We start from the raw sequence: 56,824 nt of genomic DNA, 5'->3' as shown, positions 1-56,824 counted from the left end.
CGAGCAGCCGCCAGCTCTCGGCACGCTGCACGGCCTGATGGGACTGGCGCGCGGCGAGCTCCAGCAGGTGGCTGCCCTCGAACAGGTCCGGCGGGAAATGCCCCCGCTTCCAGCGCCTCAGCAGGGCCTTGCCGAGCAGCAGCTGGGCACGGCCGGGCAGCGGGCCGCTGCCCGGGGCCACGGTCAGCGCCTCGCGGAGTATGCCCTCGGCGCCGGCCGGGTCGTCGTCCCGCAGCAGCCGCGTCTCTCCCCACTCGATGAAGAGTTCGCAGCGCTGCGGGCTGTCTCGCGCGGTCAGTTCGGCAGCCTCCTCGTAGGCCTGGTCGGCGGCCTGCAAGTCGCCGGCCTCGCGGTACACACGGGCCAGGGTGCGGGCCCAGCGCAACAGCAGATTCCGGCCGCCGGGGGCGGCGGGGTCGGCGCGGGCCGCCGGCTCCGCGTCCGCGAGCAGCCGCAGCACCTCGGCGTGGTCGGCGCTGCCGGTCAGGCGCAGCGCCGCGACCAGGTCGAGCAGCACGGCGGCCCGCCGCTGTACGGGGACTCCGGCCGCCCCGGACAGGTCTGCGGCCTCGCGCAGTTGGCCGGCCGCGGCGGTGGCGCACTCCTCGGCGGACGTACGGTCCCGCTCCGTACGGGCCATGTCGAGAAGTGCCCGCCCGAGCCGTACGCGCCGGTCCTCCTGCGTGGCCTGGTCCGGCTCCTCGTCCTCAAAGGGTTCGCTCAGATCGCTCACGACGGCGCGCAGCCATGCCGAGTCGCCGTCCATGCGCCACAGTTCGTGCCGCACCCCGGCGCGGGCCAGTACGGTCGCGGGGCGGTCGGAACCCTCGCCGGACAGCAGATGCTCGGCGCGCGTCAGCAGCCTCCTGCGGCGCTGGGGGTCACGACGCGCCTCGGGGGTGCCGGCCTGCGCGAACAGCACCCGGCCGAGCACCCGGCGGGCCCACTCGCTGTCCTCGGCCAGCAGCACCGCCTCGGTCACCTCGTGGGCCTCGCGCAGCAGCTTGCTGTCGCGCTGCACTCGCCACTGGTCCAACAGCCGTTCCGCGTCCTTGAGTTGATCGGGCAGCGGGCGTACGGGCCGGTACCAGCGCACCACTCGGGCCGGTATCTCGGCGAACAGCTCCTCCCCCAACTCGCCCTCGTCGTACTCCGGTTCGTCGTGCTCGGGGTGGGCCCGCTCCACGTCCGCGGTGCGCCCGCTGAGCTGGGCGACGGCCAGTGCGGGGAAGTTGCGCGTCCCCTTGCCGAAGTGCCTGGTGACGTACTCCGAGAGGTGCTTGAGCACCAGCTCGGCCGCGCCCTGGTCGAGGGACTGGAGCAGCAGGTTCTGCACGCCGTTCACGAAGTCGTAGCGCGGGCCCGGCGAATCCTCGACGTCCGGGAGCCGCTCCAGCAGCCCGCTGAGCAGCACCTCCGCCAGCTCCATCGGCCCCGTGTCGGGGAACATCGCCTCCTGCACCAGCTGGATGACGGGCAGCACGAGCGGTACGGCGGCCAGATGCACGGCCAGGTCGAGCGCGCCGGGAGAGGCGGACGCCCGGAAGGCGTTGAGCAGTTCGCGGGCGTCGGCCCCTTGCGGCGCCGGCGGCGCCGGCATGGCGTGGTGGCGGGGGCTGACCCAGGCGGCGGCGCCGCGCACCGTCTGCCGCCCCTCGCCGCCCAGCAGCCGCGCCCAACTGCCCAGCGCCGCGGGCGTGGGCAGCAGCACGGGCACCGGCAGCGCGTCGTCGGCGGGCGGCGGCCCGTACCCGTCCGGCTCGAAGGTGACCGGGCCGCCCGGGCCCTTGTCGCGCACGAGGAGCCCCGACTCGCCCGGCAGGGCCGTACGCGGCCACAGCCGAGGGGGCAGCGGCTGGACCACGGCCAGCGGCGAACTGCCGGACCAGCGGTGCAGCATCCGCTGCGCTCCCCCGTCCTGCCACAGCGAGCCGACGCAGTCGCTGACGACGAGCGTCAGGCGCCGCCCGGTCGTGTCCCGGTACTGGTCGGCGGGGCGCAGGCGGGTGGCGGAGCGGTCGGGGCCGGTGCCGATGAGGGGCGCCAGTCCGGGGCCGCCGCGGTGCAGGCAGAGGGCCTGGACGTCGCGGAAGGCTCCGAGCCGTTCGCAGGTCTGGCGGAGCTTCTCGAACGTGAGCTGCCACACGGAGGTGGTGGCCGACGCGTCCATCAGCAGCAGCAGTTCGGCGTCCGGCCGCCGGGACGGGCCGAAGACGGGACGCACCGCGCCGCTGCGGGCGCTCAGTTCGGCGCTGGCGGCCTCGTCCAGTACGCGCGTGACCGACGGCACGCGGGACCGGTAGCCCAGCAGCGGCCGCATGGCGCGCTGGAGCCCGAGCAGGCCCGGCAGGGTGCTTGCGGCGGGGGCGCGCACGGGGAACGCGCTGCTCGGAGCGCCGCCGTGGCGGTCGGGCGCATAGAGCGACACGGTGGACAGCGACGGCGTGTGCCGGGCCGGGGGCCTGGCCCCGGTCTCGTCCTCGGACGGCCGCTCGTCCGGCGGGGGCTGCGACCCCGGCCGGGACGGCTCCGCTGCCGCTTCCCCTTCCTCCTCACCGTCCGGAACGGGATCCGGAGACACCGCCTCGTCCGCGTCCGCGCTCGCCCAGCGGGCAAGCCACAGCGCCTCGGCCACCTCCTCGGCCGACGGCTCCCAACCGGCCTCGCGCATACGCGAGATGAGATCGGCCAGCCGCGACTCGGCAGGGTGCGGGAGCCCGCTCCGGTGCATCGCCCATCACCTCGGGCGGTCCAGGGGACGCAGCAGCATCTCGGCGAGACGGCTGCGCGTCACCCGCTCCGCTCCGGCCGCACGCTGCGTCAGGAACAGTGCGTTGAGCAGTTGGTCCGTGGCGACGACCTGGCCCGCGTCGCGCTCGAGGAAGCGGCGGACGTACTCCTCGCCCTCGACGAGGGCCTCCTCGCCGAGATGGGCCGTGACCATCGCGGCGAGCTGTTTGTCGGTGGGCGGTTTCAGCTCCAGCTGGATGCAGCGGCGCAACAGGGCCGCGGGGAAGTCGCGTTCGCCGTTGGAGGTGAGGACGATGAACGGGAACGTCGTGCAGCGCACCCGGCCGCCGGTGACGGCCACCTTGTCGCCGTCCTCCGTGAGCACCTCGCTGACGGGTTCGCGATCGGCGCTGCGCTCCAGCTCCCGGATCGTGAACTCGCCCTCCTCCAGCACGTTCAGGAGGTCGTTCGGCAGGTCGATGTCGCTCTTGTCGAGCTCGTCGACGAGCAGCACCCGCGGAAGCGCCTCCTCGCCCTCGGGGCGCGGCAGCAGCGCGGTGCCGAGCGGCCCCAGCCTGATGTACGAGCCGATGGGCGGCCGTTCGGCCCGTTCGCCGTCGACGGCCCGCTCCAGCTGCACGTCCTGGAGGCGGCCGATGGCGTCGTAGTGGTACAGCCCCTCCTGGAGACCGGTGCGGCTGACGATGGGCCAGCGCAGCACCCGTCCGAGACCCAGCTCGTAGGCGACGGCGTGCGCGAGCGTCGACTTGCCGGTGCCCGGATTGCCGGTGACCAGCAGCGGACGCCTCAGATACAGCGCGGCGTTGACCGCCTCGACCTCCTCGGGGCGTGGGTGGAGGTTCTCGACCACCTGCCGCTGCACACCGAGCCGTCGGGCCGCGTCGCCCTCGTCGACGCCGCCTTCGCCCGTTCCGGAGCCGCCGGATAACGTGAAGTCCCGCCAGGGCGGAGGGTCCGGCAGCCGCCGCGCGCCGTCGTGCGGGAGCCCCGCTCCCCGGTAGATCCGCCAATCGCTCACTGTGAGCTCCTCGTGCTGTCCGGTCCCGGTCGGGTCGTCGTGACGTCGGTCGTACGCGGGCGCGTGCCCGAGGCTACTGGCGGAGTGGGGGTGCTCGGAGAGGTTCGTCTGCAAGTTGCGGGCCTTGCGGCGGATCGTAAAGGAGAACCAGCTGCCCGGCCCAGGCCGTTGCGGGCTTCGACGACACAGGGCCGGCGTTCTGGTTGCGCACGTCGCGTACGAGTTCGCGCAGGCTCGCCGGCGCTCCTGCCGAGCGCGCGGAACTCAGCAGCTCCGCGGCCTTCTGCTGGAACTCGCCGCAGTCCGAGTGCTGTTCGTCGCATCGTCGCCATAGTGCCACCGGGTGCCCAGCTCCCAGCGCCACACCCATCGCCACCGCGCCCTGCCCGCTTCCGGCCCGCGCGCAGTGCACCGGCACGGCGTGCGGCTCGGCGCTGCGCAGCCGGGCGTACGCGGCCAACTCGCTCTCGTGCTCTGTGTGATGACCCCCTTCGTCTTCCCCGTCGCCCCCGCCCGGACACAGCGGCACCGCCTCCATCTGCCCCTTCTTGATGACGCGCCAGCGCTGGTGCCACTCCGGGATGCGCTCCGACTGCATCCACCGGTGCCGGTCGCGCAGCGCGACCGTGCGGCGGTGCCCCAGCGGCAGGGTGTGCGGGCTGAACGGCTCGCCGGGGCCTGCCTCCTTGGGCTGCCACATCTCCACCGGCTCGTCGAACAGGGCGCGCGGGAGCATGAAGTCCACGGCGGCCAGATGCTCCCCGATGTCGCCCTTGTCGAGCGCGTCGGCGAGCGCGGCGCGGATGTCGCGCTCCAACTCGTCGCGCGGGACGCCGGTTTCGCTCTGCCGTACGGGGCTGACCTGGCCGTCCTCCTTGACCAGCTTGATCCGCCAGGGGTGCGTGCCGTAGAGGTCCGGGTCGATCTCGACCAGCACGTCGGCGTGTGAGGCGCGGGCGCTCGGCTCGGCCGTGGCACTCGCCAGGATGCCCTGCACCAGCTCCCTGTCGATGCCGTTGGGCAGCGTCACCGCGGCGTTCCTGACCCATGCCTCCAACTCCGCGAGGGGATCGGCCTGTTGATCCGTCCTCTCCTCGGCCGGAACCGGACGTGGCCTCGGCACCGTGGTGCGGCCGGGCGCCGACAGGGCCTGGCACACGCGCGCCGCGTAGAGCACCACCGCGGCCCGTTCGCGGTCGCGGCTGCTCTCGCCGCCCGTGGCGCTGCCGTCGTGCATGTCGTAGAGGAGGCCGACGCCCTCGCGCCAGCTGCGCGGTGCGTGGATGTGGAGCCGGAAGGTCTCCCTGCGCACGTCGCGGCGGGACTCCTCCACCATCTCCAGCACCTCTCCGGCGCTGACCGGTGACGGCAACTCGGCGAAGCGGCCGAAGAGTTCGGCGCGGTCGTAGGCGGTGAAGCCGCTCGCGTAACCGCCCGGGTCGCGCTGCTGCTCCCGTATGAACTGCTCCCTGGGCCAGCTCCAGTCGAGGGCGAGGAAGCGCTCCAGATGGTGCCGGTCGTGAGCCCGCAGGACCTCCCGCCAGACCGCCGCCTCCCGCGCGCCCTCCTCGCAGAACCGGCGCAGCCCGGTGATCGGCGTGGCCCGCACGAGGTGGCTGCCGTCCCGCGCACGGCCCTTGTTGACCCCGATGACGCTGCCGCGGTCCCGGTCCAGGACGGGGCCGCCCGAGCAGCCCGCCGGCACATACGCGCCCTCCAGCATCATCGGGCCGCCGGCACCGGCGCTGGCGCGCCCCGAGCCCTGCACGTACGCCACTCCGCCGCCGAGCGCGGAAGAGTAGCCGTACAGCTCCACGTTCGGCGAGTTCAGCGCCGAACGGTCGCTCAGCCACAGGGCGTTGGTACGGGAGGCGTGGGTCTGTTCCGGAATCCGTACGAGTGCGAGGTCGGGTTCGGCCCAGGGCCCGGACCGGTGCCCGTCGCCGGAGGGGCGGGGAAGGGCGCACGCCAGCTCGCCCGTGAGCTTCTCGCCGCTTTCCGTGGTGATGCCGATGACGCGCTCACCCCTCCACACGGCACGCCTCCCCTTGTCCACGACGTGCGCGCTCGTGAGCACCCAGCCCGGCGCGATGAAGAAGCCGCTGCCCCAGAACTGCGCACGTGGACCGTCGTCTTCGCCGTCATACCCGTCGCCGGGTGCACCAATCCGTACGACAGCCGAGCGCACGGCGCTCTCGACGGCGCTCACGAGACACGCACGGCGCATGGCGGCAAGCCGACCCGTGCCGCCCGCGCCGGCCCATGGGCGGGCACTCCGGCCCGTCCCCTGAAGACAGTGATCGTCGCCACCCCCGTTCCCCCGGTTCCCTCCCGCCTGATGCGTGCGAGGGACAAGATTACTGTTCCTCCTGCCGCGTTTCTGCCCCCTGCTTCCAGGTCAGGGTCACCGAGATCGCGCCCTTCACCTGGCCGTCCGCGAGCAGGGCCACCGCCCGGCCCGGTTTCGCCGCGAGCTCGATCCCGAAGGTGGCGCTCACCTCGTCCGGGCGGGCGGACCGCGCGGCGTTCAGCACGGCCGAACCGACGCCGCTGACAAGCTCGTTGAGCTGATCGATGCGAGCGGTCAGCCCGTCGAAGGCGGCGGTGTCCTCGAACTCGTACTCCTCGTCCGGGCTGCCGCCGTCCGGCAGCCGCCCGGGTTCCAGCACGCTGACGGACGCGAGTACGCGCTCCCCGCCCGGCAGTTCGATCTCCTGAACACGGACATCCCGTTCCACACGTCCCCCTCGATGCTGGCCGCGGCCCGTGCCGCAGCGGACAGTCTGCCGCCGATAATCTTGGGACCGCATCCCCCGTCCACGTTCCCCGGGAGCCCTCCGTGTACTTCACCGACCGCGGCATCGAAGAGCTGAGCAGCCGGCGCGGCGAGGAAGAGTTCACCTTCGAGTGGCTGGCTGAGCAGCTGCGGGCCTTCGTGGATCTCAACCCGGACTTCGAGATCCCCGTCGAGCGGCTGGCGACCTGGCTGGCGCGGCTCGACGAGGACGAGGACGAGGACTGAGCGGGCGGGGACGGGCAGGGCGCAGGAGTCAGTGTCAGGGCCGGGGCGGGGGCCGGAGCCAGGGCAGGGGCCCGGAGCCGGGATCGGGGTGGGGGCAAGCCCAACTCACGGTCCCTGCCGGCCCGCGCGCTCCTCGCGGGCGCGCAGCGCGAGCGCCAGCAGCGCCGCGTCCTCGGGCCGCCGTATATCGCGTCCGGTCAGCTCGTGGAAGCGCATGAAGCGCTGCTGGACGGTGTTGCGGTGGCAGTAGAGGGCCCTCGCGGTCTCCGCGATGGAGCCGCTGCCCGCCAGATGAACCCGCACCGTGTGCAGCAGCCGTTCCGTCTCGGCCGCGGGCGCGCGCCCGGAGGCCAGGCCGCCGAGGACGTCCTCCGCGAGGTGCGCGGCGAACGGCCCCGCCCGGTTGACCAGTACGTCCAGCCACGCGTCCGCCAGCCGCAGCGGCCCCGCCGCCGCTTCGGGCAGCGCCCTCGCGGTCGCGGTGGCCAGCTCGGCGGCCCGCGGCACCTCGGCGAGGCCGTCCGCGGCGGGTGAGACTCCGCAGGGCACGCCGTCCAGCCGGTCGAACACGGTCTCCTCCGTTACGCGAGGCCCCAGTTGAACCGTCAGCAGCGACGCGGACGAGACCGTCTGCCGTTGCAGCGCGGCCCCCGCGGAGCGCAGCGCGGCGGCCGGCGCGTGCAGGCCGCCACCGGAGCCGGGCCCGGGCAGCTGCGCGACGCACAGGAAACGTCCGGAGGGCACGAAGCCGAGCGCCAGGCCCACGTCCCGTACCACCGTCGGGTTGCGGCCTCCGCTCTCCAGCAGCCGGTCGAACCAGAGCCGGCGCTCGTCCTCCCGCTGCCGTCCCATCTCCAGCACCGTGCGCTGGTACGCGGTCATGATGCCGGTGACGTGCGCCTCCACCGCCTCCCACACGTGGTAGGCGGACGCGACGAGCAGCACCTTGTCCTCGTCGTCGGCCCGTGCGACGAGCGCGTCCCACACCACCCGGAAGTCCAGCCTGGCCGCGGCGAGCAGCGAGTCGAGCGGTACGCCCTGGCGGGCCCGGCGTTCGCCGATGCGCTCTGAGATTCCGGCGAGCTCCGCGGGCACGGGCAGCCCGGCGACCGTACGCAGCAGCAGCTCGAACGCCTGGAGCGCGGTCTCCCGGAAGTCGTCGTCGGGCACGGCGTCCGCGTAGTGCTCGCGCAGCGGGCGGACGGTCTCCAGCCAGTCGCGCAGCAGGACGTCGACGCCCTTCAGGCACTCGACGGCGAGCTCGGCCGCGCGCGGGTGCGCGGCCGCGGCCGACGGATCCGGCTGAGTGTGCACATGCACAATAGTGACGCTCAGGTCCGCGATACTTCAACGTTGGTCTTCCGCGAAGAGCAAGCAATGCTGGGTCGATCGCTCGCGTCCAACCGACCAGCCGGTCGATTCCGGAGGCCGCACAGTGCATCTGACCCCTCGCGAGAACGAGCGTCTCCAGCTGTTCACCGCCGCGGAGTTCGCGCGCCGTCGGCGCTCCCGTGGCCGCAGGCTCAACGCCCCCGAGGCCGTCGCCCTCATCTGTGACGAGGTGCTGGAGGCCGCATGGGACGGGCTGAGCATGGACGAGGTGATCGCGGTGGGCCGCACGGTCCTCACGGAGGACGACGTGCTGGAGGGGGTGCCCGCGATGGTCCCCACCGTCCAGGTCGAGGCGCTCTTCCCGAGCGGAACCTCGCTGGTGGCCGTGGACGAACCGATCAGACCGGCGGACGGGGAGCGGGCCGGCTCGGTCCCGCAAGACCAAGTCCCGCAGAGCGCCGTCCCGCAAGGCGCCCTCGCGCAGGAGGCCGACCCGCCCGGTGCCGTCCGTACGGCGTCCGAGCCCGTACGCATCAACGAGGGGCGGCGCAGGCTGCGGCTGACCGTGCGCAACACCGGCGACACCGCCGTCTACGTCTCCTCGCACTACCCCCTCGACGAGACCAACGGGGCGCTGAGCTTCGACCGCGAGGCCGCCGCCGGAATGCGCCTCGACATCCCCGCGGGCACCGCCCTCGTCTTCGAACCGGGCGGCGAGCGCGAGGTCGAACTCGTGGAGGCACGCCGGTGAGCGCGCCCGCGCCCGGCCCCCGCGAGGTCGACAGGCGGACCTACAACGCGCTCTACGGCCCCACGACGGGCGACCGGATACGCCTCGGCGACACCGGCCTGTGGGTGGAGGTCGAGACGGACGACGGCACCCCGGGCGACGAACTCCTCGGCGGCTGCGGCAAGACCGTGCGCGACGGCCTGCTGGCCTCGCCCCGCTCCGACCGCGACTCCGCGCTCGACATGGTCGTCACGAACGTCGTGCTGCTCGATCCCCGGCTGGGCGTGCGCAAGACGGACATCGGCGTGAAGGACGGCCGTGTGGTCGCGGTCGGCGGGGTGGGGAACCCGGATCTCGCGCCCGTCGACTTCGCCGTGGACTCGCACACGTCGATGGTTCCCGGCGAGGGGCTGCTGGCGACGCCCGGCATCGTCGACAGCCATGTGCACCTCTCCTCACCGGAGATCGCGCCCGCGGCGCTCTCCGCGGGCGTGACGACGGTCGTCGGCATGGGCCTCGGCGGCATGTGGGAGATCGGCTGCAACCCCGCCCCCAATCTGCACACGCTGATGAGCGCGTGGCGCGGCACTCCGCTCAACGTGGCGTTCCTGGCGCGCGGTTCGTCCTCGTCGCGCAGGCTGCTCGACGAGATCGTCCTGGCCGGAGCAGGCGGTTTCAAGATCCACGAGGACTTCGGCGCGACGCCGCGCATCGTCGACACCTGCCTGGACGCCGCCGAACAGGCCGATCTGCCCGTGGCGTTGCACACCGACTCGATGAACGAGTCCGGCTATCTGCGCGACACCGTCGGCGCCACGCGCGGCCGGACCGTGCACGCGTACCACGTCGAGGGCGGCGGCGGTCACCCGGACCTGCTGGAGATCCTCTCCGAGGCGAACATCCTGCCGTCGTCGACGACTCCGACCGTCCCCTACACGGTCAACACCGTCGACGAGCTCTTCCCGATGACGATGACGGTCCACCGGCAGAACCACCACATCGAGAGCGACGTCAAGGTCTCCCGGGGGCGCATACGGGCGCACGCCATCGCCGCCGAGAACTCCCTGCACGACCTCGGTGCCATCAGCATCGTCAACTCCGACTCGATGGGCATGGGCAGGATCGCCGAGACCGTGCGGCGCACCTGGCAGCTGGCGCACCTCCAGGCCGTACGCACCGGCGACACCGGAGTCGAACACCGCGCGAACGCACGGGTGTTGCGGTATCTGGCGAAGATCACGCTCAATCCGGCGGTGGCGCACGGGATTTCGCACGAGGTCGGCTGCGTCGCGCCCGGGCAGCTGGCCGACATCGTCCTGTGGCACCCGGCGTGGTTCGGCACGAAGCCCGAACTCGTCATCAAGAGCGGCTTCGTGGCGTGGGGCAACACCGGGTCGGGCTCCGGCTCGACGCGGCTCACGCAGCCGCGCACCTACCGCCCCTACTACGGCGCGCTCGGCGACGCGGCGTCGCAGCTCGCCCGCGTCTTCGTCGGCGCGGAGGCGCTCGCGGACTCCGGTGCGCGCAACTCCCTTCCCGGCGGACTGCGTTATGCGTCCGTACGGGAGAGCCGCGGCCTCACCCGCGCCGACATGCTGCACAACACCGCGACCCCACGGGTCGAAGTGCCCGGCTCCCCCGGCCCCGTCCTCGTCGACGGCGCACCCACCGCCACCGAGGCCGCCACAGAGGTCCCGCTGGCCCGACTCCACCACCTGGCCTGACGCGGCCCACCCCCGCCGCGGCCCACGATCCGCACACTCTGGTCACCGTCCCCGAGGAGACCGCATGAGCACCTCACAGCCCCCGCCCCAGTCCCCGCCGCCTTCCCCGTCGTCCTCGTCCTCGTCCTCGTCCTCGTCCTCGTCACCGTCACCGTCCCCGTCCCCGTCGGAGACGTCCGCGGCTCCCCGGACGACCGCGAGCACCGCCGACATCAAACGCCTGCTGTCCGCCGCGTTCATCGGCACGGCGCTCGAGTGGTACGACTACTTCCTCTACGGCACCGCCGCGGCCCTCGTCTTCAACAAGCTCTTCTTCCCCGACCTGGACCCGGCCGTCGGCACGATCGCCTCGTTCGTCACCTTCGCCGTCGGCTTCGTCGCCCGGCCCGTCGGCGCCGCCATCTTCGGGCACGTGGGCGACCGGTACGGGCGGCGCACCGCGCTGATCATCACCGTCGTGCTGATGGGACTCACCACCGGCTGCATCGGCCTGCTGCCCGGCTACGCCACCATCGGCATCTGGGCACCGGCCCTGCTCGCCACGCTCCGCTTCCTGCAAGGCATCTCGGTGGGCGGCGAGTGGAGCGGCGCGATGCTGCTGACGCTGGAGCACACACCCAGGGAGAAGCACGGCAGCTACTCGGCGGTGCCCCAACTCGGCTCCCCCGTCGGTACGTTGCTCTCCAGCGGGGCCTTCGCTCTGGTGGGGATGCTGCCCGACGCGGCGTTCTACTCGTGGGGCTGGCGGATACCGTTCCTCTTCGCCTTCGTGCTGCTCTTCGTCGCGCTCTACATGCGGCTGCGCATCGAGGAGTCCCCCGTCTTCCAGGCCATGATGGCCGACAAGGAGGAGCACGGGCCGCCGCCCGCACCGCTGATCGAGGCCTTCCGCCGCACCTGGGGGCGCATCCTCATCGGGATCGCCGCCGCCTTCCTCGGCATCGGCGGCTTCTTCCTGCTGACGACGTTCATCATCTCCTACGGCACCGAACAGCTCGGCGTGGACAAGTCCGTGATGCTCAACGCGACGCTCGTCGGGGCGGTCGTCGAGATCGCGGTGCTCGTCGTCGGCGGCAGGATCGCCAACCGGGCCGGGCCGTGGAAGGTGTGCGCGGTGGGCGGCGTCGTCTCCGTGCTGGCCGCGTTCCCCACGTTCTGGCTGGTGGACACGGGCGAGACCCCGCTGGTCGTGCTCGGGGTCGCGCTCGGCATCGGCGCGATCTCCATTCCGTACGCCCCGATCGGCGCCGTCGTCTCCGGGATGTTCCCCGAGAACTTCCGCTACAGCGCCGTCGCCATGTCGTACAACCTGGCGGGCGTGGTCTCCGGGTTCGTGCCGCTGGTGGCGGCCTCGCTGCTCGGGCTGTCCGGGGGCGCCTCGTGGAGCGCGGCGCTGCTGCTGATCTTCATCGCGGCGTGCACCGCGCTGGGCTCGTATCTCGCCGGTCCGCAGCTGCGGCGGCGCCTGGGCCACGACCCCAGCAAGCAGCACGAGACGTCGAAGGCGATCGCGTGACGGCCGTCGCGCCCCGTACCGGCGGGCGGATACTCGTCGACCAACTCGCGGCGCACGGCGTGGAGACGGTCTACGGCGTGCCGGGCGAGAGCTACCTCGACGTCCTGGACGCGCTGCACGACGCTCCCGTACGGATGGTCGTGTGCCGCCACGAGGGCGGCGCCGCGTACATGGCCGAGGCCACGGGCAAGCTCACCGGCCGCCCCGGCGTCTGCTTCACCACGCGCGGCCCCGGCGCGGCGAACGCGCTGGTCGCGCTGCACACCGCGCACCAGGACGCGACGCCGATGGTGCTCTTCGTCGGCCTGGTGCCCCGCGGCCACACCGGACGCGCCGCCTTCCAGGAGTTCGATCTGCGCGGCACGTTCGGGGCGCACGCCAAGCTGGTGGAGACGGCCGACGACGCGTCACGCCTGCCCGAAGTCACCGCCCGCGCCTTCGCCTTCGCGGCGGGCGGCCGCCCGGGGCCGGTGGTCGTCGGGCTGCCCGAGGACATGCTCACCGGCACCGCGAGCGTCGCGGACGCGGAGCCGCTGCCCGTGCCCGAGGGCGCCGTCTCCCCAGAGCAACTCGGGGAGCTGGAGGCCCTGTTGACCGAGGCCGAGCGTCCGCTGGTGCTCCTCGGCGGCAGCCGCTGGACGGACGCCGCCCGTGCTGACGTACGGGCCTGGGCGCAGGCATGGTCCCTGCCCGTGGCCGTCGACTTCCGCTGCCAGGACCTGATGCCCGGCGACTGCGAGCTCTACGCCGGGAACCTCGGGTACGGGCGCTCCGACGCCCTCGCCCGGCGGCTCGCCTCCGCGGACCTGCTGATCTGCGTGGGCGCCGCGCCGGGCGACGTCAGCACGGACGGCTATGCATGGCATGCCGGGCAGGGCGGACCCGACGCAGCGCCGGCAGGTGGTCCGAACTCGGGGCTGCCGGGCGGACGTTCGGACTCCGGGCACACCGCCCCATCCCGGCGCACCGTCCATGTCCTGCCCGGCTCCCCGCCGCCCGGTGCCTGGGAGCGCCCCGACCTCACGCTGCTCGCCGCACCGGCCGCCTTCGCCCGTGCCGTGGCGGATCTCAAGCCCGCCGCGCCCGTGCCCTGGACCGACGTCACACGCGCCGACCGCGCCGCCCACCTCGACTTCCGCCGGCCGCTGCACGACCCCGAACCCCTTGATCTCGGCGCTGTGTTCGCCGAACTCGACGCTCGTCTGGACGCCGACGCCGTGATCACCTTCGGCGCCGGCAACTACGCGCTCTGGGCGCAGCGTTTCCTCACGTACCGCGAGGGCATGCGCCAACTCGCGCCGCGCAACGGCTCGATGGGCTACAGCGTCCCCTCCGGTGTCGCCGCCGCCGTCACCCGGCCCGGGCGACAGGTCGTCACGTTCGCGGGCGACGGCTGCTTCATGATGAACGGCCAGGAACTGTCCACCGCCGTCGCCGAGGGTGCCGCACCGCTGATCCTCGTCGTCGACAACGGGACGTACGGCACCATCCGCAAGCATCAGGAGCTCGCCTACCCCGGCCGCGTCAGCGGCACGGACCTGCTCAACCCGGACTTCGCCGCGTACGCCCGCGCGTTCGGCGCCCGCGGCGAAACGGTCACCGCCACCGGGGAGTTCGCGCCCGCCCTCGAACGCTGCCTCGCCGACTGCCGCGCGGGCAGGGCCTCACTGATCTGCCTCCGCCCGTCGGAGGGCCGCCTCGCGCCGGGCATGACGGTCGCCTCCCTGCGCGAGCAGGCCGCCGGACGGGCAGGGTCCGGTACGGGCGGCGGTCAGGACGGCGAACGGAGCGGCGAGGGCGGCTGAGCTCCCGCGGCCGGGCCGCCTCCGGACGCTTGCACCGGAACCCACACACGACATATCGTGTTCCTGCGCGAACGCGATATGTCGCTCTGTCCCATGTGCTCCGTCCATGGCTGTCCGCGGCTCTCGGGCTCGCCGTCGCCGTACGACTACCCGGGAGGCCGCCGTGCCAGAACGCTCCTCGTGGCCGATCTCCGCACCACAGACCCTTGAGATCGACGACAGCATCGCATCGCTCCAGGTACGCATCGTGGGCGGCAGCGTCAACGTCGTCGGCACCGCCGACCCCGGCGCCCGTGTCGAGATCAGCGAGGTGCAGGGCCCGCCGCTCGTGGTGACGCTGGAGGGCGACTCGCTGGTGATCGCGTACGAGGACGTGCCCTGGAAGGGCTTCCTGAAGTGGCTCGACCGCAAGGGCTGGAACCGGCACGTGGTCGTCTCGGTGTCGGTGCCCGAGCACGTCGCTCTCTCGGTCGGGGTCGTCGGCGCGAACGCGTTCGTCTCCGGCCTCTCGGGACGTACGGACGTACGCGGCGTCAGCGGCGACACCACCCTCGTCGGCCTCGACGGACCGGTGCGCGCCGAGACCGTCTCCGGCAACGTCGAGACACAAGGCCTCAGCGGAAAGATCGCCTTCAACTCCGTCTCCGGCGATCTGACGGTCATCGACGGCCGCTCCGCCGTGAAGGCCGACTCCGTCAGCGGCTCCATGATCCTCGACCTCGACACGGGCGGCAGCGACGCGGAGACCGACGTCGTGCTCGGCACCGTCTCCGGCGAGGTCGCCCTGCGCCTGTCGCATCCCGTGGACGCCGCCGTGGACGCGAGCACCGCGAGCGGAGCCGTCTCCAGCGCGTTCGACGAACTGAAGGTCCAGGGGCAGTGGGGCGCGAAGAAGGTGACCGGCACGCTCGGCACCGGCAGCGGCCGTCTCACCGCCAGCAGCGTCTCGGGTTCCATCGCCCTCCTGCGGCGCGCGGCGCCCGTCCACGACGACCTCCTCCTCAGCAAGGACGCCTGACATGCCTCCCGTCTTCGCACACGGACGCCTCCGCCTCTATCTGCTCAAGCTCCTCGACGAGGCGCCGCGGCACGGCTACGAGGTGATCCGGCTGCTGGAGGAGCGCTTCCAGGGGCTGTACGCACCGTCCGCCGGGACCGTCTATCCGCGCCTGGCCAAGCTGGAGGCCGAGGGCCTGGTCAGCCACTCCACCGAGGGCGGCGGCCGCAAGGTCTACTCGATCACCGACGCCGGACGGGCCGAACTGGCCGAGCGCGAGGACGAGTTGGCGGAGCTGGAGGTCGAGATCAGTGCCTCCCTGACGGCCCTGGCAGCCGACATCCGCGAGGACGTCAGCGGCTCCGCCCGAGATCTGCGCCACGAGATGCGCGAGCAGGCCCGCCGTACGCGTACGGAGTCGGGAAGCGCGGGCGGCTGGCCCGGCCCCGCCGACAAGGAGGCGTGGCAGCAGGCCAAGGAGGAGATGAAGCGGGCCAAGGAGGAGTGGAAGGAACAGGCCCGCCGCGCCAAGCGGGAGACCCAGCAGGCCAGACGCCAGGCCAAGGAGGCACAGGCGCGCGCCGCCGCCGTCGAGGAGGTGCAGCGCATCGCCCGGCAGGTGCAGGACCAGGTGCAGTCACGGGCGAAGTCCGGCGACTGGCCCGGCGCGGTCCGCGAGGGCATGTCGCAACTGGCCCGGGAGATGGGCAACTTGGGGCGCATCACGGAGCACACGACACCCTGGTTCCCGTATCTGCGCCAGGAGCCGCCGGCCGGCGCCGAATCGCCGAGCCCCGACTGGGCGGAGGAGAAGGACACCCCGAGCGACGACCCGGGGCGCGACCTGGAACGCCTCCTGGACCACTTCCGCGACGACGTACGGGACGCAGCACGCGATCACGGCGTGAACGACCGGCAGTTGCGCGAGGCACGCCGTCAACTCTCCACGGCGGCGGCCCACTTGATGGCGCTGCTGCGCGACCCGGACGCCTGCGCGGAGGACGACGGCGACGCCTGAGCAGCGCCGCGACGGGCAAGCAGGACGGACCGGCGGGCGCTTCAGACCGTCAGCACGACCTTGCCGAACAGGTCGCCCTCCGCCATCTTCGCGAAGCCCTCGCGCGCCCGGTCCAGCGGCAGCGTCGAGTCGATGACCGGGCGGACGCCCTTCGCGGCGCAGAACTCCAGCAGCGAGGCCAGCTCCTCCTTGCTGCCCATCGTCGAGCCGACGACCTTCAGTTCGAGGAAGAAGACCCGGTTGAGCTCCGTGGCGGGCGGGTTGGGCCCGCTCGTCGCGCCCGAGATGACGACGGTGCCGCCCGGCTTGAGCGACTTCAGCGAGTGCGACCAGGTCGCAGCGCCCACCGTCTCCAGCACGGCGTCGACGCGGTGCGGCAGCCGAGCACCCGTCTCCACGGCGCCCTCCGCACCGAGTTCGAGGGCACGCTGCCGCTTCTCCTCGTGCCGGCTGGTGGCGAAGACCCGCAGCCCGGCAGCCGCGCCCAGCACGATCGCGGCGGTCGCGACGCCGCCGCCCGCGCCCTGCACGAGCACGCTGTCGCCGGGCCGTACGCCCGCGTTGGTGAAGAGCATGCGGTACGCGGTCAGCCAGGCCGTCGGCAGGCAGGCGGCCTCCTCGAAGGAGAGCTCCTTCGGCTTCGGCAGCACGTTCCACTGCGGTACGGCGACGCGCTCCGCGAACGTGCCCTGGTACTTCTCCGTGAGCAGGGTCCGCGGCTCGCGCGGGCCGACGCCGTGCCCGCTCGCGCCGATGACCGCGTGGATCACGACCTCGTTGCCGTCGGCGTCGACGCCCGCGGCGTCGCAGCCGAGGATCATCGGAAGCGAGTCCTCGCCGAGGCCGACGCCCCGCAGCGACCACAGGTCGTGGTGGTTGAGCGACGCCGCTCTGACGTCGACGGTCGTCCAGCGGTCCGGAACGGCGGGCTCCGGGCGGTCGCCCACCTCCAGACCGTCGAGCGGCTGGTCCTTGTCGATGCGCGCGGCGTATGCAGCAAACATGATCGGGACGTTACTCCTTCCACCTTCGCCGGAGGTACCCCCACCCCCGTCAGCTGCGGCGGACCCGCCCATCCTCTCCGCGGCCGGCACCAGCTCCGACGACCGTCACGGCCCCTGTTCACCACGGTCGAAAGGCGAGAACGGGCAGCGGGCAATTCCGGTCGGTGTTCTGCCTTTGCGTGCCTTCCCGGCCGGTGCCGGTGGCGTCAATCTCCCTTGCTCCACACCAGGTTCGTCCCTAGGGTCGGCCCCCGACCAAGCAGTTCGAGCTCGAATACGGGGAGAACCATGAAGTTCAGGAAAATCGCGACCGCGGGAATGATGGCCACCGTTTGTGCCGGCGCACTTCTGACGGGCAGCGTGCCCGCTCAGGCACATTCGGGCCAGGCCTTCTGCGTCGCACCCACGGCCGGCATGGACGGCTGCTTCTACGCGGGTGACGACTCGTTCGCCGTGGCCGACAACCTCGCCGACGGAAAGGCGACGACTCTCGAATGGTCGGCGCACGACGGATCCGGCCGTACGGGGAAGTGCGTCGACTCCAACGGCTCACTGAACGGCTGGACGTACTGCGACGAGAACTTCCGCGAAGGCAAGAACCACTACTTGAACGTGGACGTCGTCTCGGGCGCCGGCTCGACGCCGCCGTTGGTCGCCTGGGTCTCCGGCCGATAGAACTGCCGGGCCATCCGAGCGTGAACCGGCCGGAATCATTCCGGCCGGTTCACGCACCCGTCACAGGACCTTGGACAGGAACGACTTCGTCCGCTCGTGCTGCGGGTCGTTCAGAACCTCCCGCGGGCTCCCGGACTCGACGACCACGCCGTCGTCCATGAAGACCAGCGAGTCGCCGACCTCGCGCGCGAACCCCATCTCGTGCGTGACGACGATCATCGTCATGCCGTCCTGTGCGAGGTCGCGCATCACGTCGAGTACCTCGCCGACCAGCTCCGGGTCGAGCGCGGAGGTGGGCTCGTCGAAGAGCATCAGCTTCGGCTCCATCGCCAGCGCGCGAGCGATCGCGACGCGCTGCTGCTGTCCGCCGGAGAGCTGGGAGGGGTAGGTGCCGGTCTTGTCGGCCAGTCCGACGCGGTCGAGCAGGGCGTGGGCGCGTTCCTGCGCCGTCGCCTTGCTCTCGCCCTTCACCTGGACCGGCGCCTCGATCACGTTCTCAAGCGCCGTCATGTGCGGGAAGAGGTTGAAGCGCTGGAAGACCATGCCGATGTCGCGGCGCTGTGCCGCCACCTCGCGGTCGCGCAACTCGTAGAGCTTGTTGCCGTGTTCGCGGTAGCCGACGAGCGTCCCGTCCACGTACAGCCGCCCGGCGTTGATCTTCTCCAGGTGGTTGATGCAGCGCAGGAAGGTCGACTTACCCGAGCCGGAGGGCCCGACGATGCAGAACACCTCGCGCGGCTCGACCTCGAGGTCGATGCCCTTGAGCACCTCCAGGGGGCCGAAGGACTTGTGAACGGCCTCGGCCTTCACCATCGCGTTCATGCGCTTCCTCCTGCTCCCGATCCCGTGCCACGGCTGAAGGTGAACACGAGCCGGCTGACTCGCTGCCACGGAGTCGCGGGAAGCTGCCGCGAGGAACCGCGCGCGTACCGCCGTTCCAGGTAGTACTGGCCGATGCTGAAGACGGTGGTGATGATCAGGAACCAGATCGTGGCCACCAGCAGCAACTCGACGACGGAGCCCGCGTTGTTGCCGATGTTCCGCGCCTTGCGGAGCGTCTCCTCGAACAGGACGACCTCGCACAGTGCGGAGGTCTTCAGCAGGTTGATGAACTCGTTGCCGGTGGGCGGCACGATGACCCGCATCGCCTGCGGGAGCACTATTCGGCGCATGTTCTGCCCGTGGGTCATGCCCAGCGCCTGAGAGGCCTCGGTCTGCCCCTCGTCCACCGACTGGATGCCCGCGCGGCAGATCTCCGCCATGTACGCGGCCTCGTTGAGGCCGAGCCCCAGCAGCGCCGCCATGAACGGCGTCATGACGTCCGTCATCTCGTCCTTGTAGATCGGGCCGAGATTGAGCACCGGGAAGACCAGCGCGAGGTTGAACCACAGCAGCAGCTGCACGTACACGGGCGTGCCGCGGAAGAACCAGATGTACCCCCACGCGACGGAGGAGGTGATCGGGTTCCGCGACATGCGCATCACGGCGAGGACGATGCCCAGCACCAGCCCCATGAGCATCGAGAGCACGCTCACCAGGAGGGTGTTCTTGACGCCCTCCAGCACCTGCTCGTCGAAGAAGAACTCTGCGACGGAGGCCCACCGGAGCTTGTCCGCCGTGGCGAAGGCGTTGACGAGCAGGCCGAGAAGGGCGATGACGACGAGGGCCGAGACATAGCGGCCGTAGTGCCGCACCGGTATCGCCTTGATCGCCTCGGGCGCTCTGTCGGTCGGCGGTGGCGCGTCGCTCTGCGCCTTGTCGAGGGGAGCGGTCATGGATCTTGCTGCCTGTCGGTCGGGGGGATGGAGGAGGACGCGTGTAGAACGTCCCGCCCGGGACGTGCGGACGGAGCGCGGCCGGCCGGCGTGCTGTCACGGCCGGCCGGCCGCCGCGCGGCTCAACTACCGCTGTTGATCTTCGCCTCGGACACGCCGCCGTCCTCGACGCCCCACTTCTTGAGCGCCTTCTTGTAGGAGCCGTCCTCGATGATCTTCGCGAGCGCCTCCTTGAGCGCGTCGCGCAGCTCCTTGTCGTCCTTGGAGACGGCCATGCCGTACGGCGCGGACTCCATCTGCTCGCCGACGATCTCGAACTGGCCTTCCTTGGCGGCGTTGGCCGCGACCGGGAAGTCGGAGATGTCCGCGACGACACCGCCGGCGTCCAGCCGGATGCGAGCCTGGTCGTCGGTCTCGAACGGCTCGATCGTCAGCGGCCGCTCACGGTCCTTCTTGCACTTGTCGATCTGCTTCTTGAGGATCTCGTGCGAGGTGGTCCCGCGCTGCGTGGCCACCTTCTCCCCGCACAGGTCGTCCATCGACTTGACCTTCTCGGGGTTGCCCTTCTTGACGAGGATCGAGGAGCCCGCCGTGAGGTAGTCGACGAAGTCGACGCCCTTGCCGACCTTCTTGCCCTTGTCGTCCAGGCCCTGCTGCCGGTCCTTGGTGTCCGTCATCGACGACATGATCATGTCGAAGCGGCCGGTCTGGAGGGAGGTGACCAGCCCGTCGAAGACGCCGCCGGTGAAGTCGAACCGGACACCGAGCTGCTTGCCCATCGCGTTCGCGAGATCGGGGTCGAGCCCGATGATCTTCGCCCCGTCCTTGTACTCCATCGGCTTGTACGCGGGGTCCGTGCCGACCTTGATGACGCCCGCCTTCTGGATCTTCTTCGGGAGCTTGTCGAAGAGCGGGGCCTTGCTGCCCTGCGTCTTGCCGCCGCCGCTCGCGGATTCCGTCTGGTCACCGCAGCCGGCCAGCAGCAGAGCGCCGGTGACCGCCACGGCTATCGGCGCTGCCAAACGAGCCCTGCGGCCCCGCGCGGCAGCAGGGCGTCGGGAGTTGCGTGCGGTCATTACGGGTCCTCCTGCGGATGAGGGAGCGGCCTGCCAGGCACACACCTTCGGGTGTCGAGACCGCGCAAGGATGCTGCCGATGGATGGGGAAATCCTGCCATCCGTTCGAGCGGTTATTGAGAGCTCGCGAGTCAAAATCGGATAACGGAGGCGGCGTTCCGGATACAGGGCACTCACGCGTCGCGTACGGGATGTCGCGTTCCGTTCGACGGGAGACCTTGGGCACATCGCCGGATTCCGCCGAAGACCCTTCGCCCGCAGTGGTGTTGCGGTCGGGAGATCCTCGACCCCGGGACGGGTTACGGCTGTTCTGTCAGCTAATGTCCGTTGCCGACGGCCGGTCATGGGGAAAGCGGGTCGTAACCGACGGCCCTCGTCAGGTACAAAGGTCGATTACACCCCTCACCCGGGGACCGGGGCGCGTGTGCGGCGCGCCCGGCGTTCGCTCTTCTCCCCTCTGGGCCTTGCCCCGGGGGGACCCTTCCTCCGGGCCGCGGTCCGGAGGACCCGCCCCCTCGGCCCAACGGCTGGGGGAACCCGCCCCCCGGCCTGGCGGCCTGGGGACCCCCGAACCGGGCGGCAGCACCGCCCGGGGCTCCCACCAGGGCCGAGGGGCCGCGGCCGGCGGACGTGGTGCCCGCCCGTTCCTCAACCAGGGAGCGGCCACTCTCAAAAGCTTTTTTCGACAAAGGGGTTCGACAAGTGGCAGCGGAGATCGTCAATTCGAAGGACGGACTGGACGAGGACGTGATCGATCCGGCCTTCGCCCTGCACCGCGGCGGAAAGATGGCCGTCCAGGCCACTGTCCCGGTGCGCGACGCGGAGGAGTTGTCCCTCGCGTACACGCCCGGCGTCGCCAAGATCTGCAGCGCCATCGCACGGCAGCCCGAGCTCGTCGACGACTACACCTGGAAGTCCCAGGTGGTGGCCGTCGTCACCGACGGCAGCGCGGTGCTGGGGCTGGGCGACATCGGCGCGGAGGCATCCCTCCCGGTGATGGAGGGCAAGTGCATCCTCTTCAAGCAGTTCGGCGGCGTCGACGCGTTCCCGGTCGCACTGGACTGCCGCGAGACCGACGAGATCGTGGACACCGTCGCGCGTCTCGCACCGTCCTTCGGAGGCGTCAACCTGGAGGACATCGCGGCACCCCGGTGCTTCGAGATCGAGGCCAAGCTCAAGGAGCGCCTGGACGTCCCGGTGTTCCACGACGACCAGCACGGCACGGCCATCGTCACGCTCGCGGCGCTCCGCAACGCCGCGCGGCTGACCGGGCGTCTGCTGGGCGACCTTCGTACGGTCGTCTCCGGCGCGGGCGCGGCGGGTTTCGCGATCGCCAAGATCCTCGTGGAGGCGGGCATCGGCGACGTCGTCGTGTGCGACCGCAAGGGCGTCGTCTCCGAGGACCGCGGCGATCTCACGGACGTCAAGCGTGAGTTGGCCCAGTTCACCAACAAGGAGAAGCGCACCGGCTCCCTGGAGTCGGTGATGGACGGCGCCGACGTCTTCATCGGCGTCAGCGGCGGGACGGTCCCCGAGCCGGCGGTGGCCACGCTCGCGAAGGACTCGTTCGTCTTCGCCATGGCCAACCCGAACCCGGAGATCCACCCGGACGTCGCCTCGAAGTACGCGGCGGTCGTCGCGACGGGCCGCAGCGACTACCCGAACCAGATCAACAACGTGCTCGCCTTCCCCGGCGTCTTCGCCGGCGCGCTCCAGGTGCGGGCGACCGACATCACCGAGGGCATGAAGCTCGCGGCGGCCGAGGCCCTGGCGGCCGTGGTCTCCGAGGAGTTGAGCCCCGACTGCGTCATCCCGTCGCCGTTCGACGAGCGGGTCGCGCCGGCCGTGACGTCCGCGGTCGCCGCGGCCGCACGGGCGGAAGGCGTCGCGCGCCGCTGAGCGGTGCGGCGCCGCCGCGTGCGTCATGAGTACGCCAGGGGGCGGTACGGGCAGGGAGTGCCCGTACCGCCCCCTGGCGCGTGTGCGGCCGGTCCGGCGCGGCCCGCGCGGTGCCCGGGCCCTGCCTCATCCCCCGGCGGGCGGCGCCTGCTTGAGGCCCAGCACGAGCCCGTCGAGGGGCGAGCTCCACACCACCCGCGCCTCCGCGAAGCCCGCGGCGCGCAGGAGTTCGGCGTGGCGTGCCGGGGACTGCACCTCGCCGTCCGAGTGGTCGCCGGCGAGCGGGTTGCCGATGGTGCGGAAGCGCTCGGCTACGGCGTCCGCCACCGCGGGCTCCCGGGACAGCTCGTCCCACCAGGCGGCCCAGTCCTGCGTCCCCGCCTCCTGTGCCCGGTCGCGGCGCGCCTTGTCGAAGGCGTGTGCCGCCTCGTTGATGCGGGGCGTCGTCTCGTCCGGCATGTGGTCGGCGTTCATGAAGACGCCGCCGTCGCGGAGCACGCCCGCGATCTGCCCGTACAGCACGCCCAGTTCGTCCGTGCGCAGCCAGTGCAGCGCGGTGGCGGTCAGCACGGCGTCGTACGAGCGGTGCGGGAGCTTCCTCGTCCACTCCGGGTCGGTCAGGTCGGCGGTCACGAACTCCGCGCGCTCGTCCCCGGCGAAGTGCCCGCGCGCGATCATCAGCAGAGCGGGGTCGAGGTCGACTCCGGTGGAGCGGGCGTCCGGCATGCGCCGCAGCAGGCGCCCGGTGATGCTGCCGGTGCCGCACGCCAGGTCGAGCACGGCAGGGCCGGCCCCGGCCCCGCGCGGTGCGGCCAGCGCCTCGGTCATGTCGAGCATGACGCGGAAGCGCTCTTCGCGGTCGGGGAGGTAGAACTCCTGCTGACGGTCCCAACTCTCCTGCCACGCCCGCCAGTCCGCCTCGGCACCCGCGATGCCGTCGCCCGCGTACACAGCCACGCCGTCCTCCCGAATGTAATACCCTCACAGCAAGCTCGCTCATTACCGGACAGCGCCGACGATAGACCAGCGGCCGTAAGGACCACAAGTGGAACTGAACTATTACTCGGACTTCGCCGTGCGCCTCGTCAACACCGAGCAGCCCGAGCGCGGCGAGGACACCCTCACGTCGGTCGAGTCCGTACGGGAGCTGTGCGGGCCCAGCAAGCAGACGGCACGCCGCGCCACGGAGGCGGACGTGGGCAGGCTGCGCGCCGTGCGGACGCGGCTGCGCGCCGTCTTCAGCGCCGCCTCCGAGGGCGACGAGACGCGCGCCGTGGACCTGCTCAACTCGCTGCTCATGGAGTTCCCGGCCAGCCCGCAGATCAGCGGCCACGGCGACCTCGCGCCCGACGGGCGCACCCGCTGGCACATGCACCTCGCCGAGCACCCCGCCACGGCCGCGGCCGGCTACACCGCCACCGCCTGCATGGGGCTCGCCTTCCACCTCACCGACCTCGGCGTGGACCGGCTCGGCATCTGCCAGGCCACGGCCTGTAGCAAGGCGTACCTGGACACCTCCACGAACCGCTCCCGGCGCTACTGCTCCGACCGCTGCGCCACCCGGGCCAACGTCGCGGCCTACCGCGCCCGCAAGCGCCTGGAGGGCGGACCGGGACGGGCGGCCGGCGGCAGCGCCACGAGCGGCCGCACCGCCGAGAACAGCCACAGCAGTACGGGCCGCAGGGAGCGCTGAGGGCCCTCCGGCGGGCGCAGCCGCAGCCACGCGCGCGCGACCAGCAGATCGTCCGGCACGGGCCCGAACTCCCGGCTGTCGTTGCGCACTCGCGGATTGTCACCGACCACCCACCAGCCACCCGAACGGCGCTCGACGGCCCGCTTGACGATGAGCAGATCGTGCTGGAGCGGATGCCGCAGCAGCACGACGGCACCGGGGCGCACGCGCGAGCCGTACTTCACGACCAGCCGGTCGCCGGGGCGCAGCGTCGGCAGCATCGACGGGTTGTAGACCTCGGCGAGCCCGATCCGCTTCAGCAACCCGCTCAACGCCTCGCTCCTCCGCTGTCCGCACCCTCGCGCTTCCGCGCCCGCTCCGGCATCTGTGCGCCTCACCTCGTGCCCGTCCTCACGTTCACCCAACACTGGACTTTTGTCCTAAGCCCTCGGGGGCACACGCGAAAAGGCCTCCCCTACGGAGTAATCTCACAGGTGAGAAGACGATCACGAGGAAGGACGGCTCTATGCTTTCCCGTCTGTTCGCGCCCACGGTCAAGGTCAGCGCCCACTGCGACCTTCCCTGCGGTGTCTACGACCCTGCCCAGGCCCGCATCGAGGCGGAGTCGGTCAAGGCCATCCAGGAGAAGTACCAGGCCAACGACGACCCGCACTACCGCGCTCGGGCCACCACGATCAAGGAGGAGCGGGCCGAACTCGCCAAGCACCACGTCTCGGTGCTGTGGAGCGACTACTTCAAGCCCCCGCACTTCGAGAAGTACCCGGACCTGCACCAGCTCGTGAACGAGACCCTCAAGGCCCTCTCGGCCGCGAAGGGCTCGACCGACCCGGCGACCGGCCAGAAGGCGCTGGACTACATCGCCCAGATCGACAAGATCTTCTGGGAGACGAAGAAGGGCTGAACGCCCGTTGTCTCTCCGGGTCTTCCACCGCACCCGGTCCGCGTCCGTCCGTCTCGTACGGGCAACACGCGGGCCGGGTGCGGTGCTTCGTGCGTGACCTCGGCCACGGCAGACGAGCCCGCATGAACGGGCGTCTCCTCAGGGGCCCTTGTGCCTCAGCCGCCACAGCGACGTGACCTCCGCGCCACGCGCGGCGTGCAGAGGGTCCGAGGGGTCGGCGGAGCGCGGGTGCCGCGGGTGGGTGTCCTCGCGGCCGGCGACGGCGAGGCCCGCCGCGTCCACCCAGCCGAGCAACTCCTCGCGCGTACGCAGCTGGAGGCGCTCCGCGAGGTCGGAGAGGATCAGCCAGCCCTCACCGTCCGGAGCGAGCCGGTCCGCCAGCCCGGACAGGAAGCCGCGGAGCATGCGGCTGCCGGGATCGTAGACGGCGTGCTCCAGCGGCGAGGCCGGCTTCGCGGGCAGCCAGGGCGGGTTGCAGACGACGAGAGAAGCCCGCTCGCCGCCCGGCGGGAAGAGGTCCGCGGCCACGACGGTCACCTGCCCCGCCACACCGAGCCGTTCGATGTTCTCGCGGGCGCAGGCCAGCGCCCGCTCGTCCTGGTCCGTCGCGACGACACGGCCCACGCCGCGGCGTGCGAGCACCGCGCTGAGCACGCCCGTGCCGGTGCCGATGTCGAACGCGAGCCCGTCCGGGGGCAGTTCGGTGCGGGCGACCAGGTCGACGTACTCGCCGCGCACCGGTGAGAAGACCCCGTACGCGGGGTGCACGCGCTCCCCGCCGAGCGCCGGAACCGCCACGCCCCGGCGCCGCCACTCGTGCGCGCCGATGACGCCGAGCAGTTCGCGCAGCGGCACCAGCGAGTGCCCGGCGGCGCCCTCCGGAGGGCCGTACGCCTCGGCGCACGCCTCGCGCACGTCGGGTGCCCGGCGCAGCGGTACGGCGTAACCAGCGGGCGCGGGACCGCAGTCGAGCGGCACGAGCAGCATTCCGAGCACGCGTGCCCGGCGCGACTGCGCCTGCCGCAGGAGGTGGAAACTCTCGCGCGGGGTGCCGCCCGCCCTGGCCGGCTTCCGGTCGACTCGGCGGCCCAGCGCGGACAGCAGCTGCCGTGCCCCGTGGTAATCGCCGCGCCACAGCAGCGCGGTGCCCTCGCAGGCAAGCTTGTAGGCGGCGTCGGCGGTCGTGCGGTCGTCGGCGGGACGTACGTGCCGGGGCGGCTTCGCGCCGCTCTCCGAGCGCCACAGCGCCGTCCGTTCGCCGCCGTTCTCACTCCACACGGCCGTCTGCCGCTCGCGCTCGCTCACCGGCTCAGCCTATGGCGGCCGCCGGCCTGACCGGCGGCGTGCGCACCGCGCCCATGCTGGCGACGATGACGAGCGCGATGGCCACCAGCTCCAGCGGCTCCAGGCGCTGACCCAGCACCAGGAAGCCCGCGGTCGTCGCCGCGACCGGCATCAGGCTCATCAGCAGCGCGAAGGTGGCCGCGGGCAGCCTGCGCAGCGCGAAGAGGTCCAGCGTGTACGGCACGCCCGAGGAGAGCACCGCGACCGCCGCGCCGAGCCCGAGCGTCACCGGATCCAGCAGTGCGCGGCCCGAGCTGGCCAGGCCCAGCGGCGCGCTGAGCAGTCCGGCCAGCGCCATGGCGATGGCGAGGCCGTCGGCCTTGGGGAAGCGGGCGCCGGCACGGGAGTTGAGGAGGATGTACGCGACCCAGATGGCGCCCGCGGCCAGCGCGAAGGCGGTACCGGCGAAGTCGACGCTGCCGAAGCCGCTGCTGCCCAGCAGATACACGCCCGCGAGCGCGAGCACCGCCCACAGCAGGCTCAGCAGGCGGCGCGAGCCGACGACGGACAGGACGAGCGGGCCGAGCAGTTCCAGCGTCACGGCGGGACCGAGCGGAATCCGCTCGATGGCCTGGTAGAAGAGCGCGTTCATGGCGCCGAGCGCGATGCCCAGGCCGGTGACGGCGCCCCAGTCGCGACGCGTGTGGCCGCGCAGCCGCGGCCGGCACACCGCGAGCATGAGCAGCGCCGAGAAGAACAGCCGGAGCGTGACGACGCCGAGCGCGCCCGCACGCGGGAAGAGCGTGGCGGCCACCGCCGCCCCGAACTGGAGCGACATGGCGCTGCCGACGACCATTCCGACCGCGCCGACGCGGCCCTGGCCATGCCGCGCGTACGGACTCGGGCCGCCAGGCGGTGGCGCGGGCGGCCCGGCCGGGGCCGGGCCCCGGTTCTGCGCGGCGGCGCTGTCAGCAGAGGTCATGAGCCCACGTTATGACCGCCGCGACGGCCTGTGAAATGCGTCTCGGCCTGCGGCTATGCTCCGGACGCATGACCGCCGAACTCCGCCACCTCCGCGCCTTCCTCGCCATCGCGGACGCGGGGAGCGTGACATCCGCGGCCGCGGCGCTCCGGATGAGCCAGCCCGCCCTCTCCCGGACTCTGCGTCAGCTCGAATCGCACCTGGGCGTGCGGCTCGTGGAACGTACGACGCACCATCTCGAACTGACCACGGACGGGCGGCGCTTCCGCGACAAGGCGACCACCGCCGTCGCCGCCGTCGAAGAGGCGCTGGACCCGGCACGGCTGCGCCCGTGGCCGCTGCGGCTCGGCCACGCGTGGTCGGCGTTCGGGAGGCACACGACGCCGCTGCTGCGCCGCTGGAAGGAGGAGTATCCGCAGACGCCGCTGGAGCTGCTGCGCGTGGACGAGCGGACGGCCGGCCTGCTGAGCGGCAAGGTCGACGTCTCGCTGGTACGGGCGCCGGTGATCCCGCGGGACGCCGAGGGCCTCCTCGGCGAGTGGCTGTGCAACGAGCAGCGCGTGGCCGCGGTCCCCGCGGACAGCGAACTGGCCGCCAGCACCGGCCCGTTGAACCTCGGAGCCCTCGCACACCACCCCATCGCCCTGAACACGGTCTCCGGCCTGACCACGCTCGACCTGTGGCCCGAGGAGATCCGCCCCGACCCGGACACGGCGGTGCTCGTCGCCAACACCGACGACTGGCTGGGCGCGATCGCGGCGGGCAACGCCGTCGGCGTCTCCACGTCCGCGACGGCCGAGATGCACCCGCATCCCGATGTCGTCTACCGGCCGCTCGCGGGCACCGGCGACGTACCGCTGATGCTCATCTGGCGGGAGAGCCCCATCGGTTCGGGACGACCTGGACACCCTGCCGTACCACAGCTCGTACGGGTGGCGCTCGACGTGCTGGCCGAGGATGAAGAGGGAACCGCCTGATCACGGCATACGTTGGGACGAGCAGGACGGAACACGACGGAAGGGGTGTCCGGGCCCCACGCCGGCACGGCTCCCCCAAGGCGACGCAGGCACAGGAGGCAGGACGATGGCAGGTTTCCTCGACAGGGCCAAGGAGCAGGCGCAGCGCGGACTCGCGCAGGGCAAGGAGAAGATGGAGGAGGTTCAGGCGCAGCGGCAGGGCGGAGATCTGCTGCGCCGCCTGGGCGCCGCGTACTACGCCGAGCAGCGCGGCAGCGGCTCCTCCGCCGAGGTGCAGCAGGCGCTGTCGGCGCTGGAGCAGCACATCGCACAGCACGGGGACGGCTTCCTGCGCAACGCATGACGCCTGACGCGAGGAGCGCGAAGCGGTGCGTTCCTGGTTCGGGCCCCCCGGCCCCCGGCCCGCGGAGTGCGCGCGCCGGGGGCCGGTCTGCGGGCCGGGCCGAGACGGACCGGACGAGCCGTCAGCCCGGACGGTGCCGAGTGACCGGAAAGGCCGGGCATCCGAACAGGCCGGTCAGGCCCGGCCGACGGCTATCCGAACCGCAGCCGGTACAGCATCAGCAGCGCCGCCGCGGTGTTCGCGGCGGGAATCTCGCCCTGGGCGATGAGTTCCGGCGTCTCCTTCAGCGGCACCCACTCGCGCTTGTCCGACTCGAAGTCGTCCTCGGGATGGCCCTCGTAGTCGGCGCCGTCCGCCCAGTAGATGTGATGCCGCGCGTCCGTCAGCCCGTTGGCGGGCTCGACGGTCATGAGGTGACGCAGCGGTCCGGGCCGCCAGCCCGTCTCCTCCAGCATCTCCCGTGCCGCCGCGGCGGCGATGTCCTCGCCGTCCTCGACGACTCCGGCCGCCAGCTCCCATCCCCAGCTGTCGGTGATGAAGCGGTGCCGCCAGAGCATCAGCACCTCGTTGCGCTCGTTGACCGCGGTGGCCATGGCCACCGGACGCAGCCTGATCACGTAGTGATCCAGATGACGGCCGTCCGGCAGCAGCACGTCCGCGAGATTGACCCGTAACCACTGGTTCTCGTACACCGTGTGTTCACCCAGGTTCGTCCATCGCACGTATGTGCCCCCTTCCTGACGGAGGTTGGGCACATCCCAGCACGCCGCGGCGTCCCTCTGACAGAGGCGCCGCCCGGCCACCCTCCCGTCAGAGAGGCACCCGCAACGTCTCCTCGATCAGCTCCGCCGCATGGGCGGCCGGCGTCCCGGGATACCGGAGCAGACGCTCCCGGACCTGCCGCATGCGCTGCCGCAGCAGCTGTGATTCGATGCCCTGCGCCTGATCGGCCATCCGCACCGCCGTCTCCGCAGCGCGTTCCGGCGACCCGGAGCGCAACTCGACGCCCGTGAGCGTGGCCAGCCGGTTGACCCGGCCGCGCACGTGAGCGGGTGCCCCCGCGGCCTCCTCGGCATACCGCCGGGCCGGGTCGAGCTCTCCCAGTACCAGCAGCGCCTCCGCCAATCGCACCTGTACCAGGCCCGGTTGAACGTAGCCGGTCTCCTCCGGCTCCTCCTCGGGACGTATGCGAGTGGAGCAGGTCTCCGCACTGCGCATGCAGCTGTGCGCACCCCTGCGATCGCCGATGCGCGCGTACGCCTTCGCCTGCATCGCGTAGAGGTCCGCGGCGAGCGCCGGTGTGGACTGCGGACCCGCCGTGCGTAACACCGCCTCGGCGCAGGCGATCGCGCGCCGGTTGTCGCCGAGGTAGAGCGCCTGGTTGACGAGGAGCGAGACGACGTAGCCGCCGAAGAGCCGGTCGCCGGAGGCCTTGCCGAGGCGCAGGGCCTGGTGGAAGTACCGCTGGGCCAGGCCCTGTTCGCCGGCGTCGTAGGCGCAGATGCCGCTGACGGCGGCCAGCGCCCCGGCGGCGCGGCACAGTTCGCGGCCCGTGCCGTCGTCGTAGTCGCCGCGCAGCAGCGGCGTCACCTCGCCGGTCAGGAAGCCGACGACGCGGGGGCGCGTGGCGACGCCTCCCGCGTTGCGGTAGAGGTGCTCGTAGTGGCCGCGTGCGGCGTGCAGCAACGCGACGTCCACGTCCGAGACTTCACGTTTTCCCCGGTGGGAGACGTCCACGTCGTCCGGCGGATTCTCCCAGTCCCACACGGGTGCGACCGCCGCCGCACCAGTGAGCAGGGCGGGCCCCGGGGCGCCCGCGTGCAGCTCGTCGGAGCGCCAGGAGACCGCCGCACGCTCCACGAACCGGCCCAGCGAGGCCCGTTCGTCTTCCTCCCCCACAGCTCCGGATGCGGGTGCGGAAGGCGGCGGGGCGCCCGGAGGTCCGGCCATCCCTATGTCGGCGAGGGTCAGCGTGCGCTCCAGCCGCGCGCCGAGCACCTCGCATATCAGCTCCGGCACGCGGCCACGGGGGCGCTGGCCCTTGAGCCAGCGTGCGACAGCCGTGTGATCGTAACGCAGAGTGACATCACGCTCCGCACCCAGGCGATTGACTCTCATCGCCAGACCGGCCCTGGAGATTCCGGACTGGTCAAGCAGTACGTCCAGTTGACTGTTGGGCTCCATCTCGCCCTCCGGTCGTCCATCCCTTGTTTCAGAGAGTAACGGACAATCGTTCACACGGGGTGTGAAAGTCGCACCTGTGCGTGCGCACGGCACATGCTCCCGAAGAAGCGGAGGCTGCGGTTCGCTGGGAAGCACTCCGTACGTGACGTCGCGTAGGGAGCACACGAGGAGGGATACCAGTGAACGACCCGATCCGATTCCGTTTCGTCTTCGGCCGGGGGGCCTGTCATGCGGCCCGCTGAACGCCACCGCCGGGACCCGACGCCGAACGGTGCGCTGCGCGCGTTACTCGAGGAGAGCGGCTGGACGCAGGAGGCCTTCGCCCGGGCCATCGGAAGACTGGGCGCCGAGGCCGGAGTCCGGCTCGGCTACGACCGCACGTCCGTCGCCCACTGGCTGCGCGGCAGCCGTCCCGCGCCCCGCGTGCAGGGCTTCATCGCGGAGGCGCTCTCCCGGCGGCTGGGCCGCCCGATTCCGGTGACCCAACTGGGCATGGGCGACGGCCGTTTCGGCGGCCCCGGTCCCCGTCCCCAGCTCGCGGAAGGCGTCGCGAAAGCCGTCGCGGAGGACGAAGTGATGGGCGAACTCGCAAGGCGCGGCGCGCAGTTCGGCGACGAGTCCGGCACGCGCTCCTCGGCGCTCCACGAGCAGGCGGGCCCCGCCGACCAACTCGCCGCCCTCACAGCCGCGGTGGTGGGACCGCCGCGCGCCGACCCGCCGCCGCCCGCCCCGTACAGGCTCACGCTCCTCCCGCCCGCAAGCACGGCACCGGGTGCGCCGGGTACGCCGGGAACACTGCGAGGGCGCGGCGTCGGCGACGAGCCCACCGAGACGCCCGAGCCTCTCCGTCCCCGTCCGCCCCGGGCACACTTCCCCTCCCTCCCCCGGGGCGGACGGCCCCCACGGCGCACCACTCCGGACGAGGTCGCCTCCGTACGGGAGCACGCCCGCTTCTTCGCCCAGCAGGCGGACCGCCACGGCGGCGGCCACATCCGCACGCCGCTGGCCGCGTCCCTGGCAGGGCTGGTGCGCCGGCTGCGTACGGGAGGAGAGGGCCCGTACCACCCCCAACTGGTCGCGGGGGCGGCCCGGTTGAGCTATCTGCTGGCGCGCGTCTACGCGGACGAACAGCGCCACGGGCTCGCCCAGCGCGCCTTCGGCACCGCCGCGCAGCTGGCCGCCGAGGGGGACGACCCCGAGGGCGTCGCGCTCGTCCAGCGCGCGCTCAGCTCGCAGGCGTACCAGCTCGGGCACCGGCGGCAGAGCCTCGCCCTCGCTGAGTCCGCGTGCCAGGCTGCGCCCGCCGACGTGGCGCCCTCGGCGCGCTCGTTCCTGTACGCGGGGCTCGCGGTGGCGCAGGCCGCGGAGGGCGAACGGCGGGAGGCGCTGGCGGCGTTGCGCCGCGCCGAACACGAACTCGCCCGCGCGCCGGCCGACTTGACCACCGGTCCGGAGTCGCCCGACGGAGGCGAACCGGTCGGCGCCTACCAGGACGCCGCGCTGCACTACCAGGCGGGCCAGGTGCGGGCCGCCCTCGGCGACCGCGACGGCGCCATCCGCGAGTTGCGCGCCTCGCTGTCCTCCCGGCCCTCCGGCGAACGGCGCTCCCGTGCGCTCAGCGAGGCGGAGCTGGCCGAACTGCTGCTCGCCGGCGGGCGATTGGAGGAGGCGTGCTCGGCGTGGGAGGGATTCCTCGACGACTCCGCTCTCGTAAGGTCCGGGCGGGCCCGCCGCGCCCGCGACCGGATGCCGCGCCTGCTGCGCCCGTACGTCCAGGAGCGTTGCGTGCAGGGTCTGTTGACGCGTACGGGCTTGCCCCTGAAGGCCACGGGAGCGGAGTAAGCACCCGGCCGGATGGGCATCACCCTCGAACACACGAGAGCGTAAAGGGAAGGTACGGGGCAGAGATGGCCACACCCATCACAGCAAGCGCCTTCATCACAGCCCTGGAGAAGGAGGGCGTGACGGTCGAGGAGGTCCGCGACTGGCGCAACCACAACCGCAACCACAAGGGTCCCTGGGGCCCGGTTCACGGCATCATGATCCACCACACCGTGACCAGCGGCGCCAAGGAGACCGTCGACATGGTCTACGACGGACGTTCCGATCTGCCCGGCCCGCTCGCGCACGGAGTCATCACCAAGGACGGCACGGTGCATCTCGTCGGCCACGGCCGCGCGAACCACGCGGGGCTCGGCGACGACGACGTGCTACGCGCGGTGATAGCGGAGGACGATCTGCCCAAACCCAACCAGATGAACACAGACGGCAACCGGTACTTCTACGGTTTCGAGTGCGAGAACCTCGGCGACGGCGACGACCCGTGGCCGGACGAGCAACTCGACGCCATCGAACGCGCCGCGGCCGCGCTGTGCAGGCATCACGGATGGAACGAGGGCTCGGTCATCGGGCATCTGGAGTGGACGAACCAGAAGTCCGACCCGCGCGGCTTCACCATGGACGCGATGCGCAAGCGCATCGCCGCACGCCTGAAGTGAGGCCGGTCTGAGGCCGGAGGAGTCCGGCCCGGGGTGACCGCGACGGGAGGGGCGCACGGCGCGACAATGCACAGGTGAACAGCCGCGCCCAGGCCCCTCCCCCGCGTCCCCCGCGCACCGGTCCCACGCCCCCCGGCGAGACCGGCGGCGACGGCGGTACGGACGGCGCCGGCAGACCGGGCGGCCCGGACGGCTCGGGCGATTCAGGCGCCGACGCGCTCCTCGCCGCGCTCGATCCCCCGCCCCGGCTCCCCTCGCCGCTCCAGGAGATCGACGACGAGCGCTTCGCGCGCCACGGAGTCCGGCTGCTGCTCAAGCGCGACGATCTGATACACCCCGCCCTTCCGGGCAACAAATGGCGAAAACTCGCCCCTAATCTGCGGGCCGCACTCGCGGGCGGCCACACGTCCTTGCTGACGTTCGGCGGCGCCTACTCCAACCATCTGCGCGCGACCGCGGCCGCCGGCCGGATGCTCGGCCTGGCGACCGTCGGCGTCGTACGCGGGGACGAACTGGCCGGGAGGCCGCTCAACCCCTCCCTGGCGCGCTGCGAAGCCGACGGCATGCGGCTGCACTTCGTCTCCCGCTCCGACTACAGACGCCGCCACGACCCGGACTTCGCCGCGCGGCTGCTCCGCCGCACCGGAGAGGCCGGCGCCGCACCGGAGGCGTTCCTCATACCCGAGGGCGGCAGCAACTCCCTTGCCGTGCACGGCTGTACGGCGCTGGGCGAGGAGCTGCACGGCCGCACCGACGTCGCCGCCGTCGCCTGCGGCACGGGCGGCACCCTCGCCGGTCTCGCGGCCGGTCTCGCCGCGGGGCAGAGCGCGCTCGGCGTCCCCGTACTGCGCGGCGGCTTCCTCGGCGACGAGGTCCGTGAGCTGCAACGTTCGGCCTTCGGCGGCCCACGCGGCGAGTGGCGGCTGGACGAGCGGTTCCACTTCGGCGGCTACGCGCGCGGCAGCGCCGAACTGGCTGAGTTCGCGGACGACTTCGCCGCCCGGCACGGCCTGCCGCCACTGGAACCCGTGTACGTCGCGAAGCTGCTGTTCGGTCTCACGGCGCTCGCCGGCGAGGGGGCCTTCGCACCCGGCACGACCGTGACGGCCGTTGTCACAGGCCCGCGTTAGCGTGGACGCATGATCAGATCCGCGGTGCCGTCCGACGTGCCGGCCATCCACGCGATGATCCGCGAACTCGCCGAGTACGAACGGGCACCGGAGCAGGCGCGCGCCACCCCGCAGCAGCTGCACGAGGCGCTGTTCGGCGATCACCCCGCGGTCTTCGCACTGATCGCCGAGGAGGACACGGAGAGTCACCCCGTCGGTTTCGCTCTGTGGTTCCTCAACTTCTCAACCTGGACGGGCACTCACGGTGTGTATCTGGAGGACCTGTACGTCCGGCCCTCCGCACGCGGCGCCGGGCATGGAAAGCAACTGCTTTCAGCCCTTGCCGGAATCTGTGTCGAACGGGGTTATGAACGCTTCGAGTGGTGGGTATTGGACTGGAACGAGCCCTCAATCGGTTTCTACAGATCGCTAGGCGCCGAACCGATGGAGGAATGGACGGTATTCCGCATGTCCGGGGAACCCCTGAGGAAGCTCGCCGGTGGCAACGCAGCGTAATCGCTTCGGATTCGCGACCTCCGACCCCTAGCCACAGACAGTACCCATATGTTTACTATGGGTGACGCTCATGTGGTGGGGCACGGTGCACCGTCGTAGATCCGTGCGGGCGACATCAGCTCGCAGATCGCGATAGCGTCGCAGGCGAACCATCGACGGCGTCAGTCCGTTGGTTCTCCGTGGAGGGGATCCACGGACTGCGCGGCGGACCGACGCACTCGTACAGCGAACGAGCCGAACCGGCTTGTGCCACTTTGGAGGTGAGGGTGTCCCAGATCGCAGGTGAGCCCGTGGGGCAGGACGGACAGGACTTCGTCGAGGTCCGGCTTCCCGCTGCGGGTGCCTATCTGTCGGTGTTGCGTACGGCGACTGCCGGACTCGCAGCCCGCTTGGACTTCACCCTTGACGAGATCGAGGATCTGCGGATCGCCGTCGACGAGGCCTGCGCCATCCTGCTCCAGCAGGCGCTGCCGGGCTCGGTGCTCAGCTGCGTCTTCAGGCTCGTCGGCGATTCCCTCAGGGTCACCGTCTCGGCACCCACGACCGACGGCAGGGCACCGGAGCGCGACACCTTCGCCTGGACGGTCCTCTCCGCCCTTGCGGGCGAGGTGGATTCGGCGGTGTCCGACGACCGCACGGTCAGCATCAGCCTGCACAAGAAGCGCGGTGCGGGCCCCGGAGCGCCGTGACTGACCACGGGGCACGGGAGCATTGGGCAGGCCGCGTCGGTGCGGCGGCCGACCCGGTCGTGCCTGAGCAGGCCAGGCCGCACCCCGCCGACCCCAGCACTCAGCTACCGGAGCAGGCAGAGCGGGCGGACGCGATGGACATGCAGCAGCAGGAGACGCACGGACACGGCACCGCGCACGCGCATGAGCACGGGTCCGGCCAGCACGGCGCGCGCACGGCGAGGGCCGCGCAGTTCGCGCACTTCGACCCGCACGACCGCAGCGGGGCGCGGGCCATGTTCATCGCGCTGCGCAACCTGCCCGACGGCTCCCCCGAGCGGGCCGAACTGCGCAACCATCTCGTGCGGATGCACCTTCCGCTGGTGGAGCATCTGGCCCGCCGCTTCCGCAACCGCGGCGAGCCCCTCGACGACCTCACACAGGTCGCGACGATCGGGCTGATCAAGTCGGTCGACCGCTTCGACCCGGAGCGCGGCGTGGAGTTCTCCACGTACGCCACCCCCACCGTCGTCGGCGAGATCAAGCGGCACTTCCGCGACAAGGGCTGGGCGGTGCGGGTTCCCCGCCGCCTCCAGGAGCTGCGTCTGTCGCTCACATCCGCGACGGCCGAGCTGTCCCAACTGCACGGCAGGGCCCCGACGGTGCACGAACTCGCGCAGCGGCTGTCGATCTCCGAGGAGGAGGTGCTGGAGGGCCTCGAGTCGGCCAACGCGTACAGCACTCTCTCCCTCGACGTACCCGACACCGACGACGAGTCGCCGGCCGTCGCCGACACCCTGGGCGCGGAGGACGACGCCCTGGAGGGCGTGGAGTACCGCGAGTCCCTCAAGCCTCTCCTGGAGGAACTGCCGCCGCGGGAGAAGAAGATCCTGCTGCTGCGCTTCTTCGGCAACATGACGCAGTCGCAGATCGCGCAGGAGGTCGGCATCTCGCAGATGCACGTATCGCGCCTGCTGGCACGCACGTTGGCGCAGCTGCGCGACAGACTCCTCGTCGAGGAGTGAGGTCCGGCACCCCGCACGCCGGCATCGACGACCACCGCCCGCACCGCCCGCCCGCACCCGTGGGCCGGGCGGTGCGGGCGTTCGTGAAGACTGCGTTCGTGAAGACGGAGCGGGCGGTCAGGCGTCGCGCGGGCCGATGCCCAGCGCCTCGGTCGCGGTGGGGTTGACGAGGCAGGCGAGCACGGCGACGCCCGTCAGCGCGATGACGATGCCCCCGGCGGTCCACACCCCGCCGTTCTGCGCCATCTGGTAGCCGCTCGGCAGCACGATCAGCTGCACGATCATCGACGGGCCGCGGCTCCACCGGCGGCACAGCCACAGCCCCCTCGCGGCGGCCAACGGCAGCAGCGACAGCGCCAGTACGGTCACCGCCAGTGTCACCGCCTGCACCATTCCATCCGGTTTGTCCGTCACCAGCTTCACCAGCGACACGACGCCGAACGCGGCGACGACCGCCCCTTCGAGCGCGGTCAGCGCGGCAGCGGCCGTGAGCCGCCGTGGACGGTCGGAGTGGGAGCGAGGCTCGTTCGGTGTCGGCACAGTGAAGAGCCTAGTCCCACGCGTGCAGACGTCCGCAACGCCCGGGGCGGGTCCGCCGCCGATAGGTACGCTGCCCTCCATGCGCGCACTCCTCGTCGTCAATCCGGTCGCCACCACCACCAGCGTGCGGACCCGTGAGGTGATCACCCACGCCCTCGCGAGCGACCTCAAGCTGGACGTCGCGACGACCGAATCCCGCGGCCACGCACGCGAACTCGCGCGGCTGGCGGCGCAGAACGGCGAGACCCGACTGGTGATCGCGCTCGGCGGGGACGGCACCGTCAACGAGATCGTCAACGGACTGCTGCACGAAGGCCCCGACCCCGAAAGACTTCCGCGCCTCGCGGTCGTCCCCGGCGGCTCCACCAACGTCTTCGCCCGCGCCCTCGGATTGCCCAACCAACCCGTCGAGGCCACCGGCGTACTGCTGAACGCCATCGAGTCGGGACGCGAGCGCACCATCGGCCTCGGCCTCGCGTCGGGAGTGCCCGGCACGGATGACGCCGGCGTGCAGCCCCGCTGGTTCACCTTCTGCGCCGGCCTCGGCTTCGACGCGGGAGTGGTGGGCCGCGTCGAACAGAAGAGGGAGCTCGGCAAGCGCTCCACCCACGCCCTCTACGTACGGCAGGTGTTGAAGCAGTTCGCGAAGGAACAGCACCGCAGCCGGGGCACGATCAGGCTGGAGCGGGAGGGCCACGAACCGGTCGAGGACCTCGTGGCCTCGATAGTGTGCAACACCGCCCCGTGGACCTACCTGGGCAACCGCCCCGTCTACGCCGCCCCGCACGCCTCCTTCGACACCGCTCTCGACGTGCTCGGACTCTCGCGCCTCACGCCGCTCGCGATGGGCCGGTACGGCACCCAGCTCCTCACCTCCAGCCCCGAGCGCGGGCCGCGGGGTAAACACGCGGTAACCCTCCACGACATCAGTGACTTCACCTTGCATTCGCAGGTCCCACTGCCCTTTCAGATGGACGGTGACCACCTGGGGGTGCGGAACAGCGTGAACTTCACAGGCGTACGCCGTGCACTGCGTGTGATTGCTTAAGTCGAAGGCCCGAAAGTCCTTCCACTCGAACGTTTAGGCCAGGGTCCACCCCCTGGAAGTACGACTGTGAGTGATGCGACACCAAGGAATCAAAAAAAACTTGGCGGAAGGGGTTGTATCCGCCGCCGAGGTTTGCGAGTCTCTTCATGGCGATCGGGCGGCCCCTCACGGCGGCCCCCAGGCGTCCGAATCCTCTCTCTCATTCCATGGGACCCGTATCACAGTTGATCGGAGCCCCTTCCCTTGCGGGAGGATTCGTGAAAGCGTTCACATTCACAAGCCAAGCACACTCACGAGGAGAGGTAGCAGCCATGGACTGGCGTCACCACGCCGTTTGCCGCGAGGAAGACCCCGAGCTGTTCTTCCCCATCGGCAACACCGGTCCTGCGCTGCTGCAGATCGAGGAAGCGAAGGCCGTCTGCCGTCGCTGCCCCGTCATGGAGCAGTGCCTGCAGTGGGCCCTGGAGTCCGGTCAGGACTCCGGTGTCTGGGGGGGCCTCAGCGAGGACGAGCGCCGCGCGATGAAGCGCCGCGCCGCTCGCAACCGGGCGCGGAACAACGCCGCGACCGCCTGAGACTGACGCCCACACCCGGCCACTTGCTGCATCCCGAGCCGCAGCGCGCAGTGCCACGAAGCGCACCGCGTTCATAGAGAACCCGAGCCCCGGACCTTCGAGGTCCGGGGCTCAGCGTTTCGGTCCCGACACGTTTCCGTCTCGATACGTCTTCCTCGATGCGTCGAGCGCCTCCCCCAACACGGCTCGCCCGGCTCAGCGTTCGCGCTTCTCGACCGAGACCGGGAGGTCGAAGACCACGCGGGTGCCGCGCACGGGTGCGGGGAGCATGTCGAACTCGCCGCCCAACTCGCCCTCGACCAGCGTCCGTACGATCTGCAGCCCCAGGTTGCCGGTGTGCTTCGGCTCGAAGTCGTCGGGCAGGCCTCGTCCGTCGTCCTGGACGGTGACCAGCAACCGGCCCTGCTCCTTGCCCTTGGCGGCGGTGCGCACCGCGCCGACCTCGATCGTGCCCTGCTCGCCCGGACCGAAGCCGTGCTCCAGGGCGTTCTGGAGCACCTCCGTCAGCACCATGGACAGAGGGGTGGCGACCTCCGCCTCCAACACCCCGAAGTGGCCCGTGCGATGGCCGGTCACGCGGCCTGGCGAGATCTCGGCCACCATCGCCAGCACCCGGTCGGCGATCTCGTCGAACTCGACGCTCTCGTCGAGGGTCTGGGAGAGCGTCTCGTGGACGATGGCGATCGAACCGACCCTCCGTACGGCCTCGTTGAGCGCGTCGCGGCCACGGTCGGAGTCCATTCTGCGGGCCTGGAGACGCAGCAGCGCGGCGACAGTCTGAAGGTTGTTCTTCACCCGGTGGTGGATCTCGCGGATCGTGGCGTCCTTCGTCATCAACTCGCGCTCGCGGCGACGCACCTCGGTGATGTCACGGAGCAGGATGAGCGAACCGATGCGGCTGCCCTTGGGTTCGAGCGGAATGGCGCGCAACTGCACGACGCAGTCCTTGGCCTCGACCTCCGCGCCGCGCGGGGCCCAGCCGCTCGCGAGCTTCACCAGCGCCTCGTCGACGGGGGCACGCGACGGGGCGAGTTCGGCGGTGACCTGCCCGAGGTGCAGCCCCACGATCTCGGTGGCGAGCCCGAGCCGGTGGTACGCGGACAGGGCGTTGGGGCTCGCGTACTGGACGACGCCGTCGGCGTCGAGCCGGATCAGACCGTCGCCGACGCGCGGCAGGTGGTCGATGTCGAGCTGCTGCCCGGGGAAGGGAAAGGTGCCCGCCGCGATCATCTGGGCGAGGTCGGACGCGCTTTGCAGATACGTGAGTTCGAGGCGGCTCGGGGTGCGGACCGTCAGCAGGTTGGTGTTGCGCGCGATGACCCCGAGGACGCGGCCCTCCCTGCACACCGGGATGGACTCGACCCGTACGGGCACCTCCTCGCGCCACTCCGGGTCGCCCTCGCGCACGATCCTGCCCTCGTCCAGCGCGGCGTCGAGCAGGGGCCGCCGGCCGCGCGGCACGAGGTGGCCCACCATGTCGTCCTGGTGGGACGTGGGCCCGGTGTTGGGCCGCATCTGGGCCACGGAGACGTAGCGCGTGCCGTCGCGCGTGGGCACCCACAGCACGAGGTCCGCGAAGGAGAGGTCCGAGAGCAGCTGCCACTCGGAGATCAGCAGGTGCAGCCACTCCAGGTCGGTGTCCGAGAGGGCCGTGTGCTGACGTACGAGGTCGTTCATGGAGGGCACGGCGGCGAGCCTACCGGCGGGGCGAGCCGTGCGGCGGCGGGCCGCTCGCGTGCCCGTTCTGTGCGGCTTCCGTGCGCCTTCCGCGGACGCCTGCGCGGATCCACTCACGACGCGACGAAATCCGTTGCGGAAGCCACCCGGTCTTCGTCGTCTCGTGATGAATATCGGCGATGGCATGGACAGACAGGAGTGGTCTAGTCCACAATGAACCCGTAGTAACAAGGCTTCTGCTCTCCCCGCACAGGAGAGCGGAGAGAGACCCGGGCGTCGTCTGCCCTGATTGCGCCGTGGTCTCCGGCATCGGGCTACGGTGCCGGGCGGGTTGAGGGTCCCGCTCCGGCACCGTGGCCCGACGTGTTGTACGGGCCGCTTCTCCCCGCGTACTGACGGGCCGCGCTCAGCGGGTCTCCGTCACCTTGGCCAGCGCACGCGGTGCGTCCGGGTCCTGGCCGCGGGCGATGGTGACCTCGTACGCGAGCATCTGGAGCGGGATGATCTCGAGGATCGGCTGGAGCTCCTCCGGGAGACCCTCCGTGGGGAGGGCGAAGCCCGCGGAGGCGCGGGCCACTTCCTCTCCGCCGCCGATGACGACGAGGTCGGCGCCGCGGTCGCGGAGCCGTTCGAGCACGGGCTGAAGCGCCTCGCCGCCCTTGCCGTCCGTCACGACGGCGATGACCGGCGAGATGTTGTCGACCATCGCCAGCGGGCCGTGCAGCAGATCGGCTCCCGAGTACGACAGGGCGGGGATGTAGCTGGTCTCCATCAGCTTCAGCGCCGCCTCCTTCGCCGTCGGGTAGCCGTAGCCGCGGGAGGTGAGCACCATGCGCTCGGCGAACCGGTAGCGCCCCGCGAGCGCCTTGACCTCCGCCCGGCGGTCGAGCACGGACTGCGCCAGATCCGGCAGCAGTTCGGCCTTGCCCGCGCCCTGGCCGCCGCGCATGCCGTCCACGAAGAGGTAGAGCGCGAGGAGTTCGGCGGTGTAGGTCTTCGTCGCCGGCAGCGCCTTCTCGGCGCCCGCGAGCACGTCGATGTGGAACTCGCTGACCTCCGCCAGCGCCGAGGCGGGGTTGTTCGTCACCGCGAGCGTGAGCGCGCCCGCCTCGCGGGCGGCCTTCGTCGAAGCGACGAGGTCCGGGGAGCCGCCCGACTGGCTCACCGTGATGACGAGGCAGTCGGTGAGGTCCGGCCTCGCCCCGTACGCCGTGGTCGTGGACATCGAGGTCAGACCGCAGGGCTTGCCCAGCAGGATCTCCAGCAGATACTTCGCGTAGAGCGCCGCGTTGTCGGACGTACCCCGTGCCGTCAGGAGCACGAAGCGGGGGCTGCGGGCCGCGACCTCCTCGGCGATCTCACGGATCCTCGGCGCTCCCTCGTCGAGGATCCGGCGCAGTACGGCCGGCTGTTCGGCCATCTCGCCTGACATGACCTGGCCCGGCGCGCCGCCGAGCCGGCCCGTCGACGAAGACTGCTCGGGTGTCGATGCCGGCGTGGCGGACATGCTGGCTGCCTCCGTTGTGAGGTGTCGGGTACTGGGTGCGGTGACGCGCGAGCGGGTGGACGGACGGGACGACGCGGCCGGCCGGCGCCGGGTGTCAGCCGCCGGTGGTCTCACCGGCGATGACCTCGGCGGCTGCCCGTCCGCACACGCGGGCGGCTCCGTGGGTGGCGATGTGCAGCGCACCGGCGGGCGCCGCCTGCGGCACTCCCATCTCGACCACGACGGTCTCCGGGCGTGACGCGAGCAGAGCGTCCAGGGCGTCCGCCATCCACTGATGACGGTGCACGTCGCGAACCACGGCGACGATCCTACGGTCCGCCGCATCCGCGAGCACGGTTGCCGCCAGCCCGGACGCTCCGCCGGCGGCGGCGTCCGCGTCGGCGGCGCCGTACATGGCGGTGGCGGTGCCGGGCAGCAGCCGCGCCAGCTCGGGGCCGACGCCCCACGGGGTCTCACCGCCGACGGCGATGTTCGCGGTGGGTGTGAACGCGGCGACGAACGGCGCCCCGGTGAGCGGTTCGTGGGAGCGCGTACCGGCGGGCGTGATCCGCAGCGCGCGGCGCGCCGCTTCGAGGCCGACGCCTCCGGCCGCGCCGTCGCCCGCGCGGTCGGCCTCAGTGGGCGCGGGCTCGGGCGCCGCCGGGCCGGCACCGCTCGTCCAGCGCGCGAGCGCCCGTACCCGTGCGGCGGCGTCCGCCAGGCGCTGCTCCGTCAACTCGCCGTCGTGCACGGCCCGTACGAGGGCGTCACGCAGCCGCAGCACCGTCTCCTCGTCCGCCAGTCCCCCGCCGACGCAGAGCGCGTCGGCTCCCGCGGCGACGGCGAGGACGCTTCCCCGTTCGAGCCCGTAGGTGCCGGAGATGGCCTGCATCTCCATGCCGTCGGTGACGATCAGGCCGGTGTGGCCGAGTCCGCCGTCCTCCCGTGACGCGCGTAGCAGGCCCATGAGCGCGGCGGAGCTGAGCGTGCCCGGCAGTGCCTCGTCGAGGGCGGGGAGCAGGATGTGCGCGCTCATCACGCCCTTGGCGCCCGCGTCGATCGCGGCCTGGAACGGTACGAGTTCGCGCTCGCGCAGGGTGTCCATGCCGGCGTCGATGCGGGGCAGCGCGTGGTGGGAGTCGACGGCGGTGTCGCCGTGCCCCGGGAAGTGCTTCACGCAGGCGGCGACGCCGGCCGCCTGGAGCCCCTCGACGTACGCGACCGTGTGGCGCGCGACCAGCCGCGCCTCGTCGCCGAACGAGCGCACGCCGATGACCGGGTTGTCCGGGTTGGAGTTGACGTCGGCGGACGGCGCCCAGTTGAGGTTGACTCCGCAGGCCGCGAGGCGGCGGCCGAGTTCGTGGGCGACGGCGCGGGTGAGGGCCGGGTCGTCGACGTGGCCGAGGGCGAGGTTTCCGGGGAAGGAGGAGCCCGTACGCGCTTCCAGGCGGGTCACGTCCCCGCCCTCCTCGTCGATCGCGACCAGCACCTCGGGCCGGACCTCGCGCAGCTGCGCGGTGAGCGCAGCGAGCTGTTCCGGCGATTCGATGTTGCGTCCGAACAGGCCCACGGAGGTGAGCCCTTCGCCGAGCTGCCGCAGCAGCCAGTCGGGTGCGCTGGTGCCGGTGAAGCCTGGCTGGAGCACGGTGAGGGCGTCGCGGGTGAGGCTCTCGGTGCCGGTTGCGAGCGTGGTCATGTGGCGCATTGTCCCTTCACTGATGGCCCTTCGCTGGGAGATCTGCCGGGGGGTGCTCGGGCCTCACCTGTCCCTTCTGGCTCCATTCATCCCTTCACAGCCGCCTCTTCACGGCTGTCGCTTCACGGCCGTCACTTCACGGCCGTCCGGTCACATCCGTCTCCTCACGGCTACCCCTTCACCGCGCCGGCGGTGAGCCCGCTGACGGCCTTGCGCTGCAAGTAGAGGAAGAGCAGCAGGATCGGCAGGGCGAAGAGCGAGGCGGCGGCCATCGTGGCGCCCCAGTCGTCCCCGAACGCGGTCTGGAATCCGGAGAGCCACAGGGGCAGTGTCTGGGCCTGTGCGTCCTTGTTGAGGATGAGCACCATCGGGAACTCGTTCCAGGCGGTGATGAACCCGAAGAGCGAGGTGGCCATCAGGCCCGGCGCCAGCAGCGGGAAGATGACCCTGCGGAACGCCTGGACCCGCCCGCAGCCGTCCACCATCGCCGACTCCTCCAGCTCCTTCGGTACGGCGGCGACGTAACCGCGCAGCGTCAGGACGGTCAGCGGCAGAACCATCACCGTGTAGAAGAGCGTGAGCGGCACGAGGCTGTCGAGCATCCCGGCGTCCCGCACGGTCATGTAGATCGCGATGACCATGACCTCCCACGGCGCCATCTGCGCGACCATGAAGGTGAGGATGATGCTCCGCCGCCCCGCGAAGCGCATGCGGGCGAGCGCGAACGCCGCGAACAGCGCGATGAGCAGCGCGAATCCGACGGCGAGCAGCGTCACCGTGACCGAATTCCGCACCAGCGTCAGGAAGTTGTCCGCCTGTACCGCGGTGGCGAAGTGCTCCAGCGTGGGCCGCGACGGGAACCAGACGGGGCTTTCGCTGACGATGTCGCTGTTCGGTTTGAACGCCGTGCTGAACATCCAGTACACGGGGAAGACGAAGCCCGCGAAGAGCACGAGCGCCGTCGCGTTGGGCCACACGGCCGCCCAGGTCAGGGCACGGCCGCCGGGCCGCGCACGCGGCCGCAGTGGTTTCGCCGTCACTTCTCGTCCTCCTCTTGGCGCATCGCGATGCGCAGGTAGTACGACATCAGCGCCAGCAGGATCACGATGGTGAGGACGGAGATGGCGGCGCCCGTTCCGTAGTGCTGGTTCCCGACCCCCTCGACGAATGCGTAGACGGGCAGCGTCTCGGTGAGACGGTCCGGGCCGCCCTCGTTGATGGCGAAGATGTGCGGGAACGCCTTGAAGATCCAGATGACTTCGAGGAACGTCGTCGCCAGGAGGAAGGGCCTGAGGAAGGGAAGCGTGACCGTCGCGAAGCTCTGCGCGGCGCTCGCACCGTCCAGTGCCGCCGCTTCGTACAACTCCTTCGGGATGGTCGTCGTCGCCGCGTAGAGATTGATCGCGACGAACGGGACGGATGTCCAGACGACGAGCAGCGAGATGACGAAGAACGTCGACATCTGCCCGCCGGTCCAGTTGAAACCGGCCATCGAGTGGAACCCGAGGGCGTCGAGCACCCAGTTGACGACGCCGAAGCGCTGTGCGAACAGCCACTGGTAGACGGTGGTCGCCGCGATGACGGGCATCGCCCACGCCAGCACGAGACCGGCGGAGAGCAGCAGCCGCATGCGCGGCCCGAGGCGGGCGAGCAGCAGCCCGGTCAGTGTGCCGAACAGCATGATCACGGCGACGTTCACGGCGGTGAAGAGCACCGAGCGCAGGGTGACCCGCCAGAAGTCCCCGCTGCCCAGCGTGGCGCGGTAGTTGTCCGTTCCGGCCCACTCGGTGACGTGCTGGATCAGCTGCGTCATGTTGAGGTTCTGGAACGACAGCAGGCCGTTCATCACCAGCGGCCAGCCCAGCAGTACGGCGGTGGCCGCGAGCGCCGGAAGCAGCAGCAGATACGGCAGCCCGCCGCCGCTCCCCCGCCCGTGCGCGCGGCGCCGGCCGCCGCCGCGCGGACCCTCCCCGCGCCGCTCGGGGCGGGGTTCGGGCCGCACCGGCGGGGGCGCCTCGTGTGTCTGCACTGACATCTCTGCTCCAGCTCGCAGGGTCGGCTCGCATGTCGAAGAGCCCGGGCTGCCGGTGTGCCGGCAGTCGTGCCGCCCCCTCCGGCAACACGACTGCCCGCACCCCGGCAGCCCGGCGGGGCGTCACTGCTTCTGCGAGAGCCTCTTGTTGATCTCGTGCTCGACCGACCGGGCCGCGGCCGCGTGCGACTTGCCCTTGAGTACGGCGGTCATATAGCGCTTCACCGGGTTCGGCGGGTTCTCCACGGCGGCCCACTGCGGGACGAGCGGCGTCAGGCCGCCGTCCGCGACGGCGGGGGCCGCAGCCTTCGCCGCGGGGTTGCCCTCGGCCTTCTTCTGGAGTGAGGCCTTGTTGGGGATGACGCCGCCCTCCTCGGCGAGCGCGCCCTCGAACTTGTCCGACAGCGCGATCTTGAGGAACTCCTTTGCGAGTTCCTGCTTCTCGCTGCCCGCGGCGACGGCCAGGTTGGAGCCGCCGAGGAAGACGCCCTCGGGCTTGTCCGCGGACTCACCGGGGATGGTGAAGTACCCGATGTCCTTCTCGATCTTCGGGTTGGCCTCGATGGCCGTAGCCGCCTCCCAGCCGAGGCCGATGAACGCGCCCGTCTTGCCCTTGGCGAAGACCTCGGCCTGCTGCGGGGTCGCCTCGTCCTTGTCCTTGGGGGCGTCGGAGTACGACGCGTACTTCTGGTAGAGCTTCATCGCCGAACCGACCTTGGGATCGGCGAGGTTGGAGACCCACTTGCCGCCCTGCTTCTTGATGAGGTCGGCGTCCTTGCCGATGAGGAGGCCGTCGAAGAAGTACCAGTTCTGGCCGGGGAGATAGAGCGGCTCGGCGTCGGTCTTCTTCTCGATGGCGTCGAGCGCGTCGAAGAACTCGGCACGTGTCTTCGGCGGCTTGTCGATGCCCGCCTCCGCCCAGATCCGCTTGTTGTAGACGACGGTGCGGTTGACCGTGTACCAGGGGGCCGCGTACTGCTTCCCGCCGTAGACGGACGACTTGTTGACGGACTCCGTCCAGTCGGCGCCGATGCTCTTCTTCAGGTCGCCGAGGTCGGAGAGCCCGCCGGTCTTCGCGTACGCGGGAGTCTGCGTGTTGCCGACCTCGATGACGTCCGGCGGCTCGGGCTCGGAGAGAGCGGTGGTTATCTTCTGCTGAATCCCGTTCCACTGCTGGACTTCGAGCTTGAGCTTGGCGCCGGTCTTCTTCTCGAAGGCCGCCTTGACGTCCTTCTCCCACTGCTTGGGCGTGGAACCGTCCATCGCCCACAGGGTCAGGGTCTGCCCCTTGAAGCCGTCGGCGCCGGAGTTCTCCTCACCGCCGGGCCCGCAGGCCGCAACACCCGCCATCAGAGCCGCGATTCCCGTCGCGGCGATGAGTCCTCGTCTCACGGCCATCCTCCCCAACCGCCTGGTGTACTGATCTAATGGTTTAGACCAGTCCGCAGCTTGGCCTAGACCTATAGCCGTGTCAACGGCGCAGAAAGCGAGCCGCGCGTTCCGTTATCGGAACGACATCTGGGCGCGGGAGTCCCGCAGCGCCGACCCCGTGCCACGATGTGAGCTCGAAGTTCACCCGGAACGGCGGGCGGAGGCCGGAACACCACCGGCAACACCGCCGCGTCCGGTGCCGCAACCGGAGCCGGAAGCAGGCCACTCGGCACGGCCCACGCACACGGAGGAAGCCGGTGACGGCAGCACGACACGAACGGGAAGGCGAGCCATGAGTACGGACGGGGGCGCGGTCACAGCCGCGGCAGAGCCGGAGTCGGGAAGCGGCAACGGCGGCGCGCGGACCACTCGCGTGCCCAAGTACTACCGGCTCAAGCGCCACTTGCTGGAGATGACGGAGACCATGCCGCCCGGCACTCCGGTCCCTCCCGAGCGCACGCTCGCGACCGAGTTCGACACCTCGCGTACGACGGTGCGCCAGGCCCTCCAGGAACTCGTCGTCGAGGGACGGCTGGAGCGCATCCAAGGCAAGGGCACCTTCGTCGCCAAGCCCAAGGTCTCCCAGGCGCTGCAACTCACCTCGTACACGGAGGACATGCGCGCACAGGGCCTCGAACCGACCTCGCAGCTGCTGGACATCGGCTATGTGACCGCCGACGACCGCCTCGCCCACGCGCTCGACATCCCGGCCGGCGGTCGCGTGCTGCGCATCGAGCGGCTCCGCCTGGCCAGCGGCGAACCGATGGCCATAGAGACGACGCACCTCTCGCAGCGGCGCTTCCCGGCACTGCGGCGCAGCCTGGTGAAGTACACCTCGCTCTACACCGCGCTGGCCGAGGTGTACGGAATCCATCTCGCCGAGGCCGAGGAGACCATCGAGACCTCGCTGGCCACACCGCGCGAGGCCGGCCTGCTCGGCACGGACGTCGGCCTGCCCATGCTGATGCTCTCCCGGCACTCCCTGGACACCGACGGGGAGCCCGTGGAGTGGGTCCGCTCCGTCTACCGGGGCGACCGCTACAAGTTCGTCGCCAATCTTCAACGCCCGCGCCACGAACAGACCAGCTGATACGGCTCATACGGGACGAGAGGGCACGAACAGCCGCAGAGCAGGCCCGGCTTGTGCACGGACGGCGTCGCGCACCGCGTGCCCCACGAAACAAAAGGTGCTGTTCCGTTATCCGTGCAGGTAGTGACGGGGCACGAACCGCTCGTTTAGATTTCCTGCGCGTCTCGCAGGAGAAAACCGACGGACGGAGCCGAGGCATGGCAGCGCCACCCGAAACACCCGAGACCGAACCGCAGTCTCAGTCGCGAGGCCCCCTCATCACGCCGATACGAGTCGTCATCGGGCTGTGCCTGTTCATCCCTTTCATCGCACTCCTGTGGGTCGGTTCCTATTCGCGTACAGAACCCGCCCTGGCGGGAATGCCGTTCTTCTACTGGTACCAGATGGCCTGGGTGCTGATCTCGGCCGCGTTGACGGTGATCGCGTACAAGCTCGTCAAGCGTGACGAGGCCCGGCGGCGGAGCGCCCGCGGAGAGGACGGTGCCCGATGAACGGCGTGAACGGCGTCGCACTGGCCGTCTTCGTCTTCTTCTTCCTGCTCGTCACGGCGATGGGATTCCTCGCAGCGCGCTGGCGCAAGGCGGAGAACGCCGACAGCCTCGACGAATGGGGCCTGGGCGGGCGGAGCTTCGGCACCTGGGTCACCTGGTTCCTGCTCGGCGGCGACTTGTACACGGCGTACACGTTCGTGGCGGTGCCGGCGGCGATCTACGCGGCCGGTGCGTCCGGCTTCTTCGCCGTCCCGTACACGATCCTCGTGTATCCGCTCATCTTCACCTTCCTGCCGCGGCTGTGGTCCGTCTCGCACCGGCACGGCTACGTGACGACCTCGGACTTCGTTCGCGGCCGATTCGGTTCCAAGTCGCTGGCGCTGGCCGTCGCGGTGACCGGCATCCTCGCGACCATGCCGTACATCGCGCTTCAGCTCGTCGGCATCCAGTCGGTGCTGGACGTCATGGGCATCGGCGGGGGCGAGTCGACGCACTGGTTCGTCAAGGACCTGCCGCTGCTGATCGCGTTCGCGGTCCTGGCCGCGTACACCTACTCGTCCGGGCTGCGGGCTCCGGCGCTGATCGCGTTCGTCAAGGACACGCTGATCTACATCGTCATCGCGGTGGCGATCATCTACATCCCCATCAAACTGGGCGGATTCGACGACATCTTCGCCAAGGCCGGCGACGCGCTCTCGCAGACCAACCCGGCCACCGGGAAGCCCAAGGGCGAGGTCGTAACCAGCTCGCCCAACCAGTGGGCGTACGCCACGCTCGCGTTCGGTTCGGCGCTCGCGCTCTTCATGTATCCGCACTCGGTCACCGCGACGCTCTCCAGCCGCAGCCGCAACGTGATCCGGCGGAACACCACGATCCTGCCGCTGTACTCGCTGATGCTGGGCCTGCTCGCACTGCTGGGCTTCATGGCGATCGCTGCGGGGATCAAGGTGACGAACGGGCAGCTGGCCATCCCGCAGCTCTTCGAGAACATGTTCCCGGCCTGGTTCGCGGGCGTCGCGTTCGCGGCCATCGGCATCGGCGCGCTCGTACCGGCGGCGATCATGTCGATCGCGGCGGCCAACCTCTTCACCAGGAACATCTACAAGGACTTCCTCAGGCCCGACGCGACACCGGCGGAGGAGACCAAGGTCTCAAAGCTCGTCTCGCTGCTGGTGAAGGTCGGCGCTCTGATCTTCGTGCTCGGCATGGACAAGACCGTGGCGATCAACTTCCAGCTGCTGGGCGGCATCTGGATCCTTCAGACGTTCCCGGCCCTCGTCGGGGGCCTCTTCACGCGCTGGTTCCACCGGTGGGCGCTGCTGGGCGGCTGGGCCGTGGGCATGCTGTACGGCACGCTGACCGCGTACGGCGTCTCCTCGCCGGTGCAGAAGCACTTCGGCGGCCCCAACGACATCATCCCGGGCATCGGGGAGATGGGGTACATCGGCCTGACCGCCTTCGTGCTCAACACGGTCGTCGCGATCGCGCTCACGTTCGTGCTGCGGGCCGTGAAGGCGCCCGACGGCGTGGACGAGACGCGCGCGTCGGACTACACGGCGGACGCCGGAGACCCCGGCGTACAGGAGGAGTTGCCCTCTCCGACCGGCGCGAAGTGAGTGCCGCACCACCCAGCTGAACATCGCCCGCGCCCCGCTGACAGCCCGGTTGTCAGTGGGGCGCGGCATGCTCGTTCCATGGACATCACGATCAGACCGGCGCGGGACGAGGAGCTGGAGGCCGTCGGCGAGCTGACCGCACAGGCCTATCTCGCGGACGGGTTGCTGGACTTCGGCGAAGAGGACCCGTATCTGAAGGAGCTTCGCGCCGCGCGGCGCCGCGCGCAGCACACGGAGGTGCTGGTCGCCGTCGACACGGCCTCGGACTCGGTGCTCGGCACGGTCTCCTTCGTCGGCGACGGCGGGGAGTACGCGGACATCGCGGGCGAGGGCGAGGGCGAGTTCCGCATGCTCGCGGTGCGGCACGAGGGGCGCGGGCGGGGAGCCGGCGAGGCCCTGGTGCGCGCGTGCGTGGAGCGGGCCCGTGAGCGCGGCCTGAGACGGCTCCTGCTCTGTAGCCATGACGGGATGACGACGGCCCAACGGCTCTACGGACGCCTGGGCTTCGTCCGCGTCCCGGAGCGGGACTGGGAGCCGCTTCCCGGCCTCGCGCTCCACGCGTTCGCCCTCGAACTGTGAAATCGGACTCGCCCGGCACAAGATGTGGTGGCGACTGGCAGAACTCGCCACTAGATGTATGCTCGTGCTCGCTGTCGCGCAGGGGAATCCGGTGTGAATCCGGAACTGTCCCGCAACGGTATGCGATGTGCTGCTCTGTTCTGCCGCCCGGTCCTGCCGGGAGCCGCCGCGAGCCGCCGTCGCGAGTCCGAGTGCCTGCCGGCCGTGCCGAATGACGTCCGGGTCCCGAGGGTTGGGCCGGTGGACGCCGCAGGGTGTGCGTTTCGCCGTTTCGACGCGGCATGCCCTCGCGCGCCCGCCGCGTGCGCTCCCACGGTGAGCCGGTGACCTGATCCGAGCGAGGGAGAGCACATCCCGTGACCATCGCACCCGCAGCCGCACCCGCAGCCGCCGCCGCATCAGCAGCCGGCGCGTCCGCGCCTCCACGGGCCGCCGCCTCCGCGGCCTCGCCCGACGAGCACGGCGCGCTGCTGCGCACCCTCACCGAGCTGACCGACGGCCTTCCCGGCACCGAGGCCGAGCGGGTCGCGGCGGCGGTTCTCCGCGGACGCCGACAGGGCGCGGGCGAGGCCGAGTTGAGGGCGCTCGCGGCAGAGGAGGCCGCCGGGCTGATCGGCGAGGAGCCAGCGTACTCGCAGCTCGCGGCGCGCCTGCTCACGCTCTCCATCCGGGACGAGGCGGGCGCCGAGGGCGTGGTGTCCTTCTCCTCGTCCATCGCCACGGGGCACCGCGAGGGTCTGATCGCCGACGGCACGGCCGCGTTCGTACGGGCGCACGCGCAGCGGCTGGACGCCCTGGTGGAGGCCGCGGTCGCCGGCGGAGCGGACGACCGCTTCGGGTACTTCGGCCTCCGCACGGTCCACTCGCGCTATCTGCTGCGTCACCCCACGAGCCGCCGGGTGATCGAGACCCCGCAGCACTTCCTGCTCCGCGTCGCCTGCGGGCTCGCCGCGGACGAGTCCCCGGAGGCCGCCGGCGAGGTCGCGGAGATGTACGCGCTGACGAGCTCCCTCGCGTATCTCCCCTCCTCCCCCACGCTCTTCAACTCCGGTACGCGGCATGCCCAGATGTCGTCCTGCTATCTGCTGGACTCGCCGAAGGACGAGCTCGACTCGATCTACGAGCGCTACCAGCAGGTGGCGCGCCTTTCCAAGCACGCGGGAGGCATCGGCCTGCCCTACTCCCGCATCCGCGCCCGCGGTTCGCTGATCCGCGGGACGAACGGCCACTCCGGCGGCATCGTGCCGTTCCTGCGGACGCTGGACTCCTCCGTCGCCGCCGTGAACCAGGGCGGCAGGCGCAAGGGCGCCGCCTGCGTCTATCTGGAGACCTGGCACGCGGACATCGAGGAGTTCCTCGAACTGCGCGACAACACGGGCGAGGAGGCGCGGCGCACGCACAACCTCAACCTGGCGCACTGGATTCCGGACGAGTTCATGCGCCGCGTGGAGGCCGACGCCGAGTGGTCCCTGTTCTCGCCCGTCGACGTGCCGCAGCTCGCGGACCTGTGGGGCGAGGAGTTCGACTCCGCTTACCGCACGGCCGAGGCGGAAGGCCGCGCCGTCCGCAAGGTGCCCGCCCGCAGGCTGTACGCGCGCATGATGCGCACCCTCGCGCAGACGGGGAACGGCTGGATGACGTTCAAGGACACCTCCAACCGCACCGCGAACCAGACCGCTGAACCGGGGCGCATCGTCCACTCGTCGAATCTGTGCACGGAGATCCTGGAGGTCACGGACGACGGCGAGACGGCCGTGTGCAACCTGGGGTCCGTCAATCTCGCGGCCCATCTGGACGAGGCGGGCGGGATGGACTGGGAGCGCCTGGACGCCACCGTCCGTACGGCCGTGACGTTCCTCGACCGGGTCGTGGACGTCAACTTCTATCCGACGGAGCAGGCGGAGCGCTCCAACTCCCGCTGGCGGCCGGTCGGTCTGGGCGTGATGGGCCTCCAGGACGTCTTCTTCCGGATGCGGCTGCCCTTCGACTCGGCCGCGGCGCGCGAGCTGTCCACCCGAATCTCCGAGCGGATCATGCTGGCCGCGTACGAGACGAGCGCGCAGCTCGCGGAGCGGCACGGTCCGCTCCCGGCCTGGCAGGAGACCCGTACGGCGCGCGGCGTGCTGCACCCCGACCACTATCCGCGGGCCGAACCGGCCTGGCCGCAGCGCTGGTCGGCGCTGCGCGACCGCGTCTCCCGCACCGGGATGCGCAACTCGCTGCTGCTCGCCGTCGCGCCGACGGCCACCATCGCCGCGATCGCGGGGGTCTACGAGTGCATCGAGCCGCAGGTCTCCAACCTCTTCAAGCGGGAGACGCTCAGCGGCGAGTTCCTCCAGGTGAACGCCTATCTGGTCGCCGAGTTGAAGCGCCTCGGGCTGTGGGACGAGCGCACCCGCGAGGAGCTGCGCGAGTCGAGCGGCTCGGTGCAGGACCTCCAGCGCATCCCGGAGGAGGTGCGCGGGCTCTTCCGCACGGCGTGGGAGCTGCCGCAGCGCTCCCTGATCGACATGGCCGCCGCCCGCACCCCGTACCTCGACCAGAGCCAGTCGCTGAACCTGTTCATGGCGTCGCCGACGATCGGCAAGCTCAGCTCGATGTACGCGTACGCGTGGAAGAGCGGCATCAAGACCACGTACTACCTGCGTTCGCGCCCGGCGACGCGGATCGCGCGCGCGGCGGGCAGCGGGGACGGGGGCAGGGGCGGCGGCGCGGACGCGTCGGCCGGAGCCGCCGCCTCAGCCGCCCCCGGCGACGCTTCCGCCGTGCCCGGCGCCCGGCCCCGCCCGTCCGCACAGGACGAGGCGGCGGCCGCCTGCTCCCTGGAGAACCCCGAGTCCTGCGAGGCATGCCAGTAATGACCAGCGCCAAGAACACCGACAGCGGCCCCGCCGGAAACCTGCTCGACCCGGGCTTCGAGCTGACGCTGCGCCCGATGCGCTACCCCGGCTTCTACGACCGCTACCGCGACGCCATCAAGAACACCTGGACCGTGGAGGAGGTCGACCTCCACTCCGACGTCGCCGACCTCGCCAAGCTCACGCCCGGCGAACAGCACATGATCAGCCGTCTCGTCGCCTTCTTCGCGACGGGTGACTCGATCGTGGCGAACAATCTCGTGCTCTCCCTCTACAAGCACATCAACTCCCCCGAGGCGCGCCTGTATCTCTCCCGGCAGCTCTTCGAGGAGGCGGTGCACGTCCAGTTCTATCTGACGCTGCTGGACACGTATCTGCCCGATGTGGACGAACGGGCGGAGGCCTTCGCGGCCGTCGAGAACATCCCGTCCATCAGGGAGAAGGCGCAGTTCTGCTTCCGCTGGATGGCCGCGCTCGACGAGGGCGAGGGCGCCGAGAGGATCGACCGGCTGGAGAGCCGCTCGGACAGGCGCCGCTTCCTGCTCAACCTCATCTGCTTCGCCGCGTGCATCGAAGGGCTCTTCTTCTACGGCGCGTTCGCGTACGTCTACTGGTTCCGCTCCCGCGGGCTGCTGCACGGCCTGGCCACCGGGACCAACTGGGTCTTCCGTGACGAGTCGATGCACATGTCCTTCGCGTTCGACGTGGTGGACACCGTCCGCGAGGAGGAGCCGGAACTCTTCGACGCGGAACTGGAGAAGGAGGTGACGGAGATGCTGGAGGAGGCCGTGGAGGCGGAGCTCCAGTTCGCCCGCGACCTGTGCGGCGACGGCCTGCCGGGCATGAACACCGAATCGATGGAGCAGTATCTGCGGGCGGTCGCCGACCAGCGGCTCGTCCGGCTGGGCTTCCCGGCCCGCTACGGGGCCCGCAACCCGTTCTCGTTCATGGAGTTGCAGAACGTGCAGGAGCTGACCAACTTCTTCGAACGGCGCGCATCGGCCTACCAGGTCGCAGTCGAGGGCTCGGTCGCCTTTGACGACGAGTTCTGATCCGGCTCCGCCACCGCCGCGACCGCTCACGGAACGCGGAAGGGGGCCGCACTGCCGGTGCGGCCCCCTCGTTCTCTCCCCGCGTGCCGCGTCCCGCCTCAGCCCTTGCCGCCGTCGAGGCAGCCGCCGCAGTTGTGGAACGTGACGTCCCAGTGGTTGCCCTCGTCGAAGTAGATGTTCCCCGAGCCGGACTTCCACTTGTTTCCACCGATGGAAGTGAAGGTGTTCTTGACGTAGTTGGTCAGGCAGCTCGTCATGTGGAAGTCGAGCTTGTAGCCGTTCCAGTGGCTGTACGTGCCGCTCGCGTGCCCCGTCTCCGTTCCGCCCGTGACCGTCAGGTCGCACTTGCTGGCGCCCTTGAGCGTGACCGCGCCGTCGATCGTCTCCGAGTTGACCTGGTCCAGCGAGGTGCAGCTGGAGTTGTTGCGGTCCGAGCAGCCGCCGCTGGAGGTGATGCCGATGCCCGCGTCGCCGAGCTTCTTCGCCGCCGCGGAGTGGCTCATCTTGGCAAGGGCGCCCGTGTCCTTGGGCTCGGCGGTCGTGGCGTCCGCCACGTAGGCGGTGGAGAAGATGGCGAGCGCCATCGCCGAACCGCCGACTGCCGCCCGCAGGGCGATCTTTCTGTTCATGGGGGGTTGGTTTCCTTCCTGGAATGAAGCAGGAGTTGATGTTGACGGACGTTCACGGACCTCAGGCGGTCGGGACCACGAGACCGGGCCTTCAAAATCCGGACCTCATGAGTCCGGGCCTCAGGAGTCCGGGTCTCAGGAGGTGACGCCGCAGTCCGGGGCGTCCCAGTACTTGCTGGAGCGGTGGTCCACATGCGTGTGGTCGTCGTGACCCGGGTAGCCCGGCCCGAGGATGCCGTGGAAGCCACGGTTGCGCGCCTCCTTGGCGAGCGTGCACAGCGAGTGCGGTCCGGCGCCGAGATCGGCCGCGTCGCCGAAGAGATGACGGCTCGAAGGAGCCCCGCCCACCTGGTCGTTGCACGCCTTGGACCGGAATCCGCTGGTGACCCGGATCGACTGGTCGCCCAGCGCGTGCCGCAGGGCCTCCAGCTTCCACATGGTGCGCAGGGCGTTGGACTTGGCCTCCGCGGCGCCGACGGCTCCGCCGCTCCAGTCGGAGTTGCAGTTGTTCAGCTCGCCGAAGTCGAAGTGGGCCGGAGAGCAGTCGTCGTCCTGCAACTCGTAGATCTTGTTGTACGTGGCGGCGTCGGCCTTGCCGCTCGCGCTCAACCCGTACGCCTGCTGGAAGCGGGTGACGGCGCCCTTCGTGGCAGGCCCGAACTCACCGTCGACGGCGATGACTTCACCGCTCGCCGGGTAGCCGGAGACCCGGACCTGGAGCTCCTTGACGTCGTCCCCGGAAGCGCCTTCGGCGAGGTCGCGGTTCCAGGTGAAGCAGCCGTCCGCGGCGGCGGCCGGGCCCGCCGCGGCGACGGCGGCCGAACCCGTGAGAACAGCTGCCGCGACCATGACAAGAGCCAGTACGGTCCTGACCGTACGTCGGGGCATGGTGCCTCCATGGAGTGTGGGGAGTGACCCCAGAGCTTGTCGTGACAAAGGGAACGCGTCAACAACTGCCAGGAAATGCCAATGGACTTGGCCACTGAATGGCGGTGCCGCGGACGCGCGCGGAAAGAGACTCGCCGCCCGGTGCCACGGGCACCGGACGGCGAGTCACCTCAAAACCCTGATCACGCTCAGTCGTTGGGCACCGTCTCGTACCGCGGCGTGCCCTCGGCCATCTGCCGGAGGGCGCTCTTCCGCTCCCGCTTGGAGAGCCGGTCGATGTAGAGGTAGCCGTAGAGGTGGTCGGTCTCGTGCTGGAGGCAGCGCGCGAAGTACCCGGTGCCCTCGACGGCGATGGGCTTGCCCTCGGCGTCCTGGCCGCGCACGACCGCGTAGTCGGGGCGCGCGAGAGCCTCGTACGCGCCCGGCACCGACAGGCAGCCCTCGTTGGAGTCGTCCAGGCTGCGGCGCTCCGCGGGCAGTTCGTCCAGCACGGGGTTGCAGACGGAGCCGACGTGCCGCACGCCCTCGTCGTCGACGCAGTCGTAGACGAAGACCTTCAGGTCGACGCCGATCTGGTTCGCCGCGAGGCCCACTCCCTCCGCCGCGCGCTGGCT

At 71.1% G+C, this 56,824-nt stretch carries 52 protein-coding genes and 1 riboswitch (2 of these 53 cut by a window edge); of the genes, 27 read left to right on the top strand and 25 right to left on the bottom strand.

Annotation, left to right across the window (positions count from 1 at the left end):
- The 4 genes from QQM67_RS03645 to QQM67_RS03630 all read right to left on the bottom strand — a co-directional run.
- Window positions 1-2,731, bottom strand: partial view of an SAV_2336 N-terminal domain-related protein gene (locus tag QQM67_RS03645; protein ID WP_314172040.1) — the 5' portion only. It extends 323 nt beyond the left edge of the window; the window shows 2,731 of its 3,054 coding nt (coding positions 1-2,731); its start codon is at window positions 2,729-2,731; its stop codon lies beyond the left edge, outside the window.
- Window positions 2,732-2,737: 6 nt separating this feature from the next.
- Window positions 2,738-3,769, bottom strand: coding sequence for an AAA family ATPase (locus QQM67_RS03640; protein WP_314172039.1), 1,032 nt, complete (start codon window positions 3,767-3,769; stop codon window positions 2,738-2,740).
- A gap of 73 nt (window positions 3,770-3,842) precedes the next feature.
- Window positions 3,843-5,996: a VMAP-C domain-containing protein gene (locus QQM67_RS03635; protein ID WP_314172038.1), complete on the bottom strand. Its 2,154-nt coding sequence runs from the start codon at window positions 5,994-5,996 to the stop codon at window positions 3,843-3,845.
- A gap of 130 nt (window positions 5,997-6,126) precedes the next feature.
- A complete protein-coding gene (locus QQM67_RS03630) occupies window positions 6,127-6,507 on the bottom strand; it encodes a CU044_2847 family protein (RefSeq protein WP_314172037.1) in 381 nt (126 codons plus the stop codon).
- Window positions 6,508-6,608: 101 nt separating this feature from the next.
- Between QQM67_RS03630 and QQM67_RS03625 the strand changes: the two genes are divergently transcribed.
- Window positions 6,609-6,791 (top strand): DUF6104 family protein, encoded by a 183-nt coding sequence (locus tag QQM67_RS03625; RefSeq protein WP_314172036.1) that lies wholly within the window; start codon window positions 6,609-6,611, stop codon window positions 6,789-6,791.
- Window positions 6,792-6,896: 105 nt separating this feature from the next.
- Here QQM67_RS03625 and QQM67_RS03620 read toward each other — a convergent pair whose 3' ends face one another.
- Window positions 6,897-8,105, bottom strand: coding sequence for a PucR family transcriptional regulator (locus QQM67_RS03620; protein ID WP_314172035.1), 1,209 nt, complete (start codon window positions 8,103-8,105; stop codon window positions 6,897-6,899).
- A gap of 121 nt (window positions 8,106-8,226) precedes the next feature.
- Between QQM67_RS03620 and QQM67_RS03615 the strand changes: the two genes are divergently transcribed.
- The 6 genes from QQM67_RS03615 (at window position 8,227) to QQM67_RS03590 (ending at window position 15,913) form a co-directional block, all read left to right on the top strand.
- Window positions 8,227-8,874, top strand: a complete 648-nt coding sequence (locus QQM67_RS03615) for an urease subunit gamma (protein ID WP_314172034.1) — start codon at window positions 8,227-8,229, stop codon at window positions 8,872-8,874.
- Window positions 8,871-10,577, top strand: a complete 1,707-nt coding sequence (locus QQM67_RS03610; protein WP_314172033.1) for an urease subunit alpha — start codon at window positions 8,871-8,873, stop codon at window positions 10,575-10,577. Before QQM67_RS03615 ends, QQM67_RS03610 begins: the two co-directional genes overlap by 4 nt.
- Window positions 10,578-10,641: 64 nt before the next feature.
- Entirely contained in the window at window positions 10,642-12,093 is a 1,452-nt protein-coding gene (locus QQM67_RS03605; protein ID WP_314172032.1) for an MFS transporter, read from the top strand.
- Complete coding sequence (locus QQM67_RS03600) at window positions 12,090-13,898, top strand: thiamine pyrophosphate-binding protein (RefSeq protein ID WP_314172031.1); 1,809 nt, start codon at window positions 12,090-12,092, stop codon at window positions 13,896-13,898. The genes QQM67_RS03605 and QQM67_RS03600 overlap by 4 nt, the downstream gene beginning before the upstream one ends.
- A gap of 163 nt (window positions 13,899-14,061) precedes the next feature.
- Window positions 14,062-14,916 carry a DUF4097 family beta strand repeat-containing protein gene (locus tag QQM67_RS03595; protein WP_314172030.1) on the top strand — a complete coding sequence of 285 codons (855 nt, stop codon included), beginning with the start codon at window positions 14,062-14,064 and terminating at the stop codon, window positions 14,914-14,916.
- A gap of 1 nt (window position 14,917) precedes the next feature.
- The gene (locus QQM67_RS03590; protein WP_314172029.1) at window positions 14,918-15,913 is read left to right on the top strand and encodes a PadR family transcriptional regulator; all 996 of its coding nucleotides are present in this window, start codon (window positions 14,918-14,920) and stop codon (window positions 15,911-15,913) included.
- Between the two features lie 41 nt (window positions 15,914-15,954).
- Here the strand turns inward: QQM67_RS03590 and QQM67_RS03585 are convergent, their stop codons facing one another.
- The gene (locus tag QQM67_RS03585) at window positions 15,955-16,917 is read right to left on the bottom strand and encodes a zinc-binding dehydrogenase (protein ID WP_314172028.1); all 963 of its coding nucleotides are present in this window, start codon (window positions 16,915-16,917) and stop codon (window positions 15,955-15,957) included.
- A gap of 288 nt (window positions 16,918-17,205) precedes the next feature.
- Between QQM67_RS03585 and QQM67_RS03580 the strand changes: the two genes are divergently transcribed.
- Window positions 17,206-17,592, top strand: a complete 387-nt coding sequence (locus tag QQM67_RS03580; RefSeq protein WP_314172027.1) for a hypothetical protein — start codon at window positions 17,206-17,208, stop codon at window positions 17,590-17,592.
- A 60-nt stretch (window positions 17,593-17,652) separates the two neighbouring features.
- Here the strand turns inward: QQM67_RS03580 and QQM67_RS03575 are convergent, their stop codons facing one another.
- From QQM67_RS03575 to QQM67_RS03565, 3 genes are all read right to left on the bottom strand, one after another.
- Window positions 17,653-18,405, bottom strand: a complete 753-nt coding sequence (locus QQM67_RS03575; RefSeq protein ID WP_314172242.1) for an amino acid ABC transporter ATP-binding protein — start codon at window positions 18,403-18,405, stop codon at window positions 17,653-17,655.
- Window positions 18,406-18,410: 5 nt separating this feature from the next.
- Window positions 18,411-19,367 (bottom strand): amino acid ABC transporter permease, encoded by a 957-nt coding sequence (locus QQM67_RS03570; protein WP_314172026.1) that lies wholly within the window; start codon window positions 19,365-19,367, stop codon window positions 18,411-18,413.
- A 122-nt stretch (window positions 19,368-19,489) separates the two neighbouring features.
- On the bottom strand, window positions 19,490-20,443 hold the full coding sequence (locus QQM67_RS03565) for an ABC transporter substrate-binding protein (RefSeq protein ID WP_314172025.1): 954 nt from the start codon (window positions 20,441-20,443) through the stop codon (window positions 19,490-19,492).
- A gap of 702 nt (window positions 20,444-21,145) precedes the next feature.
- Between QQM67_RS03565 and QQM67_RS03560 the strand changes: the two genes are divergently transcribed.
- Window positions 21,146-22,342: an NAD(P)-dependent malic enzyme gene (locus tag QQM67_RS03560; protein WP_314172024.1), complete on the top strand. Its 1,197-nt coding sequence runs from the start codon at window positions 21,146-21,148 to the stop codon at window positions 22,340-22,342.
- Between the two features lie 126 nt (window positions 22,343-22,468).
- Here QQM67_RS03560 and QQM67_RS03555 read toward each other — a convergent pair whose 3' ends face one another.
- Window positions 22,469-23,299, bottom strand: a complete 831-nt coding sequence (locus QQM67_RS03555; protein WP_399065078.1) for a methyltransferase domain-containing protein — start codon at window positions 23,297-23,299, stop codon at window positions 22,469-22,471.
- A gap of 88 nt (window positions 23,300-23,387) precedes the next feature.
- On the opposite strand from QQM67_RS03555, the gene QQM67_RS03550 reads away from it, so the two are divergent.
- Window positions 23,388-24,035, top strand: coding sequence for a CGNR zinc finger domain-containing protein (locus QQM67_RS03550; RefSeq protein ID WP_314172023.1), 648 nt, complete (start codon window positions 23,388-23,390; stop codon window positions 24,033-24,035).
- Here the strand turns inward: QQM67_RS03550 and sodX are convergent.
- Window positions 23,921-24,346 carry a nickel-type superoxide dismutase maturation protease gene (gene sodX / locus QQM67_RS03545; protein ID WP_314172022.1) on the bottom strand — a complete coding sequence of 142 codons (426 nt, stop codon included), beginning with the start codon at window positions 24,344-24,346 and terminating at the stop codon, window positions 23,921-23,923. The genes QQM67_RS03550 and sodX overlap by 115 nt on opposite strands.
- Before the next feature lie 194 nt (window positions 24,347-24,540).
- Between sodX and sodN the strand changes: the two genes are divergently transcribed.
- A complete protein-coding gene (gene sodN / locus QQM67_RS03540; RefSeq protein ID WP_241061428.1) occupies window positions 24,541-24,936 on the top strand; it encodes a superoxide dismutase, Ni in 396 nt (131 codons plus the stop codon).
- Between the two features lie 138 nt (window positions 24,937-25,074).
- Here sodN and QQM67_RS03535 read toward each other — a convergent pair whose 3' ends face one another.
- Both QQM67_RS03535 and QQM67_RS03530 read right to left on the bottom strand, forming a co-directional pair.
- Window positions 25,075-26,241: a class I SAM-dependent methyltransferase gene (locus QQM67_RS03535; protein WP_314172021.1), complete on the bottom strand. Its 1,167-nt coding sequence runs from the start codon at window positions 26,239-26,241 to the stop codon at window positions 25,075-25,077.
- A gap of 4 nt (window positions 26,242-26,245) precedes the next feature.
- The gene (locus QQM67_RS03530) at window positions 26,246-27,202 is read right to left on the bottom strand and encodes an EamA family transporter (protein WP_314172020.1); all 957 of its coding nucleotides are present in this window, start codon (window positions 27,200-27,202) and stop codon (window positions 26,246-26,248) included.
- A 68-nt stretch (window positions 27,203-27,270) separates the two neighbouring features.
- Between QQM67_RS03530 and QQM67_RS03525 the strand changes: the two genes are divergently transcribed.
- Window positions 27,271-28,179 carry a LysR family transcriptional regulator gene (locus QQM67_RS03525; protein ID WP_314172019.1) on the top strand — a complete coding sequence of 303 codons (909 nt, stop codon included), beginning with the start codon at window positions 27,271-27,273 and terminating at the stop codon, window positions 28,177-28,179.
- A 106-nt stretch (window positions 28,180-28,285) separates the two neighbouring features.
- Window positions 28,286-28,522 carry a hypothetical protein gene (locus QQM67_RS03520; RefSeq protein WP_314172018.1) on the top strand — a complete coding sequence of 79 codons (237 nt, stop codon included), beginning with the start codon at window positions 28,286-28,288 and terminating at the stop codon, window positions 28,520-28,522.
- A 191-nt stretch (window positions 28,523-28,713) separates the two neighbouring features.
- Here QQM67_RS03520 and QQM67_RS03515 read toward each other — a convergent pair whose 3' ends face one another.
- Together QQM67_RS03515 and QQM67_RS03510 are read right to left on the bottom strand one after the other, a co-directional pair.
- Window positions 28,714-29,244 carry an NUDIX hydrolase gene (locus QQM67_RS03515; RefSeq protein WP_314172017.1) on the bottom strand — a complete coding sequence of 177 codons (531 nt, stop codon included), beginning with the start codon at window positions 29,242-29,244 and terminating at the stop codon, window positions 28,714-28,716.
- 88 nt (window positions 29,245-29,332) lie between these two features.
- Window positions 29,333-30,706, bottom strand: coding sequence for a transcriptional regulator (locus tag QQM67_RS03510; RefSeq protein ID WP_314172016.1), 1,374 nt, complete (start codon window positions 30,704-30,706; stop codon window positions 29,333-29,335).
- Window positions 30,707-30,934: 228 nt separating this feature from the next.
- On the opposite strand from QQM67_RS03510, the gene QQM67_RS03505 reads away from it, so the two are divergent.
- The 6 genes from QQM67_RS03505 to QQM67_RS03480 all read left to right on the top strand — a co-directional run bounded on the left by QQM67_RS03505 (window position 30,935) and on the right by QQM67_RS03480 (window position 36,522).
- Entirely contained in the window at window positions 30,935-32,548 is a 1,614-nt protein-coding gene (locus tag QQM67_RS03505) for a helix-turn-helix transcriptional regulator (protein ID WP_314172015.1), read from the top strand.
- Between the two features lie 65 nt (window positions 32,549-32,613).
- Window positions 32,614-33,204 carry an N-acetylmuramoyl-L-alanine amidase gene (locus QQM67_RS03500; protein ID WP_314172014.1) on the top strand — a complete coding sequence of 197 codons (591 nt, stop codon included), beginning with the start codon at window positions 32,614-32,616 and terminating at the stop codon, window positions 33,202-33,204.
- 269 nt (window positions 33,205-33,473) lie between these two features.
- A complete protein-coding gene (locus QQM67_RS03495; protein WP_399065233.1) occupies window positions 33,474-34,334 on the top strand; it encodes a pyridoxal-phosphate dependent enzyme in 861 nt (286 codons plus the stop codon).
- Between the two features lie 9 nt (window positions 34,335-34,343).
- Window positions 34,344-34,829, top strand: a complete 486-nt coding sequence (locus tag QQM67_RS03490; RefSeq protein ID WP_314172012.1) for a GNAT family N-acetyltransferase — start codon at window positions 34,344-34,346, stop codon at window positions 34,827-34,829.
- A gap of 266 nt (window positions 34,830-35,095) precedes the next feature.
- Window positions 35,096-35,518 carry an ATP-binding protein gene (locus QQM67_RS03485; protein ID WP_055486106.1) on the top strand — a complete coding sequence of 141 codons (423 nt, stop codon included), beginning with the start codon at window positions 35,096-35,098 and terminating at the stop codon, window positions 35,516-35,518.
- The gene (locus tag QQM67_RS03480) at window positions 35,515-36,522 is read left to right on the top strand and encodes an RNA polymerase sigma factor SigF (protein ID WP_399065068.1); all 1,008 of its coding nucleotides are present in this window, start codon (window positions 35,515-35,517) and stop codon (window positions 36,520-36,522) included. Before QQM67_RS03485 ends, QQM67_RS03480 begins: the two co-directional genes overlap by 4 nt.
- A 117-nt stretch (window positions 36,523-36,639) precedes the next feature.
- On the opposite strand, the gene QQM67_RS03475 is transcribed toward QQM67_RS03480, so the two are convergent.
- Window positions 36,640-37,062, bottom strand: coding sequence for a hypothetical protein (locus QQM67_RS03475; protein WP_314172011.1), 423 nt, complete (start codon window positions 37,060-37,062; stop codon window positions 36,640-36,642).
- A 79-nt stretch (window positions 37,063-37,141) separates the two neighbouring features.
- Here QQM67_RS03475 and QQM67_RS03470 point away from each other — a divergent pair, with 79 nt between their 5' ends.
- Both QQM67_RS03470 and QQM67_RS03465 read left to right on the top strand, forming a co-directional pair.
- The gene (locus tag QQM67_RS03470) at window positions 37,142-38,110 is read left to right on the top strand and encodes a diacylglycerol/lipid kinase family protein (RefSeq protein WP_314172010.1); all 969 of its coding nucleotides are present in this window, start codon (window positions 37,142-37,144) and stop codon (window positions 38,108-38,110) included.
- A gap of 311 nt (window positions 38,111-38,421) precedes the next feature.
- Window positions 38,422-38,685: a WhiB family transcriptional regulator gene (locus QQM67_RS03465; protein ID WP_016469673.1), complete on the top strand. Its 264-nt coding sequence runs from the start codon at window positions 38,422-38,424 to the stop codon at window positions 38,683-38,685.
- Window positions 38,686-38,880: 195 nt separating this feature from the next.
- Here QQM67_RS03465 and QQM67_RS03460 read toward each other — a convergent pair whose 3' ends face one another.
- The 6 genes from QQM67_RS03460 to QQM67_RS03435 form a co-directional block, all read right to left on the bottom strand.
- Window positions 38,881-40,362 (bottom strand): sensor histidine kinase, encoded by a 1,482-nt coding sequence (locus tag QQM67_RS03460; RefSeq protein WP_314172239.1) that lies wholly within the window; start codon window positions 40,360-40,362, stop codon window positions 38,881-38,883.
- Between the two features lie 406 nt (window positions 40,363-40,768).
- Entirely contained in the window at window positions 40,769-41,869 is a 1,101-nt protein-coding gene (locus QQM67_RS03455) for an SIS domain-containing protein (RefSeq protein WP_314172009.1), read from the bottom strand.
- Between the two features lie 94 nt (window positions 41,870-41,963).
- Window positions 41,964-43,544 carry a glycoside hydrolase family 3 protein gene (locus QQM67_RS03450; RefSeq protein WP_314172008.1) on the bottom strand — a complete coding sequence of 527 codons (1,581 nt, stop codon included), beginning with the start codon at window positions 43,542-43,544 and terminating at the stop codon, window positions 41,964-41,966.
- A 170-nt stretch (window positions 43,545-43,714) separates the two neighbouring features.
- Complete coding sequence (locus QQM67_RS03445) at window positions 43,715-44,536, bottom strand: carbohydrate ABC transporter permease (RefSeq protein ID WP_314172238.1); 822 nt, start codon at window positions 44,534-44,536, stop codon at window positions 43,715-43,717.
- A 44-nt stretch (window positions 44,537-44,580) separates the two neighbouring features.
- Window positions 44,581-45,579 carry a carbohydrate ABC transporter permease gene (locus tag QQM67_RS03440; RefSeq protein ID WP_314172007.1) on the bottom strand — a complete coding sequence of 333 codons (999 nt, stop codon included), beginning with the start codon at window positions 45,577-45,579 and terminating at the stop codon, window positions 44,581-44,583.
- A 120-nt stretch (window positions 45,580-45,699) separates the two neighbouring features.
- Entirely contained in the window at window positions 45,700-46,968 is a 1,269-nt protein-coding gene (locus tag QQM67_RS03435) for an extracellular solute-binding protein (RefSeq protein ID WP_314172006.1), read from the bottom strand.
- A 331-nt stretch (window positions 46,969-47,299) separates the two neighbouring features.
- Here QQM67_RS03435 and QQM67_RS03430 point away from each other — a divergent pair, with 331 nt between their 5' ends.
- The 6 genes from QQM67_RS03430 (at window position 47,300) to QQM67_RS03405 (ending at window position 54,693) form a co-directional block, all read left to right on the top strand.
- Window positions 47,300-48,097: a GntR family transcriptional regulator gene (locus QQM67_RS03430; protein WP_314172005.1), complete on the top strand. Its 798-nt coding sequence runs from the start codon at window positions 47,300-47,302 to the stop codon at window positions 48,095-48,097.
- 197 nt (window positions 48,098-48,294) lie between these two features.
- The gene (locus tag QQM67_RS03425; RefSeq protein WP_314172004.1) at window positions 48,295-48,588 is read left to right on the top strand and encodes a DUF3311 domain-containing protein; all 294 of its coding nucleotides are present in this window, start codon (window positions 48,295-48,297) and stop codon (window positions 48,586-48,588) included.
- On the top strand, window positions 48,585-50,204 hold the full coding sequence (gene mctP / locus QQM67_RS03420) for a monocarboxylate uptake permease MctP (protein ID WP_314172003.1): 1,620 nt from the start codon (window positions 48,585-48,587) through the stop codon (window positions 50,202-50,204). Before QQM67_RS03425 ends, mctP begins: the two co-directional genes overlap by 4 nt.
- Window positions 50,205-50,282: 78 nt before the next feature.
- Window positions 50,283-50,783, top strand: a complete 501-nt coding sequence (locus QQM67_RS03415; protein WP_314172002.1) for a GNAT family N-acetyltransferase — start codon at window positions 50,283-50,285, stop codon at window positions 50,781-50,783.
- A 45-nt stretch (window positions 50,784-50,828) separates the two neighbouring features.
- Window positions 50,829-50,971, top strand: a riboswitch (cobalamin riboswitch).
- Between the two features lie 168 nt (window positions 50,972-51,139).
- Entirely contained in the window at window positions 51,140-53,641 is a 2,502-nt protein-coding gene (locus tag QQM67_RS03410; RefSeq protein ID WP_399065058.1) for a ribonucleoside-diphosphate reductase subunit alpha, read from the top strand.
- The gene (locus tag QQM67_RS03405; RefSeq protein WP_314172001.1) at window positions 53,641-54,693 is read left to right on the top strand and encodes a ribonucleotide-diphosphate reductase subunit beta; all 1,053 of its coding nucleotides are present in this window, start codon (window positions 53,641-53,643) and stop codon (window positions 54,691-54,693) included. The genes QQM67_RS03410 and QQM67_RS03405 overlap by 1 nt, the downstream gene beginning before the upstream one ends.
- Window positions 54,694-54,791: 98 nt before the next feature.
- Here the strand turns inward: QQM67_RS03405 and QQM67_RS03400 are convergent, their stop codons facing one another.
- The 3 genes from QQM67_RS03400 to def all read right to left on the bottom strand — a co-directional run.
- Entirely contained in the window at window positions 54,792-55,322 is a 531-nt protein-coding gene (locus QQM67_RS03400) for a hypothetical protein (RefSeq protein ID WP_314172000.1), read from the bottom strand.
- Window positions 55,323-55,457: 135 nt separating this feature from the next.
- Entirely contained in the window at window positions 55,458-56,210 is a 753-nt protein-coding gene (locus QQM67_RS03395) for a D-Ala-D-Ala carboxypeptidase family metallohydrolase (protein WP_314171999.1), read from the bottom strand.
- A 188-nt stretch (window positions 56,211-56,398) separates the two neighbouring features.
- Window positions 56,399-56,824, bottom strand: partial view of a peptide deformylase gene (def, locus tag QQM67_RS03390; RefSeq protein WP_314171998.1) — the 3' portion only. 234 nt of this gene lie beyond the right edge of the window; only the last 426 of its 660 coding nucleotides appear in the window; the start codon falls outside the window, past its right edge; its stop codon occupies window positions 56,399-56,401.

The sequence above is a fragment of the Streptomyces winkii genome, assembly GCF_032248595.1.
Lineage (GTDB): Bacteria > Actinomycetota > Actinomycetes > Streptomycetales > Streptomycetaceae > Streptomyces > Streptomyces winkii.
The sequence above is the reverse complement of the archived record's forward strand: the minus strand, read 5'-3'. Positions and strand labels throughout refer to the sequence as shown.

Coding starts and splice junctions, on each gene's coding strand:
- QQM67_RS03635 (WP_314172038.1), bottom strand. CDS start 5,996: ATGCGCCGTGCGTGTCTCGTGAGCGCCGTCGAGAGCGCCGTGCGCTCG.
- QQM67_RS03605 (WP_314172032.1), top strand. CDS start 10,642: ATGAGCACCTCACAGCCCCCGCCCCAGTCCCCGCCGCCTTCCCCGTCG.
- QQM67_RS03590 (WP_314172029.1), top strand. CDS start 14,918: ATGCCTCCCGTCTTCGCACACGGACGCCTCCGCCTCTATCTGCTCAAG.
- QQM67_RS03585 (WP_314172028.1), bottom strand. CDS start 16,917: ATGTTTGCTGCATACGCCGCGCGCATCGACAAGGACCAGCCGCTCGAC.
- QQM67_RS03580 (WP_314172027.1), top strand. CDS start 17,206: ATGAAGTTCAGGAAAATCGCGACCGCGGGAATGATGGCCACCGTTTGT.
- QQM67_RS03575 (WP_314172242.1), bottom strand. CDS start 18,405: ATGGTGAAGGCCGAGGCCGTTCACAAGTCCTTCGGCCCCCTGGAGGTG.
- QQM67_RS03570 (WP_314172026.1), bottom strand. CDS start 19,367: ATGACCGCTCCCCTCGACAAGGCGCAGAGCGACGCGCCACCGCCGACC.
- QQM67_RS03565 (WP_314172025.1), bottom strand. CDS start 20,443: ATGACCGCACGCAACTCCCGACGCCCTGCTGCCGCGCGGGGCCGCAGG.
- sodN (WP_241061428.1), top strand. CDS start 24,541: ATGCTTTCCCGTCTGTTCGCGCCCACGGTCAAGGTCAGCGCCCACTGC.
- QQM67_RS03530 (WP_314172020.1), bottom strand. CDS start 27,202: ATGACCTCTGCTGACAGCGCCGCCGCGCAGAACCGGGGCCCGGCCCCG.
- QQM67_RS03525 (WP_314172019.1), top strand. CDS start 27,271: ATGACCGCCGAACTCCGCCACCTCCGCGCCTTCCTCGCCATCGCGGAC.
- QQM67_RS03520 (WP_314172018.1), top strand. CDS start 28,286: ATGGCAGGTTTCCTCGACAGGGCCAAGGAGCAGGCGCAGCGCGGACTC.
- QQM67_RS03510 (WP_314172016.1), bottom strand. CDS start 30,706: ATGGAGCCCAACAGTCAACTGGACGTACTGCTTGACCAGTCCGGAATC.
- QQM67_RS03505 (WP_314172015.1), top strand. CDS start 30,935: ATGCGGCCCGCTGAACGCCACCGCCGGGACCCGACGCCGAACGGTGCG.
- QQM67_RS03500 (WP_314172014.1), top strand. CDS start 32,614: ATGGCCACACCCATCACAGCAAGCGCCTTCATCACAGCCCTGGAGAAG.
- QQM67_RS03490 (WP_314172012.1), top strand. CDS start 34,344: ATGATCAGATCCGCGGTGCCGTCCGACGTGCCGGCCATCCACGCGATG.
- QQM67_RS03470 (WP_314172010.1), top strand. CDS start 37,142: ATGCGCGCACTCCTCGTCGTCAATCCGGTCGCCACCACCACCAGCGTG.
- QQM67_RS03465 (WP_016469673.1), top strand. CDS start 38,422: ATGGACTGGCGTCACCACGCCGTTTGCCGCGAGGAAGACCCCGAGCTG.
- QQM67_RS03460 (WP_314172239.1), bottom strand. CDS start 40,362: ATGAACGACCTCGTACGTCAGCACACGGCCCTCTCGGACACCGACCTG.
- QQM67_RS03455 (WP_314172009.1), bottom strand. CDS start 41,869: ATGTCCGCCACGCCGGCATCGACACCCGAGCAGTCTTCGTCGACGGGC.
- QQM67_RS03450 (WP_314172008.1), bottom strand. CDS start 43,544: ATGACCACGCTCGCAACCGGCACCGAGAGCCTCACCCGCGACGCCCTC.
- QQM67_RS03440 (WP_314172007.1), bottom strand. CDS start 45,579: ATGTCAGTGCAGACACACGAGGCGCCCCCGCCGGTGCGGCCCGAACCC.
- QQM67_RS03430 (WP_314172005.1), top strand. CDS start 47,300: ATGAGTACGGACGGGGGCGCGGTCACAGCCGCGGCAGAGCCGGAGTCG.
- QQM67_RS03425 (WP_314172004.1), top strand. CDS start 48,295: ATGGCAGCGCCACCCGAAACACCCGAGACCGAACCGCAGTCTCAGTCG.
- mctP (WP_314172003.1), top strand. CDS start 48,585: ATGAACGGCGTGAACGGCGTCGCACTGGCCGTCTTCGTCTTCTTCTTC.
- QQM67_RS03415 (WP_314172002.1), top strand. CDS start 50,283: ATGGACATCACGATCAGACCGGCGCGGGACGAGGAGCTGGAGGCCGTC.
- QQM67_RS03405 (WP_314172001.1), top strand. CDS start 53,641: ATGACCAGCGCCAAGAACACCGACAGCGGCCCCGCCGGAAACCTGCTC.
- QQM67_RS03400 (WP_314172000.1), bottom strand. CDS start 55,322: ATGAACAGAAAGATCGCCCTGCGGGCGGCAGTCGGCGGTTCGGCGATG.
- QQM67_RS03395 (WP_314171999.1), bottom strand. CDS start 56,210: ATGCCCCGACGTACGGTCAGGACCGTACTGGCTCTTGTCATGGTCGCG.